The sequence below is a fragment of the Ensifer sp. D2-11 genome (assembly GCF_054161295.1).
Genome location: NZ_CP096433.1, coordinates 2,172,721 through 2,227,684 on the forward strand (window position 1 = coordinate 2,172,721; position 54,964 = coordinate 2,227,684).

General features: G+C 62.7%; 58 protein-coding genes and 1 pseudogene (1 of these 59 cut by a window edge). 23 read left to right on the forward strand and 36 right to left on the reverse strand.

Annotated features, from left to right (window positions below; genetic code table 11):
* From M1D34_RS10510 to feuN, 12 genes are all read right to left on the reverse strand, one after another.
* Window positions 1–364, reverse strand: the 5' portion of a protein-coding gene (locus tag M1D34_RS10510) for a bifunctional [glutamine synthetase] adenylyltransferase/[glutamine synthetase]-adenylyl-L-tyrosine phosphorylase (protein WP_498778954.1). 2,597 nt of this gene lie to the left of the window's left edge; only the first 364 of its 2,961 coding nucleotides appear in the window; it begins with the start codon at window positions 362–364; its stop codon lies beyond the left edge, outside the window.
* A gap of 34 nt (window positions 365–398) precedes the next feature.
* Window positions 399–1,796, reverse strand: a complete 1,398-nt coding sequence (locus M1D34_RS10515; protein ID WP_498778956.1) for a sensor histidine kinase — start codon at window positions 1,794–1,796, stop codon at window positions 399–401.
* The gene (locus M1D34_RS10520; RefSeq protein WP_003527354.1) at window positions 1,793–2,494 is read right to left on the reverse strand and encodes a response regulator transcription factor; all 702 of its coding nucleotides are present in this window, start codon (window positions 2,492–2,494) and stop codon (window positions 1,793–1,795) included. The genes M1D34_RS10515 and M1D34_RS10520 overlap by 4 nt, the downstream gene beginning before the upstream one ends.
* 146 nt (window positions 2,495–2,640) lie before the next feature.
* Entirely contained in the window at window positions 2,641–4,194 is a 1,554-nt protein-coding gene (locus M1D34_RS10525; RefSeq protein ID WP_015007345.1) for a Do family serine endopeptidase, read from the reverse strand.
* 259 nt (window positions 4,195–4,453) lie between these two features.
* Window positions 4,454–4,909, reverse strand: a complete 456-nt coding sequence (locus M1D34_RS10530; protein WP_498778960.1) for a cytochrome c-type biogenesis protein — start codon at window positions 4,907–4,909, stop codon at window positions 4,454–4,456.
* 60 nt (window positions 4,910–4,969) lie between these two features.
* Entirely contained in the window at window positions 4,970–7,000 is a 2,031-nt protein-coding gene (locus M1D34_RS10535) for a heme lyase CcmF/NrfE family subunit (protein ID WP_498778962.1), read from the reverse strand.
* Window positions 6,997–7,449, reverse strand: coding sequence for a cytochrome c maturation protein CcmE (gene ccmE / locus M1D34_RS10540; protein WP_003527358.1), 453 nt, complete (start codon window positions 7,447–7,449; stop codon window positions 6,997–6,999). The genes M1D34_RS10535 and ccmE overlap by 4 nt, the downstream gene beginning before the upstream one ends.
* On the reverse strand, window positions 7,446–8,585 hold the full coding sequence (gene ccmI, locus M1D34_RS10545) for a c-type cytochrome biogenesis protein CcmI (protein ID WP_127513975.1): 1,140 nt from the start codon (window positions 8,583–8,585) through the stop codon (window positions 7,446–7,448). The genes ccmE and ccmI overlap by 4 nt, the downstream gene beginning before the upstream one ends.
* 174 nt (window positions 8,586–8,759) lie before the next feature.
* Window positions 8,760–9,224 (reverse strand): RT0821/Lpp0805 family surface protein, encoded by a 465-nt coding sequence (locus M1D34_RS10550; RefSeq protein ID WP_014526648.1) that lies wholly within the window; start codon window positions 9,222–9,224, stop codon window positions 8,760–8,762.
* A gap of 157 nt (window positions 9,225–9,381) precedes the next feature.
* The gene (feuQ, locus tag M1D34_RS10555) at window positions 9,382–10,767 is read right to left on the reverse strand and encodes a two-component system sensor histidine kinase FeuQ (RefSeq protein WP_003527362.1); all 1,386 of its coding nucleotides are present in this window, start codon (window positions 10,765–10,767) and stop codon (window positions 9,382–9,384) included.
* Window positions 10,757–11,428, reverse strand: coding sequence for a two-component system response regulator FeuP (gene feuP / locus M1D34_RS10560; protein WP_003527364.1), 672 nt, complete (start codon window positions 11,426–11,428; stop codon window positions 10,757–10,759). The genes feuQ and feuP overlap by 11 nt, the downstream gene beginning before the upstream one ends.
* A 40-nt stretch (window positions 11,429–11,468) precedes the next feature.
* Complete coding sequence (gene feuN, locus M1D34_RS10565; RefSeq protein WP_003527365.1) at window positions 11,469–11,720, reverse strand: two-component system FeuPQ modulator FeuN; 252 nt, start codon at window positions 11,718–11,720, stop codon at window positions 11,469–11,471.
* Window positions 11,721–12,064: 344 nt separating this feature from the next.
* Between feuN and M1D34_RS10570 the strand changes: the two genes are divergently transcribed.
* Window positions 12,065–12,205, forward strand: coding sequence for a hypothetical protein (locus tag M1D34_RS10570; protein ID WP_498778967.1), 141 nt, complete (start codon window positions 12,065–12,067; stop codon window positions 12,203–12,205).
* A gap of 67 nt (window positions 12,206–12,272) precedes the next feature.
* Window positions 12,273–12,608: an MmcQ/YjbR family DNA-binding protein gene (locus M1D34_RS10575; protein ID WP_003527369.1), complete on the forward strand. Its 336-nt coding sequence runs from the start codon at window positions 12,273–12,275 to the stop codon at window positions 12,606–12,608.
* Window positions 12,609–12,669: 61 nt separating this feature from the next.
* Here the strand turns inward: M1D34_RS10575 and M1D34_RS10580 are convergent, their stop codons facing one another.
* Window positions 12,670–13,137 carry a YcgN family cysteine cluster protein gene (locus M1D34_RS10580; RefSeq protein WP_003527370.1) on the reverse strand — a complete coding sequence of 156 codons (468 nt, stop codon included), beginning with the start codon at window positions 13,135–13,137 and terminating at the stop codon, window positions 12,670–12,672.
* 120 nt (window positions 13,138–13,257) lie between these two features.
* Here M1D34_RS10580 and M1D34_RS10585 point away from each other — a divergent pair, with 120 nt between their 5' ends.
* The 3 genes from M1D34_RS10585 to M1D34_RS10595 all read left to right on the forward strand — a co-directional run bounded on the left by M1D34_RS10585 (window position 13,258) and on the right by M1D34_RS10595 (window position 16,715).
* A complete protein-coding gene (locus M1D34_RS10585) occupies window positions 13,258–15,492 on the forward strand; it encodes a transglycosylase domain-containing protein (protein WP_010968985.1) in 2,235 nt (744 codons plus the stop codon).
* 97 nt (window positions 15,493–15,589) lie between these two features.
* Window positions 15,590–16,177 carry a DUF1214 domain-containing protein gene (locus tag M1D34_RS10590; RefSeq protein ID WP_498778970.1) on the forward strand — a complete coding sequence of 196 codons (588 nt, stop codon included), beginning with the start codon at window positions 15,590–15,592 and terminating at the stop codon, window positions 16,175–16,177.
* Window positions 16,170–16,715 (forward strand): DUF1254 domain-containing protein, encoded by a 546-nt coding sequence (locus tag M1D34_RS10595; RefSeq protein ID WP_003527373.1) that lies wholly within the window; start codon window positions 16,170–16,172, stop codon window positions 16,713–16,715. Before M1D34_RS10590 ends, M1D34_RS10595 begins: the two co-directional genes overlap by 8 nt.
* A gap of 107 nt (window positions 16,716–16,822) precedes the next feature.
* On the opposite strand, the gene M1D34_RS10600 is transcribed toward M1D34_RS10595, so the two are convergent.
* The 3 genes from M1D34_RS10600 to M1D34_RS10610 form a co-directional block, all read right to left on the reverse strand.
* Window positions 16,823–16,993, reverse strand: a complete 171-nt coding sequence (locus M1D34_RS10600) for a hypothetical protein (protein ID WP_013844138.1) — start codon at window positions 16,991–16,993, stop codon at window positions 16,823–16,825.
* A gap of 288 nt (window positions 16,994–17,281) precedes the next feature.
* Window positions 17,282–17,566 (reverse strand): hypothetical protein, encoded by a 285-nt coding sequence (locus M1D34_RS10605; RefSeq protein WP_003527375.1) that lies wholly within the window; start codon window positions 17,564–17,566, stop codon window positions 17,282–17,284.
* Window positions 17,567–17,720: 154 nt separating this feature from the next.
* The gene (locus tag M1D34_RS10610) at window positions 17,721–18,365 is read right to left on the reverse strand and encodes an SH3 domain-containing protein (RefSeq protein ID WP_164849302.1); all 645 of its coding nucleotides are present in this window, start codon (window positions 18,363–18,365) and stop codon (window positions 17,721–17,723) included.
* A gap of 243 nt (window positions 18,366–18,608) precedes the next feature.
* On the opposite strand from M1D34_RS10610, the gene M1D34_RS10615 reads away from it, so the two are divergent.
* On the forward strand, window positions 18,609–19,664 hold the full coding sequence (locus M1D34_RS10615; RefSeq protein ID WP_027993253.1) for a DUF2336 domain-containing protein: 1,056 nt from the start codon (window positions 18,609–18,611) through the stop codon (window positions 19,662–19,664).
* Window positions 19,665–19,902: 238 nt separating this feature from the next.
* Here M1D34_RS10615 and M1D34_RS10620 read toward each other — a convergent pair whose 3' ends face one another.
* The 3 genes from M1D34_RS10620 to M1D34_RS10630 form a co-directional block, all read right to left on the reverse strand.
* Complete coding sequence (locus M1D34_RS10620; RefSeq protein ID WP_003527378.1) at window positions 19,903–20,238, reverse strand: DUF1491 family protein; 336 nt, start codon at window positions 20,236–20,238, stop codon at window positions 19,903–19,905.
* A gap of 86 nt (window positions 20,239–20,324) precedes the next feature.
* Window positions 20,325–21,284, reverse strand: coding sequence for a peptidoglycan-binding domain-containing protein (locus tag M1D34_RS10625; protein WP_003527379.1), 960 nt, complete (start codon window positions 21,282–21,284; stop codon window positions 20,325–20,327).
* Window positions 21,256–22,833 (reverse strand): sensor histidine kinase, encoded by a 1,578-nt coding sequence (locus tag M1D34_RS10630; RefSeq protein WP_498778975.1) that lies wholly within the window; start codon window positions 22,831–22,833, stop codon window positions 21,256–21,258. The genes M1D34_RS10625 and M1D34_RS10630 overlap by 29 nt, the downstream gene beginning before the upstream one ends.
* A gap of 514 nt (window positions 22,834–23,347) precedes the next feature.
* Here M1D34_RS10630 and M1D34_RS10635 point away from each other — a divergent pair.
* Together M1D34_RS10635 and M1D34_RS10640 are read left to right on the forward strand one after the other, a co-directional pair.
* Window positions 23,348–23,785, forward strand: a complete 438-nt coding sequence (locus M1D34_RS10635; protein ID WP_003527381.1) for a DUF5330 domain-containing protein — start codon at window positions 23,348–23,350, stop codon at window positions 23,783–23,785.
* A gap of 187 nt (window positions 23,786–23,972) precedes the next feature.
* Window positions 23,973–24,395 (forward strand): SufE family protein, encoded by a 423-nt coding sequence (locus tag M1D34_RS10640; protein ID WP_003527382.1) that lies wholly within the window; start codon window positions 23,973–23,975, stop codon window positions 24,393–24,395.
* A gap of 203 nt (window positions 24,396–24,598) precedes the next feature.
* On the opposite strand, the gene mucR is transcribed toward M1D34_RS10640, so the two are convergent.
* From mucR to M1D34_RS10680, 8 genes are all read right to left on the reverse strand, one after another.
* The gene (gene mucR, locus M1D34_RS10645) at window positions 24,599–25,030 is read right to left on the reverse strand and encodes an exopolysaccharide biosynthesis transcriptional regulator MucR (RefSeq protein ID WP_003527383.1); all 432 of its coding nucleotides are present in this window, start codon (window positions 25,028–25,030) and stop codon (window positions 24,599–24,601) included.
* A 405-nt stretch (window positions 25,031–25,435) separates the two neighbouring features.
* Complete coding sequence (gene mnhG / locus M1D34_RS10650) at window positions 25,436–25,786, reverse strand: monovalent cation/H(+) antiporter subunit G (RefSeq protein WP_003527385.1); 351 nt, start codon at window positions 25,784–25,786, stop codon at window positions 25,436–25,438.
* Entirely contained in the window at window positions 25,786–26,157 is a 372-nt protein-coding gene (locus tag M1D34_RS10655; protein ID WP_010968979.1) for a cation:proton antiporter, read from the reverse strand. Before M1D34_RS10655 ends, mnhG begins: the two co-directional genes overlap by 1 nt.
* Window positions 26,154–26,630 carry a Na+/H+ antiporter subunit E gene (locus M1D34_RS10660; RefSeq protein WP_003527389.1) on the reverse strand — a complete coding sequence of 159 codons (477 nt, stop codon included), beginning with the start codon at window positions 26,628–26,630 and terminating at the stop codon, window positions 26,154–26,156. Before M1D34_RS10660 ends, M1D34_RS10655 begins: the two co-directional genes overlap by 4 nt.
* Window positions 26,627–28,192 carry a Na+/H+ antiporter subunit D gene (locus M1D34_RS10665; RefSeq protein ID WP_003527391.1) on the reverse strand — a complete coding sequence of 522 codons (1,566 nt, stop codon included), beginning with the start codon at window positions 28,190–28,192 and terminating at the stop codon, window positions 26,627–26,629. Before M1D34_RS10665 ends, M1D34_RS10660 begins: the two co-directional genes overlap by 4 nt.
* A gap of 6 nt (window positions 28,193–28,198) precedes the next feature.
* The gene (locus M1D34_RS10670; protein WP_010968977.1) at window positions 28,199–28,576 is read right to left on the reverse strand and encodes a Na+/H+ antiporter subunit C; all 378 of its coding nucleotides are present in this window, start codon (window positions 28,574–28,576) and stop codon (window positions 28,199–28,201) included.
* On the reverse strand, window positions 28,576–28,995 hold the full coding sequence (locus M1D34_RS10675; RefSeq protein ID WP_010968976.1) for a Na(+)/H(+) antiporter subunit B: 420 nt from the start codon (window positions 28,993–28,995) through the stop codon (window positions 28,576–28,578). Before M1D34_RS10675 ends, M1D34_RS10670 begins: the two co-directional genes overlap by 1 nt.
* Window positions 28,992–31,367, reverse strand: a complete 2,376-nt coding sequence (locus tag M1D34_RS10680) for a putative monovalent cation/H+ antiporter subunit A (protein WP_498778979.1) — start codon at window positions 31,365–31,367, stop codon at window positions 28,992–28,994. The genes M1D34_RS10675 and M1D34_RS10680 overlap by 4 nt, the downstream gene beginning before the upstream one ends.
* Window positions 31,368–31,619: 252 nt before the next feature.
* Here M1D34_RS10680 and msrB point away from each other — a divergent pair, with 252 nt between their 5' ends.
* Both msrB and M1D34_RS10690 read left to right on the forward strand, forming a co-directional pair.
* The gene (gene msrB, locus M1D34_RS10685) at window positions 31,620–32,027 is read left to right on the forward strand and encodes a peptide-methionine (R)-S-oxide reductase MsrB (protein WP_010968974.1); all 408 of its coding nucleotides are present in this window, start codon (window positions 31,620–31,622) and stop codon (window positions 32,025–32,027) included.
* 195 nt (window positions 32,028–32,222) lie between these two features.
* Complete coding sequence (locus M1D34_RS10690; protein ID WP_010968973.1) at window positions 32,223–32,720, forward strand: hypothetical protein; 498 nt, start codon at window positions 32,223–32,225, stop codon at window positions 32,718–32,720.
* Window positions 32,721–33,001: 281 nt separating this feature from the next.
* Here the strand turns inward: M1D34_RS10690 and trhA are convergent, their stop codons facing one another.
* From trhA to M1D34_RS10705, 3 genes are all read right to left on the reverse strand, one after another.
* On the reverse strand, window positions 33,002–33,664 hold the full coding sequence (trhA, locus tag M1D34_RS10695) for a PAQR family membrane homeostasis protein TrhA (RefSeq protein ID WP_003527401.1): 663 nt from the start codon (window positions 33,662–33,664) through the stop codon (window positions 33,002–33,004).
* Window positions 33,665–33,934: 270 nt separating this feature from the next.
* Entirely contained in the window at window positions 33,935–34,279 is a 345-nt protein-coding gene (locus M1D34_RS10700; RefSeq protein WP_003527402.1) for a TraR/DksA family transcriptional regulator, read from the reverse strand.
* Window positions 34,280–34,339: 60 nt separating this feature from the next.
* On the reverse strand, window positions 34,340–34,762 hold the full coding sequence (locus M1D34_RS10705) for a universal stress protein (RefSeq protein ID WP_003527403.1): 423 nt from the start codon (window positions 34,760–34,762) through the stop codon (window positions 34,340–34,342).
* A 369-nt stretch (window positions 34,763–35,131) separates the two neighbouring features.
* Here M1D34_RS10705 and M1D34_RS10710 point away from each other — a divergent pair, with 369 nt between their 5' ends.
* The 5 genes from M1D34_RS10710 (at window position 35,132) to M1D34_RS10730 (ending at window position 43,605) form a co-directional block, all read left to right on the forward strand.
* Complete coding sequence (locus M1D34_RS10710) at window positions 35,132–36,022, forward strand: VOC family protein (protein ID WP_498778983.1); 891 nt, start codon at window positions 35,132–35,134, stop codon at window positions 36,020–36,022.
* Window positions 36,023–36,208: 186 nt separating this feature from the next.
* Complete coding sequence (locus M1D34_RS10715) at window positions 36,209–38,317, forward strand: S9 family peptidase (RefSeq protein WP_498778985.1); 2,109 nt, start codon at window positions 36,209–36,211, stop codon at window positions 38,315–38,317.
* A 12-nt stretch (window positions 38,318–38,329) separates the two neighbouring features.
* On the forward strand, window positions 38,330–38,857 hold the full coding sequence (locus M1D34_RS10720) for a DUF1697 domain-containing protein (RefSeq protein ID WP_498778987.1): 528 nt from the start codon (window positions 38,330–38,332) through the stop codon (window positions 38,855–38,857).
* A gap of 237 nt (window positions 38,858–39,094) precedes the next feature.
* Window positions 39,095–40,567: a protein adenylyltransferase SelO gene (locus M1D34_RS10725; RefSeq protein WP_127540510.1), complete on the forward strand. Its 1,473-nt coding sequence runs from the start codon at window positions 39,095–39,097 to the stop codon at window positions 40,565–40,567.
* 704 nt (window positions 40,568–41,271) lie between these two features.
* Window positions 41,272–43,605: a glucose/quinate/shikimate family membrane-bound PQQ-dependent dehydrogenase gene (locus M1D34_RS10730; RefSeq protein ID WP_498781718.1), complete on the forward strand. Its 2,334-nt coding sequence runs from the start codon at window positions 41,272–41,274 to the stop codon at window positions 43,603–43,605.
* 49 nt (window positions 43,606–43,654) lie between these two features.
* On the opposite strand, the pseudogene bla reads toward M1D34_RS10730, so the two are convergent.
* Window positions 43,655–44,537: pseudogene (bla, locus tag M1D34_RS10735) on the reverse strand (class A beta-lactamase).
* A gap of 286 nt (window positions 44,538–44,823) precedes the next feature.
* On the opposite strand from bla, the gene M1D34_RS10740 reads away from it, so the two are divergent.
* Entirely contained in the window at window positions 44,824–45,237 is a 414-nt protein-coding gene (locus M1D34_RS10740; protein ID WP_003537590.1) for a MerR family transcriptional regulator, read from the forward strand.
* A 189-nt stretch (window positions 45,238–45,426) separates the two neighbouring features.
* Window positions 45,427–45,930, forward strand: a complete 504-nt coding sequence (locus M1D34_RS10745) for a GNAT family N-acetyltransferase (RefSeq protein ID WP_003537587.1) — start codon at window positions 45,427–45,429, stop codon at window positions 45,928–45,930.
* Between the two features lie 20 nt (window positions 45,931–45,950).
* Here the strand turns inward: M1D34_RS10745 and M1D34_RS10750 are convergent, their stop codons facing one another.
* The 3 genes from M1D34_RS10750 to M1D34_RS10760 all read right to left on the reverse strand — a co-directional run bounded on the left by M1D34_RS10750 (window position 45,951) and on the right by M1D34_RS10760 (window position 48,279).
* Window positions 45,951–46,865 carry a c-type cytochrome gene (locus M1D34_RS10750; RefSeq protein ID WP_498778991.1) on the reverse strand — a complete coding sequence of 305 codons (915 nt, stop codon included), beginning with the start codon at window positions 46,863–46,865 and terminating at the stop codon, window positions 45,951–45,953.
* Between the two features lie 121 nt (window positions 46,866–46,986).
* A complete protein-coding gene (locus M1D34_RS10755) occupies window positions 46,987–47,433 on the reverse strand; it encodes a c-type cytochrome (protein ID WP_498778993.1) in 447 nt (148 codons plus the stop codon).
* A 207-nt stretch (window positions 47,434–47,640) separates the two neighbouring features.
* Window positions 47,641–48,279 (reverse strand): LysE family translocator, encoded by a 639-nt coding sequence (locus tag M1D34_RS10760; RefSeq protein WP_010968961.1) that lies wholly within the window; start codon window positions 48,277–48,279, stop codon window positions 47,641–47,643.
* 127 nt (window positions 48,280–48,406) lie between these two features.
* Here M1D34_RS10760 and M1D34_RS10765 point away from each other — a divergent pair, with 127 nt between their 5' ends.
* Window positions 48,407–49,120 (forward strand): helix-turn-helix transcriptional regulator, encoded by a 714-nt coding sequence (locus M1D34_RS10765; RefSeq protein ID WP_003537240.1) that lies wholly within the window; start codon window positions 48,407–48,409, stop codon window positions 49,118–49,120.
* 65 nt (window positions 49,121–49,185) lie between these two features.
* Here the strand turns inward: M1D34_RS10765 and M1D34_RS10770 are convergent, their stop codons facing one another.
* Window positions 49,186–49,788 (reverse strand): superoxide dismutase, encoded by a 603-nt coding sequence (locus M1D34_RS10770; protein ID WP_003537242.1) that lies wholly within the window; start codon window positions 49,786–49,788, stop codon window positions 49,186–49,188.
* 232 nt (window positions 49,789–50,020) lie between these two features.
* On the opposite strand from M1D34_RS10770, the gene M1D34_RS10775 reads away from it, so the two are divergent.
* Complete coding sequence (locus tag M1D34_RS10775; RefSeq protein WP_015007324.1) at window positions 50,021–50,431, forward strand: VOC family protein; 411 nt, start codon at window positions 50,021–50,023, stop codon at window positions 50,429–50,431.
* A 147-nt stretch (window positions 50,432–50,578) separates the two neighbouring features.
* Here M1D34_RS10775 and M1D34_RS10780 read toward each other — a convergent pair whose 3' ends face one another.
* Entirely contained in the window at window positions 50,579–51,460 is an 882-nt protein-coding gene (locus M1D34_RS10780) for a branched-chain amino acid aminotransferase (protein ID WP_498778997.1), read from the reverse strand.
* Between the two features lie 155 nt (window positions 51,461–51,615).
* Here M1D34_RS10780 and M1D34_RS10785 point away from each other — a divergent pair, with 155 nt between their 5' ends.
* From M1D34_RS10785 to tam, 4 genes are all read left to right on the forward strand, one after another.
* A complete protein-coding gene (locus tag M1D34_RS10785) occupies window positions 51,616–52,656 on the forward strand; it encodes a zinc-dependent alcohol dehydrogenase family protein (protein WP_010968959.1) in 1,041 nt (346 codons plus the stop codon).
* A 68-nt stretch (window positions 52,657–52,724) separates the two neighbouring features.
* Window positions 52,725–53,276, forward strand: a complete 552-nt coding sequence (locus M1D34_RS10790; RefSeq protein WP_010968958.1) for a phosphatase — start codon at window positions 52,725–52,727, stop codon at window positions 53,274–53,276.
* Window positions 53,277–53,456: 180 nt separating this feature from the next.
* Entirely contained in the window at window positions 53,457–54,119 is a 663-nt protein-coding gene (locus tag M1D34_RS10795; protein WP_003537251.1) for a haloacid dehalogenase type II, read from the forward strand.
* 13 nt (window positions 54,120–54,132) lie between these two features.
* Window positions 54,133–54,906 carry a trans-aconitate 2-methyltransferase gene (gene tam, locus M1D34_RS10800; protein WP_003537253.1) on the forward strand — a complete coding sequence of 258 codons (774 nt, stop codon included), beginning with the start codon at window positions 54,133–54,135 and terminating at the stop codon, window positions 54,904–54,906.
* Window positions 54,907–54,964: the final 58 nt, after the last annotated feature.

Below are 54,964 nucleotides of genomic sequence, written 5' to 3' on the forward strand. Positions count from 1 at the left end.
TCGCCCGCCTCAATCGCGTCATGATCTCCGCATCCGGCAGCGCCGCCCCGGCTGCATCGCCCCGCCAGGCCGCCCTTGCGGCCTCGATCCTGCGCTTCAAAAACGCCGGCAGCGTCTCGGACAGCAATGCTTCGAGGATCGCCGGGTGGCTACGCGCCGTATCCCGCAAGAATGGCGAGAGCGCGAAGGCTGCAACGAGAAAATCCTTGAGCGGCGCGTCCGAGGCAATGAGCTTCGCAATGTGTTCGCTGCCTTTCGCCGCATCCTTGAGAACCGAAAGGGCGGCCTTGGCGTCCGCCTGGCTCGCCGGGCGAATCGCCACCACATCGATATCGGACAAAGACCGCTCGATCGCTTCCGCCATGCACATCCCCCCTTCGGTTCCCGTCATGGGTTTATCAGGTCGCAACCGCCGGGAAAACCATGCGAACAGCCAAGCCCCGACCGTCCTCCTCCGTCGCCGACAGTTCCAGCGCGCCGCGGTGCATCTCCATGACGGCGTCGACGAGCGAGAGGCCGAGGCCCGTCCCCGGCTTCGACCGGCTTTCGTCGAGGCGAACGAAACGCTTGACGACCTCTCCGCGCATATTCTCCGGAATGCCGGGCCCGTGGTCGGCAACGGTCAACACGACGTGACGATCGCTCCTCATCATTTCAACCCGTATCAGCGGATTTTCGGCACCTTCCGCATATTTGATCGCATTGTCGATCAGGTTGCCCAGCGCCTGGCTGATCAGTTCGCGGTTGCCGGAGATCGCCACCCCCGGCGCCGCCTCCGCTTCGATGCGCATTTCCTTGTCTTCCGCCAGCGGCTCGTAGAGCTCGACGCAATCCGCCACGATCCGCGCCAGGTCGACTTCGCTCATCTCGGCGACGGCGGAGCCGGCTTCGACGCGGGAAATCATCAGAAGCGCGTTGAACGTACGAATCAGCTGATCGGACTCGGCGATGATCTGTTCGAGCGCGCCGCTCTGGTTGCTCCCCTCGGTATCGGCGAGCGCCGCCTCTGCCTTGTTGCGCAAGCGCGTCAGCGGTGTCTTGAGGTCGTGCGCTATGTTGTCCGAGACCTGTTTCAGTCCTTCGTTCAGCTTCTCGATGCGCTCGAGCATCGCGTTCAGGGATTCCGAGAGACGGTCGAACTCGTCGCCGGAACCGCTCGTGGGCAAGCGTTGCGAGAGGTCCCCGGCCATGATCTTCGTGCTCGCCTCCGACATGCGGTCGATGCGACGCAGGGCATTGCGGCCGATGCCGAACCAGATGACCAGCGCCCCGAGCCCCATGATGCCGAGCGCGACCATCAGTGCCTGACGGACAAGCACGCGGAACTTCTCGGGTTCCTGCAGGTCGCGGCCGACCAGTATCCTCAGCCCGTTGTCGAGCACCAGGACCTGGGCAAGGGCGACGTGCCTTTCGGCACGGCTCTCGTCGGTGAAGCGCCGGTAGCGGAACGGCTCCGACTTCCAGCCCTCGTCGTCGAGGAGCCCAGGTTGGAGCGCAGCCACGTTGCCGGCGAGGATTTCTCCGTTCGGCCCCGCAATGACATAGAGATTTGCACCCGGCTGACGCGCCCGACGCTCCAGCGAGCGAAGCAGCCCGTTGATTCCGGCGCGGTCGTAGACATCCGCAATCTGGGTTACCTCGGCGGCGATCGAGTCGCGCGTCTGCTGCTGCAGGAGACGCTCCGACATGCCGGTCACGTAGAAGACGAGGAAGGCGGCGCAAAGGGAGAACAGGATCAGATAGAGCGCAGAGAGCCGGACTGCAGTCGTCCTGAACAGCACGCTGATCCTGCTCATGCGTCCGTGGTCCGGTCGTCCTTGATCATGTATCCGGCGCCACGGATCGTCCTTAGCAACGGCGGATCGAAATCCTTCTCGATCTTCGAACGCAAGCGCGAGACATGCACGTCGATCACATTGGTCTGGGGATCGAAATGATAGTCCCACACGTTTTCGAGCAACATGGTTCTCGTCACCACCTGTCCGGCATTCTTCATGAGATATTCGAGCAGCCGGAATTCGCGCGGCTGCAAGGGGATCTCCTTGCCCTGCCGCCGGACGGAATGGGACAAACGATCGAGTTCGAGATCGCCGACGCGATAGACCATGTCCTGCTCGGGTGCGCCCTTACGCCGGCCGAGTACCTCGACGCGGGCGAGAAGCTCGCTGAAGGCGTAGGGCTTCGGCAGGTAATCGTCACCGCCGGCGCGCAGGCCGGTGACGCGGTCGTCCACCTGGCCGAGTGCCGAGAGAATGAGCACCGGCGTGTGGATGTCCTTGCGCCTCAGTTCCGTAATCAGCGACAGGCCGTCGCGGCGGGGAAGCATGCGGTCGACGACAAGCACGTCATAGGCGTTCTCGCTCGCCATGAACAAACCGCTCTCGCCGTCACTCGCGTGGTCGCAGACAATGCCTGCCTCGCGGAAGGCCTTGGCAAGATAAGCGGCTGCCTCGAGATCGTCTTCAACAATCAGAATCTTCATGCGGGTGACCATAGTCCCGGACCTCTGTTCGTCTCAACCGGATTCGGTTCGCTGTGCGTACCGGGCACGCGGCCCGGCCAGAAACAGGAAAGCGCCGCGACATGGCTTTATGTCGCGGCGCCCCCTCATGGAACGGCACTCAGTCCGTCCGTGGCATCTCAGCCCTGAGTGATGGGCAGTGCGACGAAGCGGCTGCCTTCCTGTGCTTCGATCTGGAACAGAGCCTTGCTGCGCCCGTCCTTCTTGGCGTTGTTGATCACCTTGAGAACGTCGTCTGCCGATTTCACTTCCTGATTGTTGACGGAGACGATCTTCTCGCCTTCCTTCAGGCCGCGATCGCCGGCGTCGGAATCCGGATCGACGGAGGCGATCGTGACTCCCTTGCCGTCCTCCGACGGGGTCACCGTCAGGCCGAGGTCGGCCAGCGCCTCCTCGCCTGCCTGCCCTTCGTCGGGCTGCGCTTCACCGGTCGCCGGTGCGGGCTCCTTGGCATCGCTCGGCAGCGTGCCGATCTCGAGGTTGACCGTTTCGGATTTGCCGCCGCGCCACAGGGTAACCTCTGCAGTGGAGCCGGGGCGCAGGGCCGCAACGCGACGTGCGAGGTCCCGCGGATCCTTGACCGGCTCGCCGTTGAGTGCCGTCACGACGTCGCCGTTCTTGATCCCGGCCTTTTCACCCGGCGAGCCCGCCTGAGGCTCGACGACGAGGGCGCCGTTCGCTTCGGAAAGGCCGAGCGACTCGGCGATATCCTTCGTCACCGGCTGAATCTGGACACCAAGCCAGCCGCGCGAAACCGTGCCGTCCTTGATGAGGGAGTCCACGACATCCTTCGCGACCGAGGCGGGGATTGCGAAGGCGATACCGACATTGCCGCCGGAGGGCGAGAAGATGGCCGTGTTGATACCGACCACCTCGCCGGAAAGATTGAAGGTCGGACCACCGGAATTGCCGCGGTTCACCGCTGCGTCGACCTGCAGATAATCGTCATAGGGACCGGAGCCGATATCGCGGCCCCGAGCGGAGATGATGCCGGCAGTGACCGTGCCGCCGAGGCCGAAGGGATTGCCGACAGCGACCACCCAGTCGCCGACGCGCACCTTCTCGTCGTCCGCGAAGCTGACATAGGTGAACTTGCGCTTGTCATCGACCTTGAGCACGGCAAGGTCGGTCCGGCTGTCCTTGCCGACGAGCTTGGCGTCGAGCTCGGTTCCGTCGTTCATGATGACGGTGAAGGCCGAGCCGTCGGAGACGACGTGGTTGTTGGTGACGAGGTAACCGTCTTCGGTGATGAAGAAGCCGGAGCCTTGCGCCCGCGGACGGAGACGACCTTCGCCACGCGGACCGCGGCGGTCGCGCCAACGATCGGCACGGTCGTTTTCACGCGGAGCGAATTCGCGGAAGAAACGCCGCAGCGGATGGTCTTCCGGCAGATCCTCGAATCCGCGGCCGCCGAAATCGAAGGTGAAGTTGCTTTCATCGTCGCTGACGCGTTCACGTGCCTGCACCCGGACGGAGACGACCGCCGGCGAAACGGCGTCGACCACATTGGCGAAACTCGGCACAGCCGGGGCCTGCACCCTCACGGCTTCGGCGAAGGACTGCGCGACTTCGGCCGGCAGGCCGGTCGTCAGCAGCACGGCTGCGAGACCGGCTACCGTCGTGGTCTTCAGCACAGTCTTCAAGGAGGGACGTGGAGCTTTGATCGTAGACATTCGTTTTGCCTTCTCTCTTTCATGAAGCCCGCCTGCAAGGCAGGCTGCTTCGAAACCTTTTCCCCGAGTCGGATCCAATGGCCTCACCGTCGGAAACCCGCTCGTCTGGCTGTGACTGGATGAAACAGCCTGTGCCGTAAGATGTAACGGGCGGGACCTTACTGAGTTCTGTCCGGCAGATGAAATTTTGGTAATCTTCCACTCGAGCCGGCGACCTGCGGGATGGATGCTCGCGCAACGGGCATCGGTCGATGCGGGATCAAGGCCGCAGCAGCCGGTCCAGCCGCTCCTGTTCCTCGTCGGAAAGCGGTGCGCCCGGAACTCTTGCGCCGCGGCGTCTCGCGGCCACGACGAGGGTGATGATGCCGGCCACGAGCAGAATGGCAGGCATGCCCCACAGCACGAGCGTCTTGGCCTCGAGGCGAGGGTTCAGGAGCACGAATTCGCCGTAGCGTGAGACGACGTAGGAGATCACGGCTTCGTCGGAATCGCCGTTCTTCAGGCGCTCGCGTACGAGCAGCCGCAGATCCTTGGCGAGTTCAGCGTTCGAATCGTCGATCGACTGGTTCTGGCAGACCATGCAGCGGAGCTGGGCGGAGATCGCCCGGGCACGCGCTTCGAGCGCCGGATCCGCAAGCACCTCGTCAGGATTGACGGCGAAGCCCGGGGCAACGGACGCCAGCAAAAGGAAGAGGGCGATCAGCAGCCGGATCATTTGGCAGCTCCCAGAGCGGGATGAGGAAAAGTGTGCACGGTTTTCCGCCCGCATCCCGCTCTAACCTTTAGAATCGATCACGTTGATGATTTTTGGTCGATCCGACCTGAAATCATCGCGATCCAGGGCGAGGGCCTTTCTGGCACGCGCCGGCGCGCCGACGCGAAGGCGCCGGTCGCTGAGCGAAACGACGCCGCCGGCCATCATCACGAGCGCGCCGCCCCAGATGCATAGGATCAGCGGTTTCCACCAGATGCGGACGACGATGCCGCCGTCCGCCATATCGTCGCCCAAGGATACATAGAGCTGGCTCAGACCGAAGGTCCGGATTCCGGCCTCGGTCGTCGGCATGCGCCGCGCCGAATAGAGCCGTTTCGACGACCAGATTTCGGTAACCTCGACGCCGCCTCGGCTGACGGTGAAATGGCCGGCATCCTCGGTATAGTTCGGCCCGCGCCCTTCACGCATGCCGTCGAAACGCAGGCTGTAACGCCCGACATCGACCACCGCCCCCGGTTTCATCTCGACGACCGTTTCCGTTTCGAAAGCCGTGACCGTGACGATCCCGATCAGGGTGATTCCGAGTCCGATATGGGCGAGCGCCGTGCCGAAAGCCGAACGCGGCAGGCCCGAAAGCCGTCTCCAGGCGACGCCCGCCGCCACCTTGCCGAGACCGGAGCGCAGAACCAGATCGGTGAGCGCTCCCAGAATCAGGTAGACGCCGAGGCCGAGGCCGAAAGGAGCCAGGACCGGACCACCGTTTACCGCGTAATAACAGATCGCCGCGGCGAGCAGGCCGAGCGCGGCAGCCGCAAACAGACGCTGCGCCGCACCGGCAAGGTCGCCGCGCTTCCAGGCAAGCAGCGGGCCGAAGGGAACGACGGCGATGAGCGGCAGCATCAGCAGACCGAATGTCATGTTGAAGAACGGCGCGCCGACCGAAATTTTGTCGCCGGTCAGCGCTTCGAGTACCAGCGGATACAGCGTGCCGGTCAGCACCGTCGCCGTGGCCGTCGTCAGGATCAGGTTGTTCACGACGAGCGCACCCTCGCGCGAAACCGGTGCGAATATTCCCCCGGCCTTGAGATGGGAGGCACGGAAGGCAAAGAGCGAAAACGCACCGCCGATGAAGACGACCAGGATGGCGAGAATGAAGACGCCGCGGGTCGGGTCGGTGGCGAAGGCATGGACGGATGTCAGCACGCCGGAGCGCACCAGGAACGTGCCGAGCAGCGACAGCGAGAAGGTCATGATCGCCAGCAGCACGGTCCATATCTTCAGCGCTTCGCGCTTTTCCATGACCAGGGCCGAGTGCAGAAGTGCCGTTCCGGCGAGCCAAGGCATGAAGGAGGCATTTTCGACCGGGTCCCAGAACCACCAGCCGCCCCAGCCCAACTCGTAATAGGCCCAATAGGAGCCCATGGCGATGCCGGCGGTAAGAAAGGTCCAGGCGGCAAGTGTCCACGGCCGCACCCAACGCGCCCAGGCCGCATCGATCCGCCCCTCGATGAGCGCGGCGACCGCGAAGGAGAAGCATACGGAAAAGCCGACATAACCGAGATAGAGCAAGGGCGGGTGAATCGCGAGCCCGATATCCTGCAGCACGGGGTTGAGGTCCCTGCCCTCGCCCGGTGCCGGCACGAGCCGTGCGAAGGGATTGGAGGTCAGCAGGACGAAGAACGCGAAGGCGGTCGCGATCCAGGCCTGCACCGCAAGGACGTTCGCCTTCAACGTCTCCGGCAGGTTGCGGCCGAAGAGCGCCACCATCGCGGAAAAGAAGACAAGAATGAGCAGCCAGAGAAGCATCGAGCCTTCATGGTTTCCCCAGACCCCGGTGATCTTGTAGATCAGCGGTTTGAGGGAATGCGAGTTCTCCCAGACGTTCTTGACCGAGAAATCCGATGTCACATAGGCGAATGTCAGCACGGCGAAGGAGAAAGCGACGAGCAGGAAGCAGACGAGCGCCGCGTTTGCTGCCAGTCCCATCAAGGAAGGGTCGCCGCGCCGCACCCCCAGGACGGGCAGGACGCCCTGGATGATCGCGGTCGCGAGCGCCAAAACCAGTGCATAGTGCCCGAGTTCGATGATCATCGGATGTTTTCCTCCCCGCCGAGCGTGACGCCCTGCGCTTTGAGGCGGTCGGCGACATCCTTCGGCATGTATGTCTCATCATGCTTTGCGAGGACGGTGTCCGCAACGAAAACCGGGCTGCCGCCGACGAAGGCACCCTCGGCCACCACGCCCTGGCCCTCTCGGAAGAGGTCGGGCAGGATGCCGGTATAGGTCACAGGAACGGTCGCAAGCGTATCCGTCACCGTGAAGGTGATGGTCCTGCCCTCGCCGCGCTTGACGGAGCCCGCCTCGACAAGTCCGCCGAGGCGGATACGCGTCCCCGGCGCGACGTCGGCCTTCGCAAGATCGCCCGGAACATAGAAATAGGCGACCGCCTGGCTGAAGGCGAACATGACGAGCAGCACCGCGGCCGTCAGAAATGCCACGCCGCCGCCGATTATCGCCAACCTTTTCTGCTTGCGTGTCATTCAGCCTCTCCGCCGGCGTCGATCCCCAGTTCCCGGGCCAAGGCCAGCAACTGCTTCCCCTGCTCGCCCGTTGCCGGGAAGGCCCTCAGTCCGTCATGCAACGCATCTTTCGCCCTGTCTCTTTGGTCCAGCACCACATAGGAACGGACCAGGCGCATCCAGCCCTCCAGGTTGGCCGGGTCCTCCTTCAGGCGGCTTGCCAGGCTGTCGACCATGCCGCGGATCATCGCCTGCCGGTCGCCGGCATTCATTTCCTTTGCGGCGGCAATATCGCCGGGAGCCGGATTTCCGGGCGCGGCAGGGCCGGCCGGGGCGGCGGCGAGCTCCGCGATATGCTGATTCACCAGAGACAACCAGGGCGCATCGGCCGGTGAGCTCTCTGCGAGCTTGCGGAATGCTGCGAGCGCCTCTGCGTGCTTGCCCTCCTGCTTCAGGCCGAGCGCGAGGTAGAATGCGGAGCGTGGATCGTCGGGGTCGAGGGCCAGCGCCTTTTGCAGAGCGTTCTGCGCCTCGGCTGTGACCAGACCGCCGGCCTGCGCCACCAGAGCCTCGGCGTAGCCGCCCATTCTTGCCGGGGTTGGCCCGAGCAGGCGGATCGCGCGGTCGTAGGCGGCGACGGCATCGTCCAGACGGCCATGGCGCATGTAGATCGGCGCCAGCAGATCCCAGCCGGCACCGTCTTGAGGATTGAGGGCCAGGTGGTTTTCGGCCTTCGCGATCAGGATGTTGACGTCGTCGCCGGGGTCGGCAAGGCGGGCCGCGAGCGGCTGCGCCGGCACGCCGGGGCTCCCGGTCGTCAAATAGAGACAAAGGCCGACAGCCGGAAGACAGAGGAAAATGAAAGCCTGCGCCAGGCGGTTGGATAGAAGCCGCTTCGGCGTGCGCTCCGCCACAGCCTGATCCGCGGCACTGGCTGAAAGCATGCGGCGGGCGATCTCGGCCCTGGCCAGCTCGGCTTCCTCGCTTCCGATCAGACCGGCCTCCCGGTCCCGCGCCAGCTCACCGAGCTGATCGCGATAGACTTCGATGTCGTGACTATGGCGAGACGGCAACGGCTCTGCCGCCCGCATGAGCGGCAGAAGAAGCACGGCTGCGACAGCCGCCGTCAGAATGGCGACGAGGATCCAGAACAACATGTTTGGGGAATACTATGAGGGCCATGTCATTCCAACTCGAAAACCGGCAATGACGTATATTTGAGGCGTTTCGCCGCAAGAAGTGCCGCCGCGCGCGAGGAATCCGCTCGCCCAAAGCAAACCGGCCGCGATTCAACACCTTACACGGTTCGCGATATGCGAGGGCGGTGCCGCTCAGGTGAGCGGCGTCCAGCTTCCATCGCTGTTGCGGCAGGCCGCGCCGCGTGCCGTGGTCTGTTGGCTTTTGACGGTAACCGTATGGCTGTATTGACGGCAATTCTGCGACCCGACCTGATAGGGTGCGGCAGCGACGACGGAGCCGCTGACGCCCCGCCCTTGCCAGGCGACGGGCTGCCCGCCCGGCGCGGCCTCGAGGGCGCGATACTCGGCCTCGAGCGCCCGCTGCCGGTCCGACTTGCCGAGATCGACGCCGCCAAGGCGCGAAACGACGCCACCCTGCAGGGCTTCGATATAGGTCGCGGACGATGCAACGCGGGTGGAAGCTGCTCCGAGTCCGGCAACCGCCCCGCCTTGGCCGGACGAGGTCGTGCCACAGCCGGCGAGGGCTACACCCGAAGCCACCACCGCGATCCTACCGCGTGAAGCGAAGGCTCGCGTCATTTCTGCGTAATTCCTCATGATACGCGCTACTCATTCCTCTTGTCTGTCGCCAGTCGAGTTCTTTTTGCACCACCTGAGGGTCGAGGCAACCGCCTGCCGTCAGCGCCGGCATTTTCAGGTCCGGGTGTGACCGCCGGATCACGATCGTCCCGCATCGGTCCTATCCGGTTGGCGCTTAGACTGCGGCCGGCAGTACGAGCGTGGCCCGCAATCCTCCAACATCGCGACGGCTGAGCTCCACACTTCCCTGATATTCACCCACGATCTCGCTTACGATCGAAAGACCGAGCCCGGTTCCGGGCTTGCTCTCGTCGAGCCGCTTGCCGCGCTTCATCGCCACCGCGATCTGATCGGGGTCGAGCCCCGGTCCGTCGTCGTCGATCTGGAGCACGATCCACTGGCGGCCCGGCTCCCTTTCGCGCGCATCTTCAGGGGCCGGCTCGACATTCAGCGAGATCCGATCATGCGCGTAACGGGCGGCGTTTTCCAGCAAGTTGCCGACCGTTTCCTCGACGTCCTGCTGTTCCATCGCCAGCACCAGTCCGGGCGGATTGATCGAGAGGCTGAATTGCTTGTCGGGGTTGAGGCGCCGCATCACCCGCATGATTCTTTCCAGTGCCGGCTGGGCTTCGGTCCGCGCCAGAACCGACCCGCGCTGGGCGGCGATCCTGGCGCGGCTGAGATAGGATTGCACCTGTGTCTGCATGGCGTCCGCCTGGGCCCTGACCAGTTCGCCGTGCGGCACCTCCAGCACTCTCGCCTCGTTGAGCAGCACGGCGATCGGCGTCTTGAGCGAATGGGCCAGATTGCCGACCTGCATGCGCGCGCGTTCGACGATGCGCCGATTGCTGTCGATCAGCGCGTTCACCTCGTTGGCAAGCGGCTGGATCTCCCGCGGGAAAGCGCCATCCAGCCGCTCGCTCTCCCCCGTGCGGATCTTTTCAAGCGAGCGGCGTACCTGGTCGAGCGGCTTCAGGCCGAACAGGATCGTGAGCGCGTTCACGCCAAGGCCGCCAAGGCCGAAAATGGACAGGGCGATCGTGAGGTTGCGCGTGAAGCGGTCGATATCCGCCTCGAGCACATCGCGGTTGCCGGCGACGCGGAAGCGGGCGGCGTGGCCCTGAATGTCGAGAACGACCTCGGTCTCTGCCACCTCGACCTCGTTTCCGAACGGATCCGTGGTGGTGTAGAACCGCTCGTAGCGGATGTCGAAGGGGACCTCGTCGACGCTGACGATCGGCAGTTTCGCCGTGCCGAGCGACGTCGATATCAGCGGCGGCGTGTCGAATTCGCCGATCGGCTCGACGATCCAGTACCAGCCCGTCTGAGGCTGGGAAAAGCGCAGGTCGCCGAGCTGCGGGCTCCCGGAGAGCGCGGCCTTCTCGTCGACGGAGATGGAGTTGATGACGTTGTAGAGCTGCGCGCGCAGCAGATCCTGAAAGCCGCGCTCGGACCCCTGCCGGTAAAGGGCTGAGATGACAACCCCGATAACCACGAGGGCAACGACGGCCCAGACGGTCGAAACCGACAGAACGCGCGCCGTGAGCGATCTAATGGCCATTGCCGGGTGCTTGCATGCGATATCCGAGGCCGCGCACCGTTTCGATCAGATCGTTGCCGATCTTCTTACGGAGCCGGCCGATGAAAACCTCGATCGTGTTGGAATCGCGATCGAAGTCCTGATCATACATGTGTTCGACCAACTCGGTGCGGGAAACCACCTGTCCCATATGGTGCATGAGGTAGGAAAGCAGACGGAACTCGTGCGATGTGAGCTTCAGCGCTACGCCAGCGACAGTCGCCTTGGAGCCCTTGGTGTCGAGACGGACGGGGCCGCAGACGATCTCGGAGCTTGCGTGCCCGGCGGCCCGCCGGATCAACGCACGGATGCGGGCCAGCACCTCCTCGACGTGGAAAGGCTTCGCCACATAATCGTCGGCGCCGGCATCGATGCCTGCGACCTTGTCGCTCCATCGATCGCGGGCCGTCAGGATCAGCACCGGCATGGTCTTGCCGTCTGCGCGCCATTTCTCGAGAACGGTGATGCCGTCCATCTCCGGAAGACCTATATCGAGAATTACCGCATCATAGGGCTCCGCATCGCCTAGATAGTGGCCCTCTTCGCCGTCATAAGCCTGGTCGACGACATAACCGGCCTCCTTCAGAGCGTCAGCCAGTTGCCTGTTCAGATTGGTATCGTCCTCGACGATCAGAATGCGCATTCTCGTCCACTTCCCTTGCCTTCGGGTACCCCGAAAGAGCTTACATAGGCACTTTCACCGTGACTTTCTTGGGGCGCCCTCCATTGCCCGGGATGAGCACCGTCACCACGCACTGCCCATCGCCGGTCGGCTGGGCAGAAAGCAGCTCGCCACCCGTCTGGGCGACCACCTGCGCGGCGGCCGCGCTGCAATCGCCAGCCACGCGGACGACAACCGCAGGCATGTTGACGGCAGGCGGAGAAAAGCCTGCGAGGCCTGCGGCGAGCGCGGCTATGGTCAATGCTGAAGACATGAACGCACTTTCGACTGGGAAGCACTATGCCGGAATCATTAACCGATACAGGCTGAATGGCAAATGAATGTCGGCCTTGAGGATACGCGCACCCGCGTCCGGCGGTTGCTTGACCTCTGGCCGAGGAAAACGACCACAGATTGCAGAGGTCGGGCGAACCGGTCTTTCGGGCAGCTCGGTGCGGGCATCGATGATGACACCGGCATCTTTCTGTGGATCGGCTGGAAAATTAATCGATTTAAATTTTTTTTAATCGTTTAAATGCTTTAAACCGCTGATTTACAAAGTCTTTATCCTGTGGAATCGTCCGCCCAGTCCAACATTCTCGCCCAAAGGAGAGCCGGATGAAGACACTCGCCAACAAGCCGCCGGTATCACCGCAATCCAGAATTCCGCAATCGCTGTTCGAGCGGTTCGAGAACGAGTGGCGCGAAATGCGCACGGTCGGCGAGGCTGCACAGAAGACCGTTCCTCCCGCGGAGTGAGATGCGCTGACGCGGCCTCGGAGCGTGGGATTTTTGCCAATCGGCAATTCCGTGCTACTCTCCTGGCATGCTGACCGAAGAAATCGAAAAGCTGGCCCTGAGCCTTCCGGGAACCCAGGAAAATGCCCATTTCGGTGCACGGGATTTCCGTGTGGGCAAGCGGATTTTCATGACCCTGCCGGAAGCCGGTCGCGCCGTTTTCAAGTTCACGCCCGACCAGCAGCGAATGCTTCTGGAAATGGAGCCCGGCGTCTGCGCCGCCGTTCCCGGCGGCTGGGGCGCACGCGGCTGGACATCATTCTATTTCGTCGGTGCCGACGACGAACTCGTTCGCCAGTCCATGGAAACCGCATGGCGCAATGTCGCGCCGAGAAGCCTCGTCGCCAAGAACGGCCGTCACTGACGGCGACGGTGCCGCGCATTTCATGGATACGCAAAGTCGCTGCAGCACTCTGCGCCGTGCCCTAATCGGCCGGCTCCCTGCCGACCTCTAGCGGCCAGGTCACGAGATAATCTTCATAATCTTCGATATCGATGCCGTCCTCGGCGACGGTGCGTCCGCGCACGGATATGCCGGCCGCATGCACGGTCTCCGGATCGCCGGAGACGAGCGGGTGCCACCAGTAGAGATCCCTGCCCTCGGCGACCAGACGGTAACCGCAGGTCGGCGGCAGCCAGCTGATCTCGCGCACTGCCTTCGGCGTCAACTGAATGCAGTCCGGCACCGTTGCCTGGCGATTGTCATAGTCCTTGCAACGACAGCTTTCTCCATCCAGCAGCGTGCAGCGGATCGAAGTCCAGGCGATCTCGGAACTGTCCCAATCCTCGAGCTTGTTGAGACAACAGAGCCCGCAACCATCGCAGAGGCTCTCCCACTCCGCCCCGGTCATCTCCTCGAGACCTTTCGTCTTCCAGAAAGGCATTTCGCCCATAAAGTCACACTTTCATAAAATCCGAGCCAACATGGAAACTTCGCAGAAAATTGCCGGTTTTTTAAGGCGGGTTGCGCGATATGCAAGTAGATTGGATTGCCGCCCCGTGCAAATATCGTCATGAGGCAGAACCTTCGGGACATGAAAGCCGTGCAGGAACCGAGGAAAGAGGACAACCGGCCGAAAAGGCGACACATCTTTCTTCGGATCGATTCCTGGATCGATTCGACCGTATGGAGCGCAGGATTCCGGCTCGGGGAGTGGTGGGAGGACACCACCATCTTTTTCCGCCGGTTTCGCGTGCGCGGCTGGAAAAGAGCGTTCTTCGAAGTGCTCGGCGAGGGAATGACGCTCGGCGCGGCGGGCTCGGTGCTGATGTTGGCGCTCGCCCTTCCCGCCTTCGAGGAAACCAAGGGCAACTGGCGGGCGCAAAGCGATTTCGCAGTCACCTTTCTTGACCGCTACGGTAACGAGATCGGCCACCGGGGCATCATCCACGAGGATTCCGTCCCGATCGACGAGCTGCCGGATCACCTCATAAAAGCGGTCCTCGCCACGGAAGACAGGCGCTTCTTCGACCATTGGGGCATAGATTTTCTCGGGCTCGCACGCGCCATGACCGAGAACGCTCGCGCCGGCGGGGTCGTTCAAGGCGGCTCGACACTCACGCAGCAGCTGGCCAAGAACCTGTTCCTCTCGAACGAGAGGACGATCGAGCGCAAGATCAAGGAAGCCTTTCTCGCCGTCTGGCTCGAATCCAACCTGTCGAAGAAGGAAATCCTCCGCCTCTATCTCGACCGCGCCTATATGGGCGGCGGCACCTTCGGCGCGGCAGCGGCGGCGCAATTCTATTTCGGCAAGGCGATTACCGACGTCAATCTTGCCGAGTCGGCGATGCTCGCCGGGCTCTTCAAGGCGCCGGCGCGCTATGCCCCCCATGTGAACCTGCCGGCGGCCCGTGCCCGCGCCAACGAGGTCCTGAGCAATCTCGTCCAGGGCGGGCTGATGACGGAGGGACAGGTGATCGCCGCCCGCCTCACCCCGGCCTCCGTGGTCGATCGTGCCCAGGTCAAGGCACCGGATTTCTTCCTCGACTGGGCCTTCGAAGAGGTCCAGCGCATTGCCGCTCCCTTCGCGCAGCATTCGCTGATCGTGCGCACGACGATCGACATGGGGCTGCAGCAAGCAGCCGAGGAAGCGGTCGAATCGGGCCTCAGGCAATATGGCGAGAGCTACAAGGTCAAGCAGGGCGCTCTCGTCATGGTCGAGCATGGCGGCGCGGTACGGGCGATGGTCGGCGGCCGCGACTACGGCGAAAGCCAGTTCAACCGCGCCACGCGCGCGCTGCGCCAGCCGGGCTCGTCCTTCAAGGTCTATACCTACGCTGCCGCGATGGAAAAGGGCATGACACCGGAAACCGTCGTCGTCGACGCGCCGATCACCTGGCGTGGCTGGTCGCCGCAGAACTACGGCCGCAAATATGCCGGCCGGGTGACGGTGATGAACGCGCTCGCCAGATCGATAAACACTATTCCGGTCCGCCTCGCCAAGGACAAGCTCGGTACAGAAATCATTGCCGAGACCGCCAAGAGAATGGGCATCGAGACCCCGGTTCGCACCGACAAGACCATGCCGCTCGGCACCTCCGAAGTGACCGTGCTCGATCAGGCGACGGCCTACGCGGTCTTTCCGGCGGGCGGGTTACAGTCGCGACGCCACGGCATCAGTCAGATTCTCAACTACGACGGCGACATTCTCTACGACTTCGGGCGCGACGCGCCGCCCCCACGCAGGGTGCTGAGCGAACAGGCAGTCTCGTCGATGAACCGCATCCTGACGCAGATCCCGGTCATCGGCACGGCGCGACGCGCAGCCCTCGACAACGGGATCGTCACCGGCGGCAAGACCGGAACGACACAGGCCTATCGCGACGCATGGTTCGTCGGCTTCACCGGCGACTACACCACGGCCGTCTGGTTCGGCAATGACGACTATACCTCCACCGACGAAATGACCGGCGGCTCTCTCCCGGCGATGACCTTCAAACGACTGATGGACTATGCCGAACAGGGGATCGAGCACCGCGCGATTCCGGGCATCGAAATCGCGCCCGCCAAACCGGCGAAGGAGCGATCCGCCGAAACTGCGAAGCCGGACGAGAACGCCCTGCCGCCGCTCGTGCGGCCGCGATCACTGTCCGCGGACGTAACCCGGCTGTTGAAAAGGATCGGCGACACATTCGAGAAAGCGCAACCGCTCAAGGCGCGCGAAAGGCCCGGCGGCAAGGTGGCCGTCCTCGAGCCGACGGATCGAGGCGTGAACATGCGGACCATGCCGGGCACGACAAACAATTGACTTTGCAGTCAGAAATCCGTTCTCTGGCGAACAAGCCGAGCGGCGCCCCCACGAGCGCCGACAGGGTAAACGACGCAACATTCGATAGAGCCGCCACTTGTTTCGAGTTCCCCTCCTTGTCGCTCTTGCCCTCATCGTCGCGTTCGGCGGCGGAATCGGGACGGCCGTGTGGGCGCTGAAGGCGACGGTCGGTTTCGGCTCGATCGCAATCGGTCCTTGGGTCGCTTTTCCCGAAGCGCAGACCGTCTCCGCCGATCCCTATGCCAAGGCGCACCGCGCCCGGGCTGGCGAATTGCTCTATGGCGGTGCCGAGGGACTGGCGTTTACCGCGCTCACGGACGATACCGGTGCGCGCCTCTCGGCCGCCTGCTCCTATGACGTTTCAGGTATGACGCCGCCGGCGCGGTTCTGGACCCTTTATGCGGCGGCGGCGGACGGGACCGCGCTGATGCCGGGTGCGGAACTGCCCTCCGCAATCAATTCCTGGACCGTCCTGCGCGCCGAGGACAGCCGTTTCGTCATTCACGTTTCCACCGTTGCCCAGCCCGATAACTGGCTGGCGATACGGCGGACGGGCAGCTTCGCGCTCGTGCTGACCCTTCTTGACACGCCAACGGCAGGTTCCTCCGGCCTGATCGACCTCGCAATGCCGAAGATCGTAAAGACCGGGTGCGGGCATGCGTAGCATCATCTTCGCCATTCTCGTCGGTCTCGTCGGAGCGGCGCTTCTTCATATCGTGATCATACTCGCCCTGCCCCAGTTCACCGGCCGCGATGCCTATACGCGCGTGCTCGGCCTGCTCGAAATGGACAGCTTCTTTCCGCTGACGGCCGAACCGGGACCGACAGGCCTGAACAACGCCGACCCCTTCCTGCGTACGGCCGTCTGCAGCTTCTCGGTGGCGGATGCTCCGGCCCGCTTCGTCGGGCGCGGCGACGTACCCTTCTGGTCGCTTGCGATCTTCGACAGCGGGTCGAACGAGGTCTTCAGCATGAACGACCAGACAGCCGTCAATGGCGATCTCGATCTCGTGGTCGCGACACCGATCCAGCTCGTCGAACTGCGCAAGTCGCCACCCGAAGCGCTGGCGCAATCGATCATGATCGAGATGAAGGACCAGGAAGGTTACGCGGTTCTTCGAGCCCTGGCACCTCTCGACAGCTTCGAGGACCTGGTCCGCACTTTCCTTGCGGAGTCGAGGTGCGAGCCCTTCCAGCGGTAGTGCGAAGGTAACGGCAATTGGGGGGAGACTGAAGTCGAGGTGGTCGAAGTTGCGCGGCGAACGACCGCACCGCCCGGACGGGCGCTGCCGGCGCTTTGCCCGCGAGTTTACTGCTTCTTGGCCTGGCGGCCAGCCGGGGCAGTCGGCTGCGGTCCGCGGCCGTCCAGCCTTTCATAACGGATTCCTGTGAAGAACAACACCTTGGCGCCGCCCTTCCCGACAGGACGCCGTCGAGGGCGTTTGACGATCCGGTCCTGCATTCTGATTACGTCTGCCATGCTCGTCTCCATAGTCTCACGAGACGGATGAACTACCGTACAGATTTCACCCTGCCCGTTTTCGGGCTGACGCATTTTCCGGGTTTCCGGACAGACGCGCCCTTCTCACTCACTCCTTCTTCCGGTCACCCGGATGTCGTCCGTTTCGGCATAAGAGGCGAGGCGATAATAGCCGCCTTGTGCCGATTGAGCCACAGCCTGGTTAACCATTTGTTAATCCAGACCATGACGCATTAACCTCGCGCAATCCTCAATCTTGGGGGATTTGCAAATCCGGCAGTCCGTCCGTCAGCGCCTTGCAATCAAACCGAAAAGGAAAGCTACGCCGGCGACCGTCAGCAGCGTCGAAATGGGTTCTTCCCGAACGCGCTCCCGGACGCGCTGCGTCATCAGTTCCGCTTCCCCCTGCACGACCGCCTTGGCTCCGGTGCCGATGGCCGAGACGGTCTCCGTCAGCCGGGCGATCTCTGCCTTCAGTTCCTGGACCTGGGATTCCAATTCGGCCTGTGCGCCGGACGTCCGCGTTTCGGCACCCGTCTCTGCGCCGACTGCCGCCAGATTCTTCTCCGCCATCTCTCCGCTCCTTGCCATTCCGGGATCACCCTTTGCGCGATTTCAACGCGTCGAGGCCGGATTGGTTCCCATGGAGGGACGACGCAAGTTCAACGGCGGCAGGAAGGCCGGCGACGATCGCCGACCCTGGAGTGAAGCGACCGAATCGCAGCGCCTACTCTTCGCAGCGGAAATCGCCGGTATCGCATTCCACGATGGTTCTCTGACCGTCGTAAAGGCGCTCGCGACGCGACTGTTCCCGTTCAGCCCCCTCGATCCTGCGCCAGCGGTCATCGTCACTGCCGCGCTCCGGTTCCCATTCGCGCCGCTCTCTCTCCCGGTCATGCTCCCAGTCCCGACGTTCCCGCACCTGGCGGTGTTCCCATTCGGGCCGGTCGCGTTCACGCTCGCGATCCCAATCGCGGTCATGCCTCCAACGGTCGCGATCGCGATAGAAATCACGCCCGCGGTAGTTGCGATCCCAATAGCTGTCGAACTCGAAGACGACTGTCGGGATGCCGAGCGGACGATAGTATTCCGGCTCCACATAGACCCGACTGCTGCGATAGGCGGCCTGCACATACCGGCCCGCCACCCATCCCCGCCCGCCGTAGAAAGAAACGTCGCACCAGGGGCTTTCAGACAGGCAGCCGTGGATTTCCACCGATTCGCCGACCGGAATGACCGTTACAGCCGGATAATATGTACTCGGTCCCGAGCGCATATTGACATTGGCAGTCGCAAAACCTTCGGCCGCCGATGCGGCCACGGGCATGAGCAGCAGCGCACAGGCAGCCGCCCGCAGAAACATTTTCTTCACAAATCAACTCCCACATGAGAGGCCGCAGCCCGACTCGCTTCCGGCGTTTGCCGTCGATCGGATCAAATGGGAGCGCTTGTGGACTTTTTATGGCTAAGGAACGCGGCCTTCCGCTGCAGGGGCGGCTCGTCACCAGAATGACGCAAGCCTGAATAAAGCCCCAACGTCCATAGTTAATGCTGCGCTAACGATTTCGATCTAGTTTTAGACACGTGTGTCGTTCCGAACCATCGGAATGCCGTCATGCTTTGCGTTTTAGGATATGTCGTGACAAACCGGTTTCGTGAGTTGGAACGGCCGCAGACGGGGCGGTTGAAGGACGTCGTGCTGATGGCGACCGTCACCGGCTTCGAGAGCCTTCGGATTCCAAGCCGGTCCGACATGAAGCAGTTTGCCGAACTGTTCGAGCCGCTCTTCCTCGGCTCCAGCAACGAGGCCCGCCGGCAGGCGGCGGCGGCGCTATCCCAATGCCCCCACGTGCCGGAGCCGGTGGCCCTGCTGATCGGCAGCATGCCCATTTCGATCGCCGCCGCCTTCCTCGCCCGTGCGGCAGCGATTTCCGACGGCGTGCTCATTTCCATCATTCGCCAACAGGGGCCGGGCCACGCGAACGCCATTGCCCGTCGGGAGAACCTTTCGCCTTCGGTGATCGACGTGCTCGTCGAACATCATCAGTCCGCTCCCCTCCCCGCACGGCTTCACGACGGCGCCAGTCGCCCGGTGGCGAGCGATCCGCAGACGGCTGCCGCAGCCGTCGATCGCGAAGAAAAGCTGCGCGCGGAAATCAAGGCGCTGGCGCGCGTCGGAACACAGGAGAAGAACGGCACACTGCCGATCCAACCCATCAGCGAGCTGCATTGCGCGCTGCTCGTCCGTTTTGCGCGCAATGGCGAAACGACGCTCTTCTCCACGGCCCTGGCAGACTCGCTCGGAGCAAGCCGCGCACTCACCGACCGTATATTGCTCGATGTTTCCGGCCAGCAACTCGCCGCGACGCTCGCAGCTCTCGCCTTCCCGGCGGACGAGGAAAGCCGCGTGCTCGAGGGGCTCTATCCCCACCTTTCCGAAAGAATCGGCGGCGGCAACCGCGCCGAAGCACTGATCCGAAGTCTCGACCGGCAGGCGAGCGGCGAACGGGTGGCGTCCTGGCTTCGCGCCGATGCAAACGGGGCGAAGCCCTCCCGGCATGAGAGCCTGCTTGCGGAAAATCGAGCCGCAGACCCGCGCCGGCACGAGGCGCAAACGGTTGCGCGTCAAAGCAAGGCCGTCGAACCAAAGCGGGGCTTCGGCCAGCACTAGATCACGATGATTTTAGCTAGGTCGGGTCGACCTAAAATCATGAACGTGATCGATTCTAATGGGATAGAGCGGGATGCTGTGCTCGTCACAGGGATCCAGCCAGACCAAGTCCTTCGGCTGAAAGAACGCTTCCCGCGCTGCTGGATCTCTGTGACAAGCACAGAGATGAGGGCGAGGAGAAGCGCCATCATCCATCTCGCAGCAGCCGTCATAAACTCCAGATGAATCTCAACAGGCCTTAGACCAGATCGAACAGGTCGCTGCAGTCGTCGAGTTCCAACTCTACGATCCAGCAGTCCGGGTCGAAGCGGATTTCCGAGGAAAGCGCCCGTTCGACGGCTTCGGCTTCGACGCCCCGCAATCGCACCTCGAAGCGGCGCGACGTATCTCCTTCCTCATCGAAGAAATTCTGCGGCGCCGGCGCGTAAAGCGTCTCGTAGCCCGATCGTCCGCGCTGCCGGATGAAGATCGCGCCGGCGTCCTCCGCTCCCTTGCGCAGCACGGCCGCATACCCGCCGCGTCCAAAGGCGTTCCGCAAAAGCGAGGAGACGAAAATGTGGGACTTCAGGCGCATGCAAAGCTGATACACGCGCCACCGGCGAGATGCAAACGGAGCGACCGACCGCCAGTGGTGCGCAACTGCTCCTCTTGCTCTGGCCGTCAGAGCGCTCCGATTTCCTTAAGCTTCTTGAGAACCTTGGGGTTGGGCTCTCCGGTCTGAGGAAGACGATAGTGTTTTTCGAAGTGACGGATGGCTGCGCGCGTCTGATCGCCGGCAACGCCGTCTACGACGACATCCGCATAGGCGAGATTGCTCAGCCCCTTCTGGATGTTCATCACCATTTCGCTCGACACGGGAACCTCCGTGCGAGGGTCGAGCGCGTTGCCCTTCTCGGCGCTGCGGATGGCAGCGGCAACCGGATCCGCCTCGGCCGGGACAGTCTTCGGGTCGGAATAGGGCCGGTTGGCGGGCGTCGCAACGGCCGGCGGGGAGCCGCCGGCGTTGCGCAGTGCCTGAAGCAGATCGGCACTCGGCGCACCGGTCTCCATACGGCCGGCCTGCTTTTCGAAGCGGAGGATCGCCGCCGAGGTCTTCGGACCGCTTCGGCCGTCCGGCGCTCCTTCGTAGAAGCCGAGCCTTGCCAGTTCCTTCTGGATGTCCGCAACCAGCGTCGAGACCGTGCTACCGTGCGCATCTGCTTCTGGTACGTCCTGCGCCGGAAGCGACGCGTGCCGTTCGTTGGATCCGGCCGTTGCCGCATCGCCTGCTTTCGCGTCCCCCTCCCGCTCTATGACAAAGGTGGTAACATCGCGCTGCTCGACCGGCTCGCCTTTGGCGGCCGCAAGGCGCTCGGCCACTTCGGGACTGACGAGGGGCACGCGGGTACGCAGAAGCGGCGAGGGATGAGTACCGTTCTGGTACCACATGGCGTTTGCGGCGACGAAACTGAAGACGACGGCAAAGATCGCCGACCCGCCGGCGCTCACCGGATGACGCGAAATGAGGCGACCGGTGAGCACGAGGCCACGGCCGACGACAGCGAGTCCGCGCAAGGCAAGACCCGCTCCGCGCCGCGCCGCCCGCTTGCGCTCAGGCTGTTTTCGCTTGCGCGGCGCCATGCCCCCCTTCCCTGCCAATTTCTCCGGTGCGGAGAGCCTCGGACAGCGCCGGCACTCCGGCTTCCCTCTTTCCGTCTGCGTGCTGCTTCAATCGCGGCGGGAACTCCACTGTGACGGGCGCATCCGCGCACTGCCTTTCGGCCGCGCCGGAGGCGTCGCTGGGAATGGTTACGACGATCACGGTACCCTCCCCTTCGGCGCTGCGGATCGAAACGTCGCCGCCATGCAGTTCAGCAAGTCCCTTGACCAGCGACAGGCCGAGTCCGGTACCCTCGTAGCGGCGGGTATAGTCATTCTGAATCTGGACGAAAGGTTGGCCGAGCATTTGCAGCTTGTCAGCGGCAATACCGATTCCGGTGTCGCTGACCGTTAGCTTCAGCATGTTGCCTTCGAGCGCGGCATCCACCGTGACAAGCCCGCCGCGGTCGGTAAACTTGATGGCGTTGCCGATGAGATTGATGAGGATTTGCTGGAAGGCGCGCTGGTCTGCATTGATTTCGCCGACCGAACGGGTAACGCGGCTCGTCAGCCGCACGCCTTTTTCGCGCGCCTGGTGCGACAGCATGGCCTCGCAGGCGGCGATGGCCTCGGCGACACGGAACGGTTCGATGAGAAGCTCGTAACGGCCCGCTTCGATCTTGCTCATATCGAGCATCGTGTTGACGACCGAGAGAAGATGCGTGCCGGACTGATGGATCAGCGACACGTATTCGCGTTGGCGATCGTTTTCGAGCTTTCCGAAATATTCGCCTGCAAGCACGTCCGAAAAGCCGAGGATGGCATTGAGCGGCGTGCGCAATTCATGGCTGACGGCGGCAAGGAACCGCGTTTTGGCATCGTTGGCCGACTCGGCATGTGCTGCCTTGGCCGCCGCCTCTGCCTGCAAACGCGCCTCTTCGGAGACATCGCGGGACTGGGCGACAATCGCAAGGAGATTTCCTTCAGCGTCTCGAAGCGGCGTCATCTCGCAGTAGATATGTGCGAATTGAGGGCCATCCGCCGACGTCCGTTCGAGACGGATGTCCACGGCAGAACGCTCGCTGTCCAGGCGCAGCGAATCGATCGCTCTCAGGAAGGCGATGCGATCCGACACATGGATCTGCTCGATGAAGCCGCGCCCATGCGGATCGCGCATCAGTTTCAGATACTCACTCGCATCGCGCCCGTGGACGGACAGGACGTGGCCCCGGGTATCGTGGACGGTCACCAAACCCGCAAAGAGATCATAGGCCGCATTGAGATCGGGCAGTTCCGGTGCAGGCGCGAATTCCACCTCGCCGTCCGTCGGGAATTCTCGGCCGCCGGCAATGGCTGCAGCCGCGGCCAGCAGGGACGCCGAGGCCCAAAGCGCCGCTCCCGCCGGCAGGGCGGCGGATACGGGCAATGCCAGCGTCAGCGCGAGAGGGACGATCGGCAGCGCGGTCAAGGATACGGCAGCGACGGCACGCAGGCGTCTGAAGTCGTGACGCGCAATAGCTGAGCCCAGGCCGCCGCGCGGCAGCCAAGGTGCGGCCGCTTCATCCACGAGGGATGTCCATCTGCCAGCCATGTCACGCAATAAATTCACGCCTTGCCCTGCCGAATTTGTCGTTCTTGCGAGGCATTTCCGGACCGTTCCGCATCGTCGCGGACGACCGCCTCGTGATGACCCGAATCTCGCACCCCCGACTTAATGAAAGAATAAACGGCCGCTCTCCGGGGGCGCCCCGGGCGGCCGAAAATTCCCGATTTGAGGCAATCCGCGCGAGCATCGTCAGATGTGGTTAACGGTGCGTAAGCAGCGGATTTTCGTGGATTTTTCGGTTCGCGTTAACGATTTGGGCAGGCATCGCCACTACCCGGCGCCGGGAACGCGGGGCTTGAGGCCGAGACCCCCGCCACGAGCGTTAACGACGATCGCTAAAATGCAGGGAAAAGCGGCTGCACGAATATGCCAGTCATGAATTTCAATAAAATTTGAAGCAAATACCGTTGTTTCTGGAAAAGTGGCCTTGTGATTCCCGCGCTAGTTTCGAAGCGTAAACACCACGGCCGCAGCCGAAGGCAAAAGAGGATGGCGCAAGATGTGGTTTCTCGTTAAGGCGACGTTCTGGTTCTCGCTGGTGCTGGTGCTGCTGCCGTTTCTCGATCCGTCGAGCAGCGAGAAGCTCGAGCATGGCCCGAAGATGGAGATCGGCGGCACCTTCTCTGCCGCGAACGAAGCCATCCAATACATAAGCGCCATCTGCGTAGAGAAGCCGGACGTCTGCGAAAAGGGTGCGGAGACTTTCGTCGCCCTCGGACATCGCGCGCGCGAAGGCGCTCGGATCGCCTATGAGTTTCTCAACACCCAGTTCGCGGAAGGCGATGCCGCCGCTCCCGACGTCAAGGTCATGACCGGTACCGTCACACCGGCAGAAAGTGTCCCTTCGGCGGAGGCGACGGAGAAGGCCGAACCGGCCTTCAAGCGTATGCCGGTTCCGGAACACCGCCTCGATCCCGGTCCGGCTTCCGGGAAGTAACTCCTGCCGCGACGAAGGCAGACCGATCGTTCGGGCGTGGCAGCGCGGGGAAACGCGATTGCCTGTTCTCTTTGCGGCCCGCGTCTCCTATATGAAGGTGAGATAACGATGCGCCCGAAAGGCGGTTGAAGCAGTCGCCTTTCACGCGGACTGCGCTACGCAGCGGGCGCCGAAAGCCGGACATAGCATGACTTCACTTGACCAGATCATCGACGACTTTGCATTTCTCGACGAATGGGAAGATCGCTACCGCTATGTGATCGAACTTGGCAAAAACCTGCCCGAGATGCCGGAAGTCTCGAGGACGAGCGAGAATAAGGTTCAAGGCTGTGCCAGCCAGGTCTGGCTCGTGACCCATGCGACCGGCGATGCTGAAGACCCGCTCCTCACCTTCGAGGGAGAATCGGATGCGCATATCGTGCGCGGCCTCGTGGCGATCGTCCTCGCGATCTTCTCCGGTAAGCGTGCTTCGGAAATTACCAGAATCGACGCTCTCGACATCTTCGGCAAGATCGGCCTCATCGAACATCTTTCCTCGCAACGCGCGAACGGCCTGCGCTCGATGATCCGGCGTATCAAGAGCGAAGCCGAAGGGCGCCTGCCCGCCTGACTGGCAAAGAGTTAGAGCACTTCGAGGAAAGGTGCGTAACGGTTTTCCGTCCGGAAGTGCGTAGCCTCGAAGGGTTAGAGTGTGTCAGTGTTTCAATGAAATACTGAACGTCGAAAAAAAAGCCGGCCTGAACCGGCCGGCTTTTATGACACAACTCAGGTGTTCGCTTGCGCGTTCCCGACGGCCCAGTGGGGCCGCCCGGATCACTTGCCGCGACGCTTCCGACGCTGTCCGAGACCCATTTCCTTGGCGAGCCGCGAGCGCGCTTCCGCGTAGGCCGGTGCGACCATCGGATAATCCGCAGGCAAATCCCACTTGTCGCGGTATTCTTCCGGCGAAAGGTTGTGGTGCGTCATCAGATGCCGCTTCAACGACTTGAAGGTGCCACCGCATTCGAGACATGTGATCTGGTCGTCCTGCACCGACTTTCGGACCGAAACCGCAGGCTTCGGCTTTTCCACCGGAACGACCACCGGCGCAGGAGCCGTGGTGTTGTTGAGAGCCGAATGCACGTCGGCTATGAGCGTCGGCAGCTCGGCAACCGGAACCACGTGGTTGCTTACATAGGCGGCAACGATCTCCGCCGTAAGCTCAACCAGGAGTTCATTGCTCGTACCGAGCGAAGTCTCTGTCATTTCTTTCTCCTATCGGAATCCAGCGACGAAACCTGAAACAGAGTTTCAGGGGGAGGATGTACAAAATGCCGTCGATTAGCGCTTGCCGCCTCGGAACCGACCGCTATCTCGCGATGGAGACTGCGGTTCTGCCGCGACATCAAGGCTCGAATTGCGAGAGGGAAGATCCGTCACCAAGGCGCCAAAGCGGCCGACACCTCAAAGCAACGGACAAGCATCACAACTCAGGCTGGAATTTCAGTTCAAAGTATTTTCCACAACGACACTTTGCATTTACTGCATTAACACTGATCCGCCAAAAGTCCAAACATAAATTTAACGGCATGCAGCAACTTTATTCCGAGTTGCTAAAATTGTCACGCTCGGCAAAATTGTCCTCAAATACAGAGTCAGAAATGCTGCCGGTCAATGCCGGCGCGCCTCTTCCTTATGGGGAAGCTGATCTATCACGGATCGTTTTGACATCCTGTAGCCCGCTTGATGCGCGGCTTTTGCCAATAAATGGGCCGAGATCGGTGCCGTCAGCACGAAGAAGACAAATCCCGCAAGTGCGCGCACGAAGACGGCGGCGTCCAGCGAATGCAGCCCGGCCGCAAAGAGCAGCAGACCCGAACCGACGGTACCGGCTTTCGAGGCCGCGTGCATGCGGGTGTAAAGGTCGGGGAAGCGGACGAGGCCAACCGCGGCAAGCAGCGAGAAGCAGGCGCCGACAACCATGATCAGCGCAACGACGTAGGCAATGATTTGCAGAGCCATCAACGCGCTCCCTTGCGTTTGCGGCGCCCGGCCTGGCTCGGGCGCGGCTTTGCCTGAGGGATCTCCGTTGTGCCTGGCGTCCTGCGCTCCGGCGAGAGGCCGCGCGCCAGGATGAAGCGGGCGAAAGCGACAGTTGCAAGAAAGCCGACGAGCCCGAGGGCGATCGCGATATCGATGTAGAGATAGAATCCGGTCCTTACGGCGATCACCGCGATCAGGCCGATCGCAATCGCCACCAGCATATCGAGGCCCAGCACCCGGTCCGGAAGCGTCGGCCCGCGAATGATGCGCAGCACCGTCAACAGCAGCGCGAGAGAGAGAAGCACGAGCGCCACGCCGGAGGCCGCGCTCAGGACTGCAGCGGGCGTCATCGTTCGAAGGCCTCCCGAATTCGACGTTCGAAGCCGCCGGCGATGTCTCGCCGTAGCGCTCCCGGATCGGCGCAATCGAGCGCATGGACGTAGAGGGTCTTGCGATCGTCGGAGACATCCACCGACAGCGTACCCGGCGTAAGTGTGATCAGATTGGCGAGCAGCGTTATCTCGAAGTCGCTCCTGAGCGCGAGCGGATAGGCAAAAATGCCGGGCTTCAGCGCCATGTTCGAGCGGAGAACCAGAACCGCGACCTTCGTTGCGGAAATGGCGAGCTCCTTGAAAAACAACGATGCGAGCAACAGGAGCCGCAACGGTCTCAGCGGGTAAGCCACGGGGCGCAGCTCACGCCGGATCAACCAGAGCGACAAGGCGCCGGCTGCGAAGCCCAGCAGGAGGTTCGCGGGCGTGAAGCTGGCGCTGATTGCCCCCCAGATGAGCGTAAAGACCAGGTTGGTCAGCAGGAATTTCATTGCGGACCTCCTGCGGGAAAGACTGAATTCAGGTAAGCGGACGGCTCTGCAAGACCGGCGGCGGCGCTCTGGATCATCGCGAGCAGCGGTTCGGGATAGAGGCCGAGCGCAAGCGCCAGAAGCGTAAGCGCTGCAAGCGGACCCAGGGCCGCCGCGGACAGGCGGGCGGGGCCGTCCGCCGCCTCGGGGATTGCGCTGTCTCGCCAATAGGCCAGGAGGAAAAGGCGGCCGGTGGCAATCATGGTGAAGAAGCCGACGAGAAGAAGCGCGGCGGCAAGCCACCAGGCGCCGATATCGATGGCCGCCTTCACCAGCATGACCTTCGGCCAGAAGCCGGAAAAGGGCGGCAGGCCCGAAACGGCGAAGCACAGCATCAAGGTCAGCGCCGCAAACCCCGCATGCTTGCGGTAAAGACCCGCGAGCGTTGCGATCGAGCTGTCTGCACCGAGGCGCATGGCGATCCCAGAGGCGAAATAAAGGCCCGTCATCACCAGCATCGAATGAAGCGCGTAGAAAATCGCGCCGCCAATGCCGCCCGGTCCGCCGATGGCTATGCCTGCGAGCATCGAGCCGATGCCCGAAACGACGAGGTATCCGAGAATGCGACGAAAGTCCGTTTGCGCGAGCGCGCCGAGAACGCCGACCATCATCGTCAGCGCACCGACGAGCGCCAGGACGAAGCTCAATTCCTCCCTCTCGATCGGGAAGAGCATGACCGTGACCCGGATCAACGCATAAATACCGACCTTGGTGAGCAGGCCGGCAAAGAGCGCCGACACGACGACGCGAGGGGTATGATAGGAAGCAGGCAGCCAGAAGTTCAAAGGAAACGCGGCCGCTTTCATGCCGAAGGCAAGAACATAGAGTCCGACCAAAGTCATCAACGGCGCATTGACCCGCAGTTCGTCGGCCTTGCGCGCGATGTCGGCCATGTTGAGCGTGCCGAACACGGCGTAGAGGAAGCCGGTAGCGACGAGGAACAGCGTCGTTGCGACCAGGTTCAAAAAGCCGTACTTCACCGTCCCGTCGATCTGCCCGCGCTCGGAGCCGAGGACCAGTAGCCCGAAGGACGAGATCAGCAGGACCTCGAACCAGACATAGAGGTTGAAGATATCCCCCGTGAGGAAGGCTCCCGAAACGCCGGCCATCAGCAGCATCAGCAGCGGATAGAAACCATAGCGCCGGCCGCTGTCGTTGATATCGGCCAGCGAAAAGATGCCCGCGGCAAGAGCGACCAAGGCCGCCACCAGGGCAAAGAGCGCACCGGTCAGGTCGACCGTGAAGGCGATACCGAACGGCGGCAGCCAGCGACCCATCACCATGGTCGTCGGCCCATTTCTTGCGACGTGATCGAGCAGCGCCACGTCAATCAGCACCAGCACGGCCAGGCTCGCAAGCGCTATTGCGGGCTGGAGGCCGGCCCAGCGACGAAGCATCACGAGGAGCGCACCGACGGCCAGACACCATGCGACGGGCAGAACGACGAGCCATTCGACGGCCGGCGCCGGGGCCAGCATCAGGGCTGCGGAAAGGTCGACGGGGACGGGGGTGGAAACGGCCATGGTGCGTCAGTATCCCAGCGGCGGTGCCGGCTCGTTCACCGGTTCCGCAACACGCATCTCGTCCGTGTTGTCTGTCGCGAGGTCTTCATAGGCGCGCCAGGCGAGAACGAGGAGAAAGGCGAAGAAGGAGAAGGAAATCACGATGGCGGTCAGGATGAGCGCCTGCGGCAAGGCATTGGCCGCCGGACCGGAAAGCACATCGGAGCCCTCCGCTATGACCGGCGGTACGTCGCGCGTCAGACGGCCGCCGGTGAAGATCAGAAGGTTCACCGCATTTCCCAGGATCGCCACGCCCAGGAGGACGCGGATGATGGATTTCGACAGAAGCAAGTAAATGGCGACGGTGAAGAAGAAAGTGACCAGCAGCGAAAACCAGGTCTCCATCAGGCGCCCCCTCTTTCTTCAAGCGACAGCGCGATCGAACTGATGGCACCGACGACGACCAGGTAGACCCCCGTATCGAACAGCATGACGGTGGAGAGCGGAACCTCGACGCCGAGAAAGGAGGGATATATCCAAAGCCCGGTCATGAACGGCACCCGCGCGAAAAGTGACACCAGTCCGGCCACGGTCGCGGCGAAAAGGCCGGCGCCGGCGATAGCCATGGGGTGGAAGAATATCGCCCGACGCACCGTCTCCACGCCATGGGCGATGCCGTAGATCGCCAGCGCCGAAACGGCGATCAACCCGCCTATGAAGCCGCCCCCGGGCTCGTTGTGGCCGCGCAGCAGCACGAAGATCGAAAAGAGCATCATCAATCCGGCGAGGAAGGGCGCAACGGTCCGAAAAATGATCGACTTCATACCGGCTCCTTCGTGTTCGCATCAGCGGCCGCGATCTCGCGCGTTTCGCCGCGTCTCAACGATCCCGCCCGCAACCGCACGAGGGAAAGGATGGACAGGCCCGCAACCAGCACGACGGCAATTTCGCCAAGCGTATCCGTGCCTCGGAAGTCGACGATGATGACGTTGACCACGTTCGCGCCGTGCGCGATCGATTTCGAATAGAGGTTGAAGAAGTCCGTCAGCGTCGCATCGAACGGCACGCCGGTAACCCGGAGAAGGAAAAGGCCGAATCCGATTCCGCAGGCGAGCGCGATCGTGAAGTCGGGAAGCTTCTGCCTGAGTGGTCGGTGATCCGAGGGAGACAGCCGCAGCCGGGTCATCACCAGTGCCAGCACGACGACGGACAGCGTCTCTATCATGAACTGGGTGAAGGCGAGATCCGGAGCGCCGTAAAGCAGGAAGAGCATCGCGACGGCGAAGCCCTGAATTCCGAGCGAGACGATCGCCGTCAGCCGGTCCGCGGCCAGCACCACGGCGAAGAGGCCAAGCACGGCGATCGCCATGATCGCGAATTCGTGCAGCGGAACGTCGCCCGGAAAGAAAGGTGCGCGCGGGAATTCGCCGTAGCGCAGCGGCAATGCGAGCATGACGGCGGCGACGAGCAGGAAGGTCACGGTCATGTAGTTATCGAGACGGCCGCCCTGCAATCGGCGGGTCGCGGCGACCGCAAACCGCACGAGGCCGCGTATGAACTGGTCGAAGCCTCGATCCGGTCCCCAGCCGATATCGGCAAGGATCACCGCCATGGCTGCGCGCAGCCGCGTCAGATTGAGGAACAGAGCGACGCCGACCGCCAGCGTCACGACGGAGAGCAACAGCGGCACGCCGATATGCGGTGCGAGAGAAATCGTCACGGTTCTCGGTTCGCCGGCAACGGCCGAGGCCATGGGCGAGGTCACGAACCGATGAACAAGGCCCGACATCAGCGCGATGGAAAGGCCCTTCGCAGCCAGGATTGCCGGGCCGATCCAGAGGAGCACCGGTGCCTCGTGGGCATGCCTCGGCGTATCGACCTTCGGGCCCAGAAACGGTTTTAGAGCGATCGCGAAGCCGACGGCGAACATCAGGCCGTTGCCGAGGATGGTCAATGCCGCGAAGACCATGGACCGGCGGTCGAAACCGGAGAGTGCGGCGTAGATTTCCTCTTTTGCAAGGAACCCGAAAAAGGGCGGCAGGCCGCCCATCGACAGGGCCGCCGCAAGAGCTATGGCGAAGGTCAGAGGCATCGCCCTGCGCAGGCCGCCGAGCTTCGTCAGATCGCGCGTACCGGTTTCATGATCGATGATGCCGGCCACCATGAACAGCGCCCCCTTGAACAGGGCATGCGCCACCAAGTAAAGCACTGCGGCTTCGATGGCGTAGGGCAGGCCGAGGCCCGTCAGCATGACCAGAAGACCGAGCGACGACATGGTCGTATAGGCCAGCATCATCTTCAGGTCCGTCTGGCGCACTGCCAGGGCGGCTCCGGCGACGAGCGTCGTCACGCCGAAGAGCGGCAGCAGAACCTGCCACTCCGTCGTACCGCCGAGCACCGGGTTGAGCCGCATCAGAAGATAGACCCCCGCCTTCACCATCGTCGCCGAGTGCAGATAGGCCGAAACGGGCGTCGGCGCTTCCATGGCGTTCGGCAGCCAGAAGTGAAACGGAAACTGTGCCGACTTGGTGAATGCGCCGCCGAGGACGAGGAGCAGCGCCGCGAGATAGAAAGGGCTTTGCTTCAGTTCGTCGCCGAAGGACAGGAGCAGCGAAAATTGCGTGACGCCGCTGACGTTCCACAGGATGAGGAGCCCGGCGAGCAAGGCAAGCCCGCCTCCCCCCGTCACGACCAGGGCCTGCAAAGCCGCGCGGCGCGCCGCCTCGCGGGTGTGATCGAAGCCGATCAGCAGGAACGAAGTGATCGACGTCAGCTCCCAGAAGACGAAGAGCATCAGGAAGCTGTCCGAGACGACGAGCCCCTGCATCGAGCCCATGAACATCAGGATGAACGAAAAGAAGCGGCCCTGGTCGGGATGCCCCTTCAGATATCCGCCCGAATAGAGGACGATCAGTGTCCCGATGCCCGAAATCAGAAGCGCGAAGGTCAGTGACAGGCCGTCGATCAGCCAGGAGAAGCTGACGTTGAAGGACGGTATCCAGATATAGCCGCCGGTAACGATCTCGCCAGCGGCGACTTCCGGAATGAAACCTGCGAGATGCATGAAGATGGCGAGTGGCGCAAGCGCCAGCAGCCAGGCGGCATTCCCGCCGAGAAGCCGGGTCAGGGCCGGTGCGACGACGGCCGCGGCAAAGGGAAGACCGAGGGCCAGGAATGTCAGGGCCGCGGCATCCATCGTATCGACACGCTCCTTCTCATTGATCTTTCAGTCAAGCTTTAACCGGACATAGAAGAAGGGCGGGCCTGCCTCAAGGGAAATCGGCCGCGGTGTGAGGTTATGCCACGTTTATACTATGTAGAGGGCAGCGGCTTCGCCCCGACCCTGATCAGGATCCTGTCCAGGACGCGGAGCTCCCGGCATTGATCCCCATTTGTGCCCGAGCGGATGCCATCCTATATATTCGCTGCAATCGAAAGGAGCGCAGCCATGTCCGAAAACCGGATGCCGAAGATTACGAAGACGAACGAGGAGTGGCGGGCAGCGCTGACGCCCGAGCAGTACCGCGTCACACGCGAGCATGGCACCGAACGTCCCTTCACCGGCCCCTTCCTCGACAATAAAAGGCATGGCACCTACAAATGCGTCTGTTGCGGCCGCGCGCTGTTCCGCTCGGACACCAAGTTCGATTCCGGCTGCGGCTGGCCCAGTTATTTCGCCCCGGTCGATCCGGACGCGATCGCTGAATATGTGGACCGCTCTCACCTCATGGTCAGGACGGAGATTCGCTGTGCCGATTGTGACGCCCATCTCGGCCATGTCTTCCCCGACGGGCCTCCTCCGACGGGCCTGCGCTATTGCCTCAACGGCACCGCGATGACATTCGAGGAAGATTGACCATAAGGGACTGTTCCGGCGGCACTTTCCAGCATGCGTGTTGTCTATCCGCATGCCCTTAAACCCGGAACGATTTGAAGATAAGATGATGCAGCAGTTCAAAGCCGTTGCGACGGCCCTCGCGCGTGCAGGAAGAAAACGCGCGGTGCGTTGAGAAGAACCGGCAGGTCGAACGAAGCCGAGAGGACGCCACGCATGCGCCGTGCCTTTATCGCATCTCTGCTCCTCGTGACGCTTGCCTCGCCCTCTGTCGCCGAGGACGACTGGCACCCTTACGCCAATCCCCGCTTCGGCTACACGGTCGACATCCCGCCCGGATTCGAGATGGGCCTTGAGGCCGATAACGGCGACGGCGTCAGATTTCATGCCGATGACAATGGCGCGACGCTCATGGTGTTCGGCACTCATCCGCCGGATGGCGACTTCGAAACCGACGTCGCCGAAAGAATCGGCTACGAGAAGCAGGCCGACTGGCGAATCATCTTTTCGCGCGTCACGCCCGCCTGGGCAAGCTTTTCCGGCGCGCGCGAGAGCGACGTTTTCTATACGCGGGCGATTGCGCTCTGCGACGGCAGCGCCGCCTATTTCAGGCTGCAATATCGGAAGAGCAACCTGACCAGTTTCGATGGCGTCATCTCGCGCATGGCCTCGGCACTCAGGCCGTCGGAAGAATGTCAGCCTGCAGCAGACTGAAGCTGCAGCTTTGAATCTGGCTAAGGCCTGTTGAGATTCGGGATACCCGCCGCAGCCTGTTTGATTACCTCATCCCTGTGCTCGTCACAGGGATCCAGCCAGACCAAGTCCTTGGGCTGAAACAACGCTTCCCGCGCCGCAGACGCGGCGCGGCTCTCATCTCTGTGACAAGCACAGAGATGAGGAAGAGGAGAGATTGCAATCCGGTGATACGTTTCCTGGGCCAGCCAGAGCCAGGTCATCCGCGCCGACAGCTCGACTCGACCTAAAAACATCGTGATCTAAGATACAGCGGCGCTGCTGATGCAGGTCAAGACTGCGGAATAGTGCACAGCCGCTCCCGTGACGACGAAGCCGTGCCAGATGGCGTTCTGGAAGCGAAGACGCTCCCAGACATGGAAGATGACCCCGACCGAATAGATGACGCCACCGATGACGATCAGGGTGAGCGTCGTCGCGCTCAAGGCGGTAAAGAGGGATTTCGCGGCGAGCAGCCCGCTCCAGCCCATTGCGAGATAAAGCAGGATCGCCAGCCGATCGAAGCGCCCGGGCAGGAGGCACTTCATGGCGATGCCGGCGGCTGCGATAAGCCAGATGGCGACCAGCATCGAGAAGAGGAACGGATCATCCCAGCCGCGTTGCAGGAAAGGCGTGTAGGTTGCAGCGATCAGCACGAAGATCCCGGAGTGGTCCAGCCGACGCAGGAACCACTTGGCCCGGCCGACCGGAAAGAGATTGTAGACGAATGAAATCGACAGGGCGGCGATGAGCCCGCCACCATAGATCGAAGCCGCGGCCAATTGCCCGGACGTGCTCCAGACGGTGGCGTAAAAGATCAGGGCGGTAACACCGACGAGCGCCGCCGAAAGGCCGATCCCGTGGACGATTGCGTCGGCGATCATCTCCGATCGGTCGTAGTCCCATTTGACGCCGGCAACCTTCACGCGGCCCCTCCCGCTCCGCTCCCGATATCCGTCTGCAGCCTGCAGCAGCAACGAAATACCTCATGACCGATTGCAGCGGATTCGAACAGTTCGAAACGCCGCACAGGATCACCATGGTTTCGGTTCATCCTGCCACAGAGCAGCGACACGGCAAAGCACCAGGATCGGGCGAAAGGATCAACTTTTGCAACGCATTACAACAAATACCGCACCCTGCGCGGGAGCGTGCAGCAAACGGCTTTCGCTGAAGCAGATGGGAGCTTTGGGTGGTTATCTCCCCCCGGTCGCGATCTCGGCGGCGCAGGTCTGACAGAGCGGCGCATGCGGCACGGCGCGCAACCTTTCCGGGGATATGGCGTCGCCGCAACGGACGCAAATGCCGAAGGTTCCTGCTTCGATGCGGTTGAGCGCAGCGTCGATCGCGCGAATTTCGCCCTGGCCCGCCAATCCGAGTCCTTCCAGGACCTCGTCGCTCTCCCGTTCCGTTACGCGATCCGGCACATCGGCATTCATCGGCTGCTCGAGGTCTTCCTCTATCTGCACCAGCCGGCCATGAAGTTCGCGTTTGCGGCGCAAAAGCTGTTCGCGAAAGTCGTCAAGCGCATACTTATCCATTGCGTGACTCCTTCGGATCGCGGCGCAGGCGGCCTGCACCGCTCCCTTCTATTCCCAGTATTACCGGTCGACGAGAACCGCGCAGGGGCAATGGCTGACGACACGGCTGGCGGTCGACCCGATGAAATAATCGATCAGCCCCGGGCGGTGGGACGCGATGATCACCAGGTCGGCATTCTCTTCCTCGGCGAGAGCGTTGATGCTGCCGGCAGCTCCGCCGGTGCGGATTTCGACGCGCCCGTTGATGCCATGCTTGGTCTTCAGCGCTTCCAGGGTCTTGACCGCGTGCTTGCGCGATTCCTCGATCATCTCCAGCGGAAAATCGACGATCATGTAACCTTGTGCATAGGCGTTGAGATCCTCGACGACGTTGAGCAGAATAATCTCTCCCCCCTCATCGATCAGTTTCTCGGCGATGCCAAGGACGGACTCGCCGTGCTCCAGCTGATCCATGGCGATCGGCACGATGATCTTCTTGTACATGCTGCTGCGTCCTTTTCCTATGTTACCACGTCGCGCGCCGAATGCGACGCTGATCCCTCAGCTTGGCCGGTCATCCGGCCCCGGCTCCCGTCACGGACGGAAACCACATCACGCACCCCGTCCTGCGCCGGACCGACATCGAACGGTGGCGGCTGTACGGGCCTTGACTTGGATCAAAGTGACCGCCCCTCTGCTCTCATCGCTCCCACCGTTAAAGGTAGCGCGGCCGTGACGACTGTCAACGTTCATCGAACACAACATCAAGTAATATAAGAGCTTTCGCGAACCCGATCACGTGCTCATATTGAATTAGGGCAGCAGATCACAGTCTCGGGCGTCGCCCTCCCGCTGTCCGAAAAGGCGAATAGGATGAAGGACACCTCACAACCGAAGCCGCAGGCCAGCGTTCCCGCCGATCACGCGACGGCGATGCCCGCTTATGTCGATCGGTCGCATCTTGTCGTCAGCGACCTGGAGACGGTCTCGTCCTGGTACCAGCGGATAATCGGTCTGTCGCCGATCGAGGCGAACATAAGCGGCGTGACGCTCGGCGTCGCCGGAAGACCGCTCCTGACGTTGACGAGCGACGGCAATGCCGTAAGGGCTCCGCGAAACGCACCCGGTCTCTTCCATCACGCATTTCTGGTTCCGGACCGCACCGAGCTCGGACGCTGGCTCGTGCATGCCGCCGAGAACGGGGTGCAGTTGCAGGGAGCCTCCGATCACCTCGTCAGCGAAGCGATCTACCTCGCCGATCCGGAGGGTAACGGAATCGAGATCTACCGCGATCGACCGCGCGAGGAATGGAACTACGGAGCGGACGGCATGGTGGCAATGAACACGCTGCCGCTCGATTTGCAGGCACTCTACGAGGAGGTGCCGAAAAACGGCTGGGACGGCCTGCCGGCCGGCACCACGATCGGTCACATTCACCTTCAGGTCTCGGATATCCCGCAGGCGGACGCTTTTTTCCGCGATGCCCTGGGGCTCGACGTCATGGCGCGTTATCCTGGAGCCAGCTTCTTCGCGACGGGCAAGTACCATCACCACGTGGCGGCCAATATCTGGAATTCGCGCGGGGCGCCTAAACGCCAGGAAAACATGACCGGTCTCGCCGACTATACGATCCGCTTCCGGGAGCCGGCGGCCCTCGACGCCGCGATCCGGAAGATCGACGCCCTCGAAATAGCCGTGGACAGGCAGGGCGACGCGCATAGCCTCACCGACCCGTGGGGCATCGGCCTCAAACTCGCCGCCTAGACGGCTCGGCAGCCCTTTCCGCTTGATCGCCGCGCTGGTGCCCTCTATCTCATTGTCTCCCCCATACGGCGCCGCACGTCTCGTCAGACGCGAGGTTGCTGTAGCGCTTTAATCTGCTGCGTGTTCTCCCCTTGAATCGGTAGGATTCCAGAAGACATGCAGCAGGACCGATCCCGGAGACATGCCTTGTCCGTATTCAAGAACCTGCCCGCCGCGCCCGTCGCCCCGAAAAAGCCGGTAACGGATACCCGCCACGGCATGACCCGCACCGACGATTACGCCTGGTTGAGGGCCGAAAACTGGCAGTCCATGTTCAAGGATCCGTCGATCCTGGATCCCGAGATCCGCCGCCATCTGGAGGCGGAGAATACCTATATGAACGCCGCGATGGCGGACACGAAGGACCTGCAGAAGACGCTGTTTGCCGAAATGCGCGGCCGGATCAAGGAAGACGATTCATCGGTTCCGATGAAGGATGGCCCTTTTGCCTATGGGACGTCTTACGTCACCGGCGGCGAGCATCCGCGCTATTTCCGGATCCCCCGCGAGGGTGCAGCGGGCGACGAGACGATCCGCCGGGTGCTGCTCGACGGCGACAGGGAGGCTGAAGGAAAGGCCTATTTCCGTATCGCCGGACTTGACCATTCGAGCAATCATTCACGCGGAATCTGGGGGTACGACGACAAGGGCTCGGAATATTTCACGCTGAAGGTGCGCGACCTTTCGACCGGCGAGGACCTCGAGGACCTGCTCGAAAATACGGGTGGCGGCGGCGCCTGGGCGCCGGACGGCAAGAGCTTCTTCTATACCGTGCTCGACGAGAACCACCGGCCATCGAAGATCTTCCACCACGTCATCGGCACGCCGCAGTCGGAAGACCGGCTGGTTTATGAGGAGCCCGATGCCGGCTTCTTCATGTCCGTCGGCGGTTCGCTCCTCGATGATTTCATCTATATCGACATACATGACCACGAGACGAGCGAATACCGGCTCATCCCGACCAGGGACCTTGCCGCGGAGCCAAGGATCGTGGCGGTGCGCGTAACCGGCCTTGAATATTCCATGACCGAGGGCGGCGACGTCTTCTACATTCTCACCAATGCCGACGGCGCCAAGGATTTCAAGATCATGGAAGCGCCGGTGGAAGCGCCGCAGAAGGAAAACTGGCGCGAGGTCGTGCCGCACAAGCCGGGAACCCTGATCCTCAGCCATATGGCCTATGCCCGCCATCTGGTCTGGCTGCAGCGCCGCAACGGCCTGCCGGAAATCGTCATCCGCGACCGCCGAACCGGCGAGGAACACGCCATCGCATTCGCCGAGGAGGCCTATTCTCTGGGGCTTGCCGGTGCGGCCGAATACGACACCGACATCATCCGTTTCTCCTATTCGTCGATGACGACGCCTTCGCAGCTTTTCGACTACGACATGCAGACGCGCAAGCGCACGCTGCTCAAGACGCAGGAAGTCCCCTCCGGCCACGATCCGGACGACTATGTGACCCGCCGGGTCTTCGCTCCGGCGCACGATGGCGAGCAGGTGCCGGTCACCCTGCTCTATCGCAAGGACACACCGCTCGACGGATCCGCCCCTTGCCTGCTCTACGGCTACGGTGCCTATGGCATCACCATTCCCGCCAGCTTCAACACCAATTGCCTGTCGCTCGTCGACCGCGGCTTCGTCTACGCGATCGCCCATATCCGCGGCGGCAAGGACAAGGGGTTCCACTGGTACGAAGACGGCAAGATGGCGAAGAAGACCAATACGTTCAAAGACTTCATCGCAGCCGCCGACTATTTGAATCAGGAAAAGTTCACTTCCTACGCGAACATCGTCGCCGAGGGCGGCTCGGCCGGAGGCATGCTGATGGGCGCCATCGCCAATATGGCGCCTGAGAAGTTCCGCGGCATCATCGCCGCGGTGCCCTTCGTCGACGTGCTCAGCACGATGCTGGACGACACGCTGCCGCTGACACCCCCGGAATGGCCTGAATGGGGCAATCCGATCGACAGCCCGGAGTTCTACGACATCATCGCGAGCTACTCGCCCTACGACAATGTCGGTGCCAGGCCGTATCCCGCCATTCTGGCGCTCGGAGGCCTGACCGATCCGCGCGTCACCTATTGGGAACCGGCGAAATGGGTGGCAAAGCTGCGCGAGGAGACGACCGGCAGCGAACCCATCCTGCTCAAGACCAACATGGACGCGGGCCACGGCGGCGCTTCCGGCCGCTTTCAGCGGCTGGAGGAGATCGCCTTCGAATATGCCTTCGCCATCAAGGTCGCAGGCAGGATGTAAGGGGCGGAGCCGGTGCCGGTCTATGTAGCACTGTTCAGGGCCGTCAATGTGGGCGGCACCGGCAAGCTGGCGATGGCGGACCTCAAGGCCGTCTGCGACGAGCTCGGCTTCGCGGGCGCCAAGACCTTTATCCAGAGCGGCAACGTCGTCTTTCGCTCTGACCTGCCTGAGCCCGCAGTGCAGGCGAAACTCGAACAGGCGCTGGCGGCGAAAATGGGCAAGGCACCGGGAGTCTTGCTCCGCAGCCGCCGCCAACTGGACGACATCGCGGCCAGGGCGGAGCGGTTTCTCGATGCCAAGCCGAACTTGCTGCTGATCACCTTCCTGCCGGAGCCGCCTCCCGCCGACGCGCTCGACAAGCTGGTGGCACCTGATGGAGAAGAGGTGCGGATCGACGGGCGCGAAATCTATGTCCACTATCCGAATGGATCCGGTCGATCGAAGCTGAAGCTTCCGGCGCTCAGACCCGGCACGGCGCGCAATCTCAACACGATACGCAAGCTGGCGGAAATGGCAGCCGCGATGGAAGACGGTTCCTGACGTTACAGCGAGACGCCACATCGCTGCGATCTGTGAGGCCTGCCTGCCACGAGCGGCGCTCAGTGCCTGATCGCGATGGCCCCTTCGCACGAAGCGAGCGAGGGGCCCATGTAGGCGTCCAGGCCGAAACCTCGCGAAAAGGGCTGGGCTCGTGTAGACTTGCTGCGAAAGGGCGGCCGACTTCCGGCGTGCCGCTGTATCGTGATGAGTTCCGTTCCAACGCAGCCAATTTCAAAGATGACCGCATTCCGCTTCGACAACAGCTACGCCCGGCTGCCGGCCAATTTCTATGCCCGTGTGCAGCCGACACCGGTCGCGGAACCGTGGCTGATCAAGCTCAACCGCCCGCTTGCCGGAGAGCTTGGGCTCGACGCCGAAGCGCTCGAACGCGACGGCGCGGCGATCTTTTCGGGCAATCTCATCCCCGAAGGGGCCGAACCGCTCGCCATGGCCTATGCCGGCCACCAGTTCGGCACTTTCGTGCCGCAGCTCGGCGACGGACGGGCCATCCTGCTCGGAGAGGTGACCGACGCCGGCGGGCGACGACGCGACATCCAGCTCAAGGGAGCCGGCCAGACGCCCTACTCCCGCCGCGGCGACGGTCGGGCGGCGCTTGGGCCCGTCCTGCGCGAATATATCGTCAGCGAGGCGATGCATGCGCTCGGCGTGCCGACGACCCGTGCGCTGGCTGCCACGGTCACGGGACAGCCCGTCTACCGCGAACAGATCCTGCCAGGTGCCGTATTCACCCGGGTCGCGGCAAGCCACATTCGTGTCGGCACGTTCCAGTTCTTCGCGGCACGCGGCGACATGGAGTCGATAAGGACGCTCGCGGATTATGTGATCGGCCGACATTATCCGGAGCTGAAGACGGATGAGAAACCCTATCTCGCGCTCCTCAAGGCAGTCGCGGCGCGCCAGGCTGCACTGATCGCGCGCTGGCTGCATGTCGGCTTCATCCATGGGGTGATGAATACCGACAATATGACGATTTCAGGCGAAACCATCGATTTCGGCCCCTGTGCCTTCATGGACGATTACGATCCGAAAACCGTGTTCAGCTCGATCGATCAGTTCGGCCGCTACGCTTATGCCAACCAGCCGGCTATCGGTCAGTGGAATCTCGCCCGCCTGGCCGAGACGCTGGTGACGCTGTTCGATCCCGTAGCCGACACGGCCGTGAACCTCGCCAACGACGCTCTTGGCGAATACGGAACGATCTTCCAGAAGCACTGGCTCGACGGCATGCGGCGCAAGATCGGCCTGCTCACGGATGAAGACGAGGATCTCGATCTCGTGCAGTCGCTGCTGACGCTCATGCAGAACGGAAAAGCGGATTTCACCCTCACCTTCCGCCGGCTGGCGGCTTCAGCGGAAAACGCAACCGCGGATACGGAGCTTGCAAGCCTCTTCGAAGAACCGCAGGCGCTCTCACCCTGGCTCGAGCATTGGCGCCGACGGCTCGAACGCGAGCCGCAGCCGGCAACCGAACGCGCTGCCGCGATGCGCTCCGTCAATCCCGCCTTCATTCCGCGCAACCACCGGGTGGAACAGGCGATCGCTGCGGCAACCGAAGACGCGGATTTCTCGCTCTTCGAGGCGCTCCTCGACGTTACCTCCAGACCCTACGAGGACCAGCCCGGCCACGCAGCCTATGCCGCGCCTCCCGAACCGGGCGAGGAAGTGCTGCAGACCTTTTGCGGCACGTGAATATTTGTTTTCCAAAGCGTTGCGAATGACCTGCCCCTCATCCGCCTGCCGGCACCTTCTCCCCGCAAGCGCTACGGATGCACATATCTCTTGTCCAGCCCTTCGCGGACTTACTCCGGAGTGGCGGCATCTGTATTTCCAGCAGTGGCGAGGCTTGCGGATGGGTCCTTGGGATCAAACCCGTATGCGCTAACATTGGCATTAGCGGTCACCCGCCCCTCATCCGCCTGCCGGCACCTTCTCCCCGCAGGCGGGGAGAAGGAACAAGCGGCGCCAACTGAACCCCGCATTCACCGCCCGCCCGAGGGAGCGAGTGGGCGCGGCATATCCCTTCTCCCCGCCTGCGGGGAGAAGGTGGCGGCAGCCGGTTGAGGGGCAACCCCGACCGAGCGGGGTTGAGGCGGTTGGGTTCCCGAGGGATCTCCTTCATGAGCAGTATCCGCCGCACCGGCGCGCAAGAGATATGTGCATGCCGTAGCCGCAAGCGGGGGGAAGGTGCCCGAGGCAAGCACCTCGGCCACCATTATCATCGGCGTTTCGTAGGGGCACGTCCCCTCTCCCCGCCCCGCGGGGAGAGGGTCAGGGTGTGGGGCTCTTCACCGGATTGCGGCTATTGAAAGGCACGCGTTTTGCGTTAGTTTTCACGAAACCGTCCACGACCAGTCGTGCCGACGGCACGTTCTCAACCTCGGGAGCTCGAATTGATGGTCATCGTCCTGACCGCCGTCGTCTTCGCCGTGATCGGCCTCGCCCTCGGTGGGGGCGGCACGCGGCTCCTGCTGCTCGGCGGTAGCCCGTATTATCTCATCGCCGGCTTGGGCTTTCTGCTCACCGCGTTTTTGCTCTTTCGCCGCCGCGCCGCCGCGCTTTGGGTCTATGCGCTGGTCGTTCTCGGGTCGCTCGCATGGGCGATCTGGGAGGTGGGCTTCGATTGGTGGCAACTCGGGCCTCGGGGCGGCGTGATCATCCTGCTCGGGCTGTGGCTGCTAACCCCATGGATCCGGCGACCCCTCGGCTTCGTCAGCCCCACCGGCGAGCAATATGGGGCAAGCGCCTGGCCGCTTGCACTGGTGAGCCTCCTCTCGGTCGGTGTCGCCCTCTATTCGATGACGCAGGACCCCCATGACATTCGCGGCGATCTGCCCGGCGAAGTCGCGGCGAACGCGAACCTCGGGGGCAACGTACCGCCGGGCGAATGGCACCAATATGGTCGCACGCCCTTCGGTCAACGTTACTCCCCGCTCGACCAGATCCGTCCGGAAAACGTCGCCAACCTGCAGGTGGCGTGGCAATACCAGACCGGAGACGTGAAGCTGCCCGAAGACGTCAGCGAAACCACTTATCAGGTGACGCCGCTGAAGGTGAAGGACACGCTCTATGTCTGCACGCCGCACAACTGGGCGATCGCGCTCGACGCAGCCACCGGTCAGGAGAAGTGGAAATACGATTCCAATTCCGGCATGAACCCGGATCGCCAGCATCAGACCTGCCGCGGCGTCACCTATTGGGCCGATCCGGCCGCAGCGCCCGGCAGCCCCTGCGCCGAGCGCGTCTATCTGCCGACATCGGACGCCCGCCTGATCGCGCTCGACGCGACGAATGGCGAGGTCTGCACCAGCTTTGCCGACAACGGCGTCCTGCATCTCGAACAGGGCATGAAGCACAACCCCGCCGGCTACTACTATTCGACCTCGCCGCCCGTCGCCGTCGGCGACAGGCTCATCATCGGCGGGGCGGTCAACGACAACTATTCCACCACGGAACAGTCCGGCGTGATCCGCGCTTTCAACATCAACACCGGCGCACTCATCTGGAATTGGGACAGCGGGAATCCGGACGTAACGGCGCCCCTCCCTCCGGGTCAAACCTACACCACCAATTCGCCAAACAGCTGGTCCGTCTTCAGCTATGACGAAGGGCTCGGCCTCGTCTACATCCCCATGGGCAACCAGGTGCCCGACCAGCTCGGCATGGGCCGCAGCGAGCATGTGGAGAAATACTCCTCCTCCATCGTCGCCCTGGACATCAATACGGGCGCGGTACGCTGGGTACGGCAGACGGTGCATCACGATCTCTGGGATATGGACGTACCCGCCCAACCTGCCCTTCTCGACATCACGAGAGAGGACGGAACCGTCATGCCGGCACTCGTCGGGCCTACCAAGCAGGGCGACATCTATGTGCTCGACCGGCGAAGCGGGGAGCCGATCATCCCGATCGAGGAAGTACCCGCTCCCGGCGGTGCGATCCCCGAGGATTTCACGGCCCCCACCCAGCCCGTCTCAGGTCTCACCTTCATGCCCCCGCCGCTCATGGAGCGCGACATGTGGGGGATCAGCATGTTCGATCAGCTTGCATGCCGCATCGAATTCAGAACGCTGAAATACGAGGGACGCTACACGCCGCCTTCCCTCGAGGGGACGATCGTCTATCCCGGCAATTTCGGGACTTTCAACTGGGGCTCCGTCGCCGTGGATCCGGAGCGCCAGGTGATGTTCGGGATGCCGACCTATCTCGCCTTCACCTCGCGGCTCGTTCCGCGCGACCAGATCGCCCCGAAGGGCGAGGGCGAAAAGGGTAGCGAACAGGGCCTCAACCGCAATGAAGGCGCACCTTACGGGGTTTTTATGGGTCCGTTCCTCGGCCCGCTCGGGATTCCCTGCCAAGCCCCGCCATGGGGCTATGTCGCAGGCGCCGATCTCAGGACCGGCAAGATCGCCTACAAGCACAAGAACGGCACGGTCTACGACATGACGCCGCTGCCGCTGCCCTTCAAGCTGGGCGTGCCGGGCATCGGCGGACCCATGATAACCAAGGGCGGGCTCGCTTTCCTGGGTGCCGCGGTTGACGATTATTTCCGGGCTTACGACCTGACCACGGGCGAACAGCTCTGGGAAGCGCGGCTTCCGGCCGGCGGCCAGTCGACGCCGATGACCTATACGGTCGGCGAGAAGCAGTATGTCCTGATCGTCGCGGGCGGACACGGTTCGGTCGGCACCAAGCCGGGCGACTATGTCATCGCCTATACGCTGCCCTGACGCACGAACCGGAATGACGGGCGCGCTCGCATGAGCGCGCCCGCAGCCTTCAGGCCATGTCGGCGACGATTCTGCCGATATCGGCGAAGACCGGGTTCAGATCATCGAGCGGCGCCTTGGCCTCGCCGGTATAGACGCAGATCAGGATCGGGCCACGGCCCTCAGGCCAGGCGACGGCGATGTCTGAAACCGCACCGGTCATACTCGTTCCCGTCTTGTCTCCGATCCGCCAGTCCTGGGGCAGGCCCGCCCGCAGCCGCGCATCACCGGTCTTGTTCGCGACCAGCCAATCGATGAGCTGCTTGCGTCCTTCTTGCGAAAGGACTGGTCCCAGGACCAGTTTTCCGAGCGTGTCGAGCATGGCGCCCGGTGTCGTGGTGTCGCGCGGATCGCCCTTCCTGGCTTCGTTCAGGTCGGGCTCCGTACGGTCGAGGCGCGTGGTCTCGTCGCCGATCGAGCGCAGCCAAGACGTCAGGCCGTCGGGGCCCCCGAAGCTTTCGAGCAGCAGGTTGCCGGCGGCATTGTCGCTGATGGTGATCGCCGCCTCGCAGAGTTCCGCGACCGTCATGCCGTTGCCGCCCACATGCTTTTCCGTCACCGGCGAGTGAGGCAGCAGGACCTCCTTGCCGAAGGTGATCCGCCGGTCGAGCTTTTCCTCCCCGCGATCGACGCGCGCAAGCCGCCGCAAGCGCCTTGAAGGTCGAACACATGGCGAAACGCTCGGCCTCCCGGTGCCCGAACGAGATGTTGGTCTCTGTGTCGAGCACGGCGACGCCGAGGCGTCCGCCGGTACGCTCTTCAAGCTGGCGAAGCCGCTCGGTCACGTCATCCTCCGCCGCGCCGGACGCAAGCGCGGGCGTTCCCAGGACGAATGCCGGATAGAGCATGGCCGACGCGGCCAGCATTGCTCGGCGGGTTATGTGCAAAGGCATGTCTTCCTCCGTCTGTGCGGCTCAAGCGCCGAGACATAGCTAAATTATTGATTTGGAATATTATTCCTATCGATTCCGACGGTCGAATCGCTAAAGGGCGATTGCGGCGGGCTTGTGCCCGAAGGTGCGCTCTTCGATACGGGAACGAACCCCGGATGCCGCTTTCCAAGCTTGATCGACGGCGGATCCTGCCCATATAAAGCTCTAGAGACTAGAGTATTTGAAAAGCGCTGTGACGGTTTTCCGTCCGGAAGTGCGTAGTTTCAATGTTGGAGAAATGGGGCGCATGTATACGATCGGCGATCTTTCCCGGCGGACGGGCGTAAAAATCCCGACCATCCGCTATTACGAGCAGATGGGTCTGCTCGCGGCACCGGAGCGCTCGGAGGGCAATCAGCGCCGCTATGAAAAGCGTGAGCTCGAAACGCTCGCTTTCATCCGCCACGCACGCGACCTCGGACTTTCGATAGAGGCGATCCGGGACCTCCTGGCACTGAGCGAGCATCCGGAACGCCCCTGCGGCGAGGCGGACCGCATCGCCACCGAGCATCTTGCCTCCGTGCGGGAAAAGATCGCCCAGCTCAGAAGGCTGGAGCATGAGCTCGAGCGCATCGTCGCCTGCCATGGCGACCACACGATCGGCGATTGCTATGTGATCCGCGCGCTCGCCGACCACTCGCTGTGCGGAAACGAGCATTGAAATTCCTCGTTGACAAATTCCGGGATTTGGACAATCTACGCGCATGATCAAGAACGCGCCCATTTCCAGCGTATATTTTTGGCTGTTCCGATAGGAGCGGCCTGCTGATCATATTCAACAAGGCCGCCATCAGGCGGCTTTTGTTTTTCACGGCACCTGATGGCGGCAGAGAACCATCAGGAGCCGAGAATGCTGCAGACCGTCACCCCTACCCTTCAGCCCGTTCCGTCGGCGCGTGCGCCGATGGTGACGATCCGTTGCGCCAAGCCACGTGATCTCGCCGAATTGCGCGAGATGGTCGCCGAGCTTGCCGCCCATCACGGCGATGCCGCGACGATCACCCCCGAACAGCTCGAGCGGGATCTCTTCGGACGCACGCCCTGGATCACGGCACTGGTCGCAGAAGCCGGCGGCGCGTTGATCGGTTATGCCATTCTCGTCCCGCAATACCGGGCGGCCGAAGGTGCCCGCGGCATGGAAATGCACCACCTCTTCGTCCGCCCCGGTCACCGCGGCACCGGCATCGGGCGCCACCTCGTGGCCAAGGCTCGCGAGCAGGCGAAAATGGCGGGCTGCGACTACCTCTCGGTCAGTGCCGCCACCGGAAACTTCCAGGCGCACCGTTTCTACGAGTCCGAGCGCTTCGTGCCGCGCCCGGTAACCGGCATGCGCTACCTGCAGAAACTCGGGTAAGGGGGCCGCGGTCGCTCCGGTTACAGCGCCGGCAACGCCTTGAGGTAGGCCGCGATCGCATCGCGGTCGGAGGCCGGCAGCTCTGCCATGTTCTTCTGAACCTCGACCATCGAGCCGCCGACCGTGTCGAAATCCGGCGTGAAGCCGGTTTCGAGATAGGAGGCGATGTCGGATGCACTCCAGTCCCCGATACTTTTCGAAGACGGCGTGATGTCGGGGATTCGGCCTTCGCCTTCAGGATTGGGTGCGCCGGCGAGCCACCGGTCCTCCTCGAAACCGCCAAGCGCATCGCGCGGCGTGTGACATTCGCCGCAATGACCAGGACCCTCCACGAGGTATTGCCCGCGGGCGAGCTTGGTGTCGGCGGTATTGACCTGAGTACGCGGCTCATCGCTCAGATACAGCAGCTTCCATGCTCCGAGCGCCAGGCGGACATTATAGGGGAACGCCAGATCGTGCGAAGGTGTCCCGTTGCTGCTCTTCGGCAGCGTCTGCATGAAGCCCCAAAGGTCGTTCACGTCCTTGGCGGTCATCCGGATATAGGAGCCGTAGGGGAAGGAGGGATAGAGATGCTCGCCGTCCTTTCCGACGCCGCGCGTCATGGCGTCGCCGAACTCCGCAAGCGTCCAGTTGCCGATGCCGACGGTTTCATCGGGGGAGATGTTGGGCGGATAAAACGTGCCGAAGGGGCTCTTCAGGGTACGGCCGCCGGTAAGGACGAGCCTCTGGTCGTCCTTGGCGCCCGGAGCGGAGTGGCAGCTGACACAGCCGCCTGCCCAGAAGATCTGTTCGCCATTGGCGAGATCGGGCTCGCCGAGCCCCTCCCAATGGGCGGCGTCCCAACGATCCGGCTTGGTCAACCACCAGGCGAGACTCGCTCCCGCCACCACCAGCAGGACCAGACCAGAAAGCAGATACCTCGCACGCCGGCCCATGGGCTCCTCTTGAGATCACGAATGCGGATGACAACGGCCGGTGGGCTTTCGACCTGCTTGCGGAGAGATCGCGCCGGCGAACCGGCGCGCTTCAAAACGGGTTAGAAGAACCGTCTGATCGTCAATTCTTCTTCAGGCGGTAGGTCTCGTGACAGCTGCTGCAGTCCTTTCCGAGAATGCCGAGTGCGGCGCCGACACCGGCCTGATCTGCGGGCAGTTGGGCAAGGATCTTTTCAGCGTCACCGCCGAGCTTGGCGGCCTTTTCCTTGAAGTCCTCCATGTTATCCCAGATTTTCGGGCTCGCTTCGGTTTCCATTCCCGTTTCAGAGCCGGCCGGGAAGTGATTCGGGAAGACCTTCACCGTCTCGCTGATCGTCGCCAGAGATGCTTTGACGATCTCGGCGTCATAAGGCTTTTCACCCTTGGCGATGCCGCTGAGTTCGCCCGTCGCCTTTCCCACCTTTTTCATCAACTGCTGACGCACCGCCTGCGGCTCGTCGGCCGCCGTCACGGCGGTCACGCCCAGGCCCGCCAGGGCTGCGGCAAGCATAAGAGCTCGTATCTTCATCATGTTCTCCGGTCTGACCCGCTTCCGGGGCGTAGTGTTGAAGCGCCGGCATGATGGCATTTTGGGTTTTCTACGGAAGTAACTTTTTTTTGATGTGCTTGCCGATTCAGCACAATTCGCCGCGCAGGTACCTGGCCGCGCGGCGACGTCTTCAAAAGTTCAAATATATGAATATAGAACTCATCTTTCTACTTGATCGACCGCGTCTCAAGCAGCCCCGCTCCAGCCATGCCATACCGTGAAGACGGCGATGACGACGAGGAGGAGACCGGCGAGCCGGCCGATGGTGACCGTGGCACCGGGGCTGCCCACGAGGAAATCACGCCCGCGCCCGGCGGCAAGTGCAAGCCCGCCATAGACCGCAAGCTGCGTCAGCGCGATCATCACGGCCATGACGGCCGCCTGGGACCACACCGGACCGAACTGCGGCTTGAGGAACTGCGGGTAGACGGCAAGCATGAAGAGATAGGCCTTGGGATTCATAAGGCTCGTCAGTGCACCCTGGCGAAAACTCGCCCAACGCGACAGCCGTGCTCCTCCTTCGACACCGCTGATGGTGATGGAACTGCGCAGGAGCGAAAAACCGATCCAGGCGATATAGGCCGCGCCGGCAGCGAGCAGCAGGTTGAAGAGCTGGGGCACCAGATGCAGGACGACGCTGACGCCAAGGGCCGCATAGAGCGTGTGCAGCACGCCGCCTGCCACGATACCGGCCGTTGCCGAAAGCCCGGAAGCGCGCCCGCCGGTCATCGCATTCGCGAGGACGAAAACCATGTCCATGCCGGGAACGATGATGATGCCGAAGAGAAGGGTGAAAAAGAGCCAGAGGTTTTCCGCATAGGTCATGTCAGTTGCTCATCCGATTTCCGTGATATCTCAAGGGCGGATTGTTTAGTTTCAACCCGTTGGCGCGTGTTATATCTTTCTCCAACTGACAAGGTCGTGTCAGGAGTGAGCAGATAGAGGGCGCTTCATGCGCAAGGCGTCGCGTCTTTTCGAAATCATCCAGATGCTGCGGCTCGCCCGTAAACCGGTGACGGCGGCGGAAATCGCCGACGCGCTGGAGGTGACGCCCCGTTCGATCTACCGGGACATCGCCGCCCTGCAGGCGATGCGCGTGCCGATCGAGGGCGAGCGTGGCATCGGCTATATCCTGAGGCCCGGCTTTGACCTGCCGCCGCTGATGTTCTCGATCGAGGAGACGGAGGCGATCGTGCTTGCGCTTGCGCTTCTTGCACGCACCGGCGACGAGGAACTGAAGGCGGCGGCACGGCGCGTCAATCAGAAGATCACAGGCGCCGTGCCGGAACCGCTGCGCAAGGTCTTCCAGTCACAGGCGCTGCACGCCTGGGGCACGATCGCCTCGCCGCCGCCGGCGGCCGACTTGGCCATGATCCGGCGGGCGATCCGTGACGAGCAGAAGCTGGTGCTGGACTATCGCGACGAGCTTGGGCGCGCGACCGAGCGCACGGTACTCCCGCTTGCGCTGATCTATTATTCCGAACACGCGATGATGGTCGCGTGGTGCGAATTGCGGCAGGATATCCGCAATTTCCGCGCCGACCGCGTTGAACACTGCGAACCCGCCGACGCCTATTTCCGCGGCGAAGGCAACCGGCTGAGGCAGATGTGGATTGCGGGATGGCAGACAAATGCGGTTCGGCCGCTCGAGGCGGCGGACGGGTAAGCCGGAGCCCCAACGAAAAGGCCCGGCGCAAGCGCCGGGCCGATTTCCGCTGGTAGAAGCAGCGCTTACTTTGCAGCCGCTTCGTACAGCTCGAGGACGTAATCCCAGTTGATGAGATTGTCGACGAAGGCTTCCAGGTATTTCGGACGCGCGTTGCGATAGTCGATGTAATAGGAATGCTCCCACACATCGACGCCGAGGATCGGGGTTGCGCCGTGGACGAGCGGGTTCTCGCCGTTCGGGGTCTTGGAGATTTCCAGCTTGCCGTTCTTCACGGAAAGCCAGGCCCAGCCCGAGCCGAACTGACCTGCGCCGGCAGCAATGAAATCGGCGCGGAACTTGTCGTAGCCGCCGAGGTCCGATTTGATCGCCGCGTCGAGCTTGCCGGGCAGGCTGGTGCCGCCGCCGCCCTTCTTCATCCACTTCCAGAAGTGAACGTGGTTGTAGTGCTGGCCGGCATTGTTGAACAACGGCTGATTGGTGCCGTAGGACTTCTTGACGATATCTTCCAGCGAAAGATCGGAAAGACCGGCTTCCTCGGCAAGCTTGTTGCCGTTCGTCACGTAAGCGAGGTGGTGCTTGTCGTGATGGTATTCGAGCGTTTCGCGCGACATGTAGGGCGCAAGCGCATCGTAGTCATAGGGAAGGTTCGGCAATTCGAAAGCCATTGTGGCATCTCCTCTTGGCATGGATTTCGTCGGGGAAATCTGTCAGCGGAACATAGGCACCGCCTCGCAGGGAGGCAACCGATGCAGCGTCAAAATTTCGCTAACCCACGCAAAATACTTTCATTGCTTTCGTGACTTCCGCTTGCGCGCGCAAGCGTCTCGACGCGCCGCCTTGCGGTCCTATCTTACGTTATCGAGGGCATGATGCCCAACCGTGCCACAGGAGAAAACGATGGAATTCCACCAGGGACGGCTCATCGATCACGTGCATCTTCGCGTCGCGGACCTTAGGGCGAGCAAGCGGTTCTATCAGGCGGTGCTCGGCGCGCTTGGCCACCAGCCGACCTACGAGACCGACGAGTTCTTTGCGTTCGACGAGTTCTTCGTCGACGCGGCAGAGGATTACCGCACCCGCGTCCACCTCGCCTTCCAGGCCTCGGGCCCCGATGCGGTGCAGCGGTTCTACGACGCCGGACTGGCCAATGGCGGCACCGACAATGGACCGCCCGGAGAGCGAAGCTACCATCCGGGCTATTATGCCGCGTTTCTCCTCGACCCGGACGGCAACAATGTCGAAGCCGTCCATCACGGACCGACCACGCGCTCGTCCGCCGATGTGGTCGTCCGTCCGCTTGAACCGTAACCTTCGAAGAGCGGCTGGCTAGAGCGGGATGAGGAAAAGTGTGTGCGGTTTTCCGCCCGCATCCCGCTCTAACCTATTGGAATCGATCACGTTCATGTTTATAGGTCGACCCGACCTATAAACATCGTGATCTAGCCTGGGAGCAGATCACTCCCTTTCGGTCGCGTGCGCCCAGTCCATATAGAGATCGCGCGCCTTCGCCGTGACCGGACCGGCCTGCAATTCGCGCTGCTCGAGGCGGGTGACGGGCAGCACCTTGGAATAATTGCCCGAGGTGAAGATTTCGTCGGCCCCCTCGAAATCGGCCATGGTCAAGCTGGTTTCGATCACTTCGAAGCCTGCCTGGCCGAGAAGCCCCATCACGCGCGAGCGGGTGATGCCGGCGAGGAAGGTCCTGTTGGCGGCCGGCGTGAAGACCACGCCGTCCTTCACCATGAAGATATTCGAGGAGCCGGTCTCCGCGATGTTGCCGAGCATGTCGCGCACCAGTGCATTGTCGAAACCGCGCGAACGTGCCTCGTTGAGGATGCGGGCGTTGTTGGGATAGAGGCAGCCGGCCTTGGCATCGGTCGGCATGCATTCGAGCGTCGGCCGGCGGAAGGGAGAGAGCGTCAGCGACGAGCCGGCATGGCCGTTGCCCATCGGCGCCTCGAAAAGGCAAAGCGCGAAGCGTGTCGATTCAGGGTCCACCGCAACGACGCTCCAGGATCCGTGCTCGCCCCAATACATGGGCTTCACATAGATCGCCGTCTTGCCGTCGAACTTCTTCACGCCTTCCCAGGCCAATCCCTCGATCTCCTCGGCCGACATCGTCGGCTTGAGACCCAGAGCCTCGGCGGAGCGGTTGACGCGCTGGCAATGGAGGTCGAGATCCGGCGCGATGCCGTCGAACCAGCGGGCGCCGTCGAATACGGTCGAACCGAGCCACATCGCATGGGATGTCGGGCCGATCAGCGGCGGGTTGCCGGCAAGCCACTCGCCGTCGACAAAGGTCCAGGTGGTGGATCGTGGGGATGTATCGACGGCCATCGGTGCCTCCTTCTTTTCTTCACGCACTTCCGCTCTAGCCGGAAAAAGCAGCATGAGGGTGAATGGGTACATCAAAAAATGTCATGGCGTCCATTCTGTCGCCCTCCCGAGCGACGTGTCAGAATGATGAAAACGCCCAAAGGGAGAGATCGCCGATGAAAGCGATGTACTACGATGCCTTCGAGAAGATGCCGGAGATCCGGACGCTTCCCGATCCGGCGCCGACCGAGAACGGGGTCGTCATCAAGATCGAGGCGACCGGCCTTTGCCGCAGCGACTGGCACGGCTGGATGGGGCACGACCCGGACATTCGTCTTCCGCATGTGCCGGGCCACGAACTGGCGGGCACGATCGCGGCCACCGGGCGCGGGGTCCTCCGCTACAGGATCGGCGACCGGGTGACGGTACCCTTCGTTTCCGGTTGCGGCCGCTGCTTCGAATGCAGCTCCGGCAATAGCCAGGTCTGCGAAGCGCAGTTTCAACCGGGTTTCACCCACTGGGGCTCGTTCGCGGAATATGTGGCGATCGATTTTGCCGAGCAGAACCTCGTGCATCTGCCCGAGACCATGGATTTCGCAACGGCGGCGAGCCTCGGCTGCCGCTTCGCAACCTCTTTCCGTGCGGTCGTCGACCAGGCCCGCGTCAAGGGCGGTGAGTGGGTGGCAGTGCACGGCTGCGGCGGTGTTGGCCTCTCGGCAATCATGATCGCCGCCGCACTCGGAGCCAATCCAATCGCCATCGACATCTCGGAGGAGAAGCTCGCCTTCGCCCGGACGCTCGGGGCGGTCGCCACCATCAACGGCCGCGAGACGGAGGACGTCGCGGGAGCTGTCAGGGAACTCACCCGAGGTGGCGCCCACGTCTCGCTCGATGCGCTCGGCTCGCCCGTTACCTGCTTCAACTCGATCAAAAATCTGCGCCGCCGCGGCCGGCACGTCCAGGTCGGACTTATGCTGGCGGAGCAAGCGACGCCGCAGATCCCGATGGCGCAGGTGATCGGCCATGAGCTCGAGATCTATGGAAGCCACGGAATGCAGGCCTGGCGTTACGATGCCATGCTGGCGATGATCACCGCCGGGAAGCTGAACCCGAAGGCGTTGATCGGCCGTGAGATATCGCTCGAAGAGGCGGCGCCGGCACTGGCTGCGATGGACCGGGCGACGGACCTCGGCATCAGTGTCATCACGCGGTTCTGACCCGGATTCCGGTCGCGGGCCGGCGCTGCTATTCTGCCGGCAACCCGAGACGAATCAGGAGGCACGTCATGGCTCTTGCGGTTCAGGCTATCGAGAACGCCTACTATCGGCCCGTTCTCGGCACGAATCCGGCGCATCCGAACGATTGGCCGGTGCGCCTCATCGTGAGCTCGCAAACCGAGGCGCGGCACAATCGCGCGCTATGGGCGCCGACGCATCTCGTCTCGATCCGAGCGCCCGCGACGCGTCTGCTTTCGATGATCGACCTGCCGCCGGAGCGGCACCTGGAACTCCGCTTCGGCGACACCATCGACCCGGATGCCCCGGATGCTGCGCGTCCGGCGGCGATCGAGGCGACGTTCGCCTTCATCGACAGCCTGCCCGAAGAGGCACATTTGCTGATCCACTGCCTCAGGGGCATCGGGCGCTCGACGGCGCTGACCCTCGGCGTTCTGGCGCGCTATATGGGACCGGAGGAGGCTGCGGCAGCGCTTCACGCGCTGCGCCCGGAGGCGAAGCCGAACCGGCACGTGCTCGGCCTTTTCGACGCGGCTCTCGGGCTCAAGGGCAAACTTGCGAAACAGGCGCTGCGTTTCCCGGCAAAGGTTTGGAAAGATTGAACGAAGGCGGGCGACGAAGACATTGTGCGGCGCACAAAGTTTTGACATGATGCACGCAAAAGAATGCTGAGGCACAGCGTCTCCGACGCAATGCCACAAGCCCCTGCCCGGCGGCCACGCGCGCGATATGGTGAAAACCTCCGGCGCACCGCCCGGACGGTGGATAGACGGGAGAACTCGATGTCTTACGCGGCCTATGTCTTCGACGCCTATGGCACGCTTTTCGACGTGCATGCGGCCGTACGCCGGCACGCCGAGGCGATCGGGCCGGACGGCCAGGCCTTTTCGGAACTCTGGCGCGCCAAGCAGCTCGAATATTCCTGGGTGCGCTCGCTGATGGGCGCCTATGTCGACTTCTGGGAACTGACCGAGCAATCGCTCGACTACGCCTTTCAGCGCTTCCCCTCCGCCGATCCCAAGCTCAAAAAGCCTCTTCTCGATGCCTATTGGGCGCTCGACTGTTATCCGGAAGTTCCCGCGGTCCTCAAGGGATTGAAGGAACTCGGCGCCCGTATCGCCATTCTTTCCAACGGTTCGCCGGCCATGTTGGCCTCGGCCGTCAAGAACGCCGCCCTTGATATCATCATCGACGACGTTTTCTCGGTGGATGCCGTCAAGGCGTTCAAGACGGCACCGGCTGTCTACGATCTGGTGACGACGAGCTACCGGCTCTACCCCCAGGCGGTCTCGTTCCAGTCCTCGAACCGGTGGGATATCGCCGGCGCCACGAAATTCGGTTTTCGCACGGTCTGGATCAACAGAGCCGACGGGCCGGATGAATACAAGGACCATGGTCCTTCGCTGATCCTCCCCTCGCTCGAAAGCTTGCAATTCGGCATATGAAGGAGCCACGCCCATGTCCTGGTCGGCAGCGCAATATGCCAAGTTCGAGGACGAGCGGACGCGTCCGGCGCGCGACTTGCTGGCGCAGGTACCCGATCTGCCCGCTGGCCCCGCCTTCGACCTCGGCTGCGGCCCGGGAAATTCGACCGAGTTGATCCTCGCACGATTTCCGGGCAGCCCGCTTACCGGCATCGACAGCGACGATGACATGCTTTCGGCCGCGCGCACCCGCTTGCCGGACCTGCGCTTCGAAAGAGGCGACCTCGCTGCCTGGACGCCGCCGGCGGAAAGCGCGCTCTTCTTCGCCAATGCGGTCTTCCAGTGGCTGCCGGAGCACGTCACGCTTTTCGAGCGGCTCATCCTGGCGCTTGCGCCCGGCGGAACGCTCGCGGTGCAGATGCCCGACAATCTCGATGAACCGACGCATCTTCTGATGGAGGAAACGGCAGAGGAGTCCGCCTTCGCCCCGGCCTTCGCCGGCCGCACCATTCGGCGCAGGTCCCTGCCTTCACCGGCGACCTATGTCGAAAGGCTCGCCTCGAAGGAGGTCCGGGTCGATGTCTGGCACACCGTTTACTATCACCAGCTCGCGAATGCGAACGCGATTGTCGAATGGGTGAAGGGCACGGGATTACGCCCCTATCTCGACGCGCTGCCCACCACCCAACGCGCCGGCTACCTTGCCGCCTATGCCGAAAAGATCAGGAAGGCCTATCCGGCGATGAAAAATGGGCGCGTGCTCCTGCGTTTCCCTCGGCTTTTCATCGTGGCGACAAGAAATCTCTAGAGCGGGATGAGGAAAAGTGTGTGCGGTTTTCGCTATTGGAATCGATCACGTTCATGTT

Bases quoted from the DNA above. Each gene is read 5' to 3' on its own strand.
- M1D34_RS10730 (WP_498781718.1), top strand. From the start codon at position 41,272: ATGGTCATCGTCCTGACCGCCGTCGTCTTCGCCGTGATCGGCCTCGCC.
- M1D34_RS10655 (WP_010968979.1), bottom strand. From the start codon at position 26,157: ATGACGCCCGCTGCAGTCCTGAGCGCGGCCTCCGGCGTGGCGCTCGTG.
- M1D34_RS10575 (WP_003527369.1), top strand. From the start codon at position 12,273: ATGCTGACCGAAGAAATCGAAAAGCTGGCCCTGAGCCTTCCGGGAACC.
- M1D34_RS10690 (WP_010968973.1), top strand. From the start codon at position 32,223: ATGCGCCGTGCCTTTATCGCATCTCTGCTCCTCGTGACGCTTGCCTCG.
- feuQ (WP_003527362.1), bottom strand. From the start codon at position 10,767: ATGGCCATTAGATCGCTCACGGCGCGCGTTCTGTCGGTTTCGACCGTC.
- M1D34_RS10785 (WP_010968959.1), top strand. From the start codon at position 51,616: ATGAAAGCGATGTACTACGATGCCTTCGAGAAGATGCCGGAGATCCGG.
- M1D34_RS10550 (WP_014526648.1), bottom strand. From the start codon at position 9,224: ATGAGGAATTACGCAGAAATGACGCGAGCCTTCGCTTCACGCGGTAGG.
- M1D34_RS10625 (WP_003527379.1), bottom strand. From the start codon at position 21,284: ATGGCGCCGCGCAAGCGAAAACAGCCTGAGCGCAAGCGGGCGGCGCGG.
- ccmI (WP_127513975.1), bottom strand. From the start codon at position 8,585: ATGTTGTTCTGGATCCTCGTCGCCATTCTGACGGCGGCTGTCGCAGCC.
- M1D34_RS10675 (WP_010968976.1), bottom strand. From the start codon at position 28,995: ATGAAGTCGATCATTTTTCGGACCGTTGCGCCCTTCCTCGCCGGATTG.
- M1D34_RS10750 (WP_498778991.1), bottom strand. From the start codon at position 46,865: ATGGGCCGGCGTGCGAGGTATCTGCTTTCTGGTCTGGTCCTGCTGGTG.
- M1D34_RS10605 (WP_003527375.1), bottom strand. From the start codon at position 17,566: ATGGCGGAGAAGAATCTGGCGGCAGTCGGCGCAGAGACGGGTGCCGAA.
- M1D34_RS10790 (WP_010968958.1), top strand. From the start codon at position 52,725: ATGGCTCTTGCGGTTCAGGCTATCGAGAACGCCTACTATCGGCCCGTT.
- mnhG (WP_003527385.1), bottom strand. From the start codon at position 25,786: ATGGCTCTGCAAATCATTGCCTACGTCGTTGCGCTGATCATGGTTGTC.
- M1D34_RS10705 (WP_003527403.1), bottom strand. From the start codon at position 34,762: ATGTACAAGAAGATCATCGTGCCGATCGCCATGGATCAGCTGGAGCAC.
- M1D34_RS10615 (WP_027993253.1), top strand. From the start codon at position 18,609: ATGCTTTGCGTTTTAGGATATGTCGTGACAAACCGGTTTCGTGAGTTG.
- M1D34_RS10530 (WP_498778960.1), bottom strand. From the start codon at position 4,909: ATGATCCGGCTGCTGATCGCCCTCTTCCTTTTGCTGGCGTCCGTTGCC.
- M1D34_RS10670 (WP_010968977.1), bottom strand. From the start codon at position 28,576: ATGGAGACCTGGTTTTCGCTGCTGGTCACTTTCTTCTTCACCGTCGCC.
- M1D34_RS10775 (WP_015007324.1), top strand. From the start codon at position 50,021: ATGGAATTCCACCAGGGACGGCTCATCGATCACGTGCATCTTCGCGTC.
- feuN (WP_003527365.1), bottom strand. From the start codon at position 11,720: ATGTCTTCAGCATTGACCATAGCCGCGCTCGCCGCAGGCCTCGCAGGC.
- M1D34_RS10525 (WP_015007345.1), bottom strand. From the start codon at position 4,194: ATGTCTACGATCAAAGCTCCACGTCCCTCCTTGAAGACTGTGCTGAAG.
- M1D34_RS10745 (WP_003537587.1), top strand. From the start codon at position 45,427: ATGCTGCAGACCGTCACCCCTACCCTTCAGCCCGTTCCGTCGGCGCGT.
- M1D34_RS10635 (WP_003527381.1), top strand. From the start codon at position 23,348: ATGTGGTTTCTCGTTAAGGCGACGTTCTGGTTCTCGCTGGTGCTGGTG.
- M1D34_RS10640 (WP_003527382.1), top strand. From the start codon at position 23,973: ATGACTTCACTTGACCAGATCATCGACGACTTTGCATTTCTCGACGAA.
- feuP (WP_003527364.1), bottom strand. From the start codon at position 11,428: ATGCGCATTCTGATCGTCGAGGACGATACCAATCTGAACAGGCAACTG.
- M1D34_RS10535 (WP_498778962.1), bottom strand. From the start codon at position 7,000: ATGATCATCGAACTCGGGCACTATGCACTGGTTTTGGCGCTCGCGACC.
- M1D34_RS10660 (WP_003527389.1), bottom strand. From the start codon at position 26,630: ATGAAATTCCTGCTGACCAACCTGGTCTTTACGCTCATCTGGGGGGCA.
- M1D34_RS10520 (WP_003527354.1), bottom strand. From the start codon at position 2,494: ATGGTCACCCGCATGAAGATTCTGATTGTTGAAGACGATCTCGAGGCA.
- tam (WP_003537253.1), top strand. From the start codon at position 54,133: ATGTCCTGGTCGGCAGCGCAATATGCCAAGTTCGAGGACGAGCGGACG.
- M1D34_RS10755 (WP_498778993.1), bottom strand. From the start codon at position 47,433: ATGAAGATACGAGCTCTTATGCTTGCCGCAGCCCTGGCGGGCCTGGGC.
- M1D34_RS10595 (WP_003527373.1), top strand. From the start codon at position 16,170: ATGCGTAGCATCATCTTCGCCATTCTCGTCGGTCTCGTCGGAGCGGCG.
- M1D34_RS10570 (WP_498778967.1), top strand. From the start codon at position 12,065: ATGAAGACACTCGCCAACAAGCCGCCGGTATCACCGCAATCCAGAATT.
- M1D34_RS10725 (WP_127540510.1), top strand. From the start codon at position 39,095: ATGACCGCATTCCGCTTCGACAACAGCTACGCCCGGCTGCCGGCCAAT.
- msrB (WP_010968974.1), top strand. From the start codon at position 31,620: ATGTCCGAAAACCGGATGCCGAAGATTACGAAGACGAACGAGGAGTGG.
- M1D34_RS10700 (WP_003527402.1), bottom strand. From the start codon at position 34,279: ATGGATAAGTATGCGCTTGACGACTTTCGCGAACAGCTTTTGCGCCGC.
- M1D34_RS10515 (WP_498778956.1), bottom strand. From the start codon at position 1,796: ATGAGCAGGATCAGCGTGCTGTTCAGGACGACTGCAGTCCGGCTCTCT.
- M1D34_RS10580 (WP_003527370.1), bottom strand. From the start codon at position 13,137: ATGGGCGAAATGCCTTTCTGGAAGACGAAAGGTCTCGAGGAGATGACC.
- M1D34_RS10740 (WP_003537590.1), top strand. From the start codon at position 44,824: ATGTATACGATCGGCGATCTTTCCCGGCGGACGGGCGTAAAAATCCCG.
- M1D34_RS10765 (WP_003537240.1), top strand. From the start codon at position 48,407: ATGCGCAAGGCGTCGCGTCTTTTCGAAATCATCCAGATGCTGCGGCTC.
- M1D34_RS10600 (WP_013844138.1), bottom strand. From the start codon at position 16,993: ATGGCAGACGTAATCAGAATGCAGGACCGGATCGTCAAACGCCCTCGA.
- M1D34_RS10630 (WP_498778975.1), bottom strand. From the start codon at position 22,833: ATGGCTGGCAGATGGACATCCCTCGTGGATGAAGCGGCCGCACCTTGG.
- M1D34_RS10770 (WP_003537242.1), bottom strand. From the start codon at position 49,788: ATGGCTTTCGAATTGCCGAACCTTCCCTATGACTACGATGCGCTTGCG.
- M1D34_RS10665 (WP_003527391.1), bottom strand. From the start codon at position 28,192: ATGGCCGTTTCCACCCCCGTCCCCGTCGACCTTTCCGCAGCCCTGATG.
- M1D34_RS10680 (WP_498778979.1), bottom strand. From the start codon at position 31,367: ATGGATGCCGCGGCCCTGACATTCCTGGCCCTCGGTCTTCCCTTTGCC.
- mucR (WP_003527383.1), bottom strand. From the start codon at position 25,030: ATGACAGAGACTTCGCTCGGTACGAGCAATGAACTCCTGGTTGAGCTT.
- M1D34_RS10585 (WP_010968985.1), top strand. From the start codon at position 13,258: ATGAGGCAGAACCTTCGGGACATGAAAGCCGTGCAGGAACCGAGGAAA.
- M1D34_RS10620 (WP_003527378.1), bottom strand. From the start codon at position 20,238: ATGCGCCTGAAGTCCCACATTTTCGTCTCCTCGCTTTTGCGGAACGCC.
- M1D34_RS10760 (WP_010968961.1), bottom strand. From the start codon at position 48,279: ATGACCTATGCGGAAAACCTCTGGCTCTTTTTCACCCTTCTCTTCGGC.
- M1D34_RS10710 (WP_498778983.1), top strand. From the start codon at position 35,132: ATGAAGGACACCTCACAACCGAAGCCGCAGGCCAGCGTTCCCGCCGAT.
- M1D34_RS10795 (WP_003537251.1), top strand. From the start codon at position 53,457: ATGTCTTACGCGGCCTATGTCTTCGACGCCTATGGCACGCTTTTCGAC.
- M1D34_RS10780 (WP_498778997.1), bottom strand. From the start codon at position 51,460: ATGGCCGTCGATACATCCCCACGATCCACCACCTGGACCTTTGTCGAC.
- ccmE (WP_003527358.1), bottom strand. From the start codon at position 7,449: ATGACACGCAAGCAGAAAAGGTTGGCGATAATCGGCGGCGGCGTGGCA.